The organism is Sphingomonas sp. S2M10 (genome assembly GCF_012650175.1).
Lineage (GTDB): Bacteria > Pseudomonadota > Alphaproteobacteria > Sphingomonadales > Sphingomonadaceae > Sphingomonas.
The window spans coordinates 57,672-112,819 of record NZ_JAAILI010000048.1 but is presented as its reverse complement, the minus strand read 5'-3'; the positions used below and the strand labels follow the sequence as shown (position 1 = coordinate 112,819).

The following is a 55,148-nucleotide window of genomic DNA, read 5'->3' as shown; positions in this document are numbered from 1 at the left end:
GACATCGTGGGCATCAACGTGGGCGAGATCCAGCCGGCTCCGGCAGTCGAGACCGCGCTGGAGGAAAGCGTGATCGCAGGGCTAGTCCGAATCGCGACCCGCGCCAAGGACGGGACGCGCGACGAGAATGGCAGCATGGTGCTGCTGCTCGATCTCAACGCGCTCAGCCTGACCAAGCATCTGGATCTCGCCGCATGAGCCCCGCCGGGGGCGCCGCCGCGGCGTCCGCCGGCGCCGCGAACGCGATGGCACCGGGCCAGACCGCGGAGCTTACGCCGCGCGACTTCCAGGCCATCGCCGCGATCATGTACGACGATGCGCGCATTTCGCTCAGCGAGGCGAAGACCACGCTGGTGCAGTCGCGCCTCGCGCGCCGGCTGCGCAAGTTCGGGCTGAACCGGTTCTGCGACTATGTCGACCTGGTGCACAATGATGCCGAGGAACGCCATGCGATGGTGGTGGCGCTGACCACCAACCACACGCATTTCTTCCGCGAGCCGCACCATTTCGATCATTTCCGCGAGACCGTGATCCCCACGCTCCAGCGGAAACAGGGTCCGATCCGGATCTGGTCGGCAGGCTGCTCGTCGGGCGAAGAGGTCTATACGATCGCGATGTGCCTGCTGGGCCCCAGCCGCAGCACCGCCACGTGGATGCGCAATGCCGATGTTCGGCTGCTCGCGACCGACATCGCACCCCATGTGGTCGAATCGGTGCAGCGCGGTGTCTATGCGGAGAATGTCGCGGCCGGTGTGCCGGAGCCTTATCGCTCGACCTGGATGAAGCCCACGCAGGGCGGCTTCATCATGGCCGAAGAGGCGCGCCAGCTCGTCACCGCGAAGGTTTTGAACCTGTTCGAACCCTGGCCGCTGAAAGCCGCCTATGATGTTATTTTTTGCCGTAACGTAATGATTTATTTTGGAGATCCTGCCAAGGAAGAGCTGGAGCATCGCTTCGTCGAGCAGCTCGCGCCGGGGAGCTTCCTGTATATCGGTCATTCGGAACGGCTGATCGGCCCGGCCGCGAGCAAGATGCGCTCGTGCGGGCACACCATTTACCAGAAGCCGGAGTAATGGCCATGAAACCAGTCCGCACGCTCATCGTCGACGACAGCGCATCGATGCGCGCGACGCTGAAGCGGATGCTCTCGGCCGACCCCGAGATCGAAGTGGTCGGCATGGCGCCGGAGCCGTTCGCGGCCCGCGACATGATCAAGGCGCTCAACCCCGATGTGCTGACGCTGGACGTCGAAATGCCGGGGATGGACGGCCTGTCGTTCCTCGAGCGCATCATGCGCCTCCGGCCGATGCCGGTGGTGATGTGCTCCACGCTCACCGCCCGCGGTGCGGAAGTGACGATCGAGGCGCTGCGCCTGGGTGCGGTCGACTATGTCACCAAGCCCAGCGGCACGCCCGAGGACATCGAACGCGATGCCGGCCTGCTGTGCGAGAAGGTGAAGAGCGCGGCGCGCTCGATCGCCCGCGCCGGGCCGCAGCGCCTGCCCGTGCAGCCGAGTGTCGGCGGCGGCGGTGCCGCGGCCCAGCTGATCGCGATCGGCTCCTCGACGGGCGGCGTGGAAGCGCTGTTCTCGCTGCTGCCGGCGCTGCCGGAGGACTCGCCGCCGATCCTGATCGTGCAGCACATGCCGGCCACGTTCACCCGCAGCTTCGCGCAGCGCCTGAACGCCGAGTGCCGCGTGAACGTCGTGGAAGCTACGGATGGCGCCCAGGTCACCCCGGGAACCGTCTATATTGCTCCTGGAGGCGAACGACACATGGAACTTCAGGGCGGTGCCAATGGCCGGATCAAGCTGAGCCCCGGCGATCCGGTGACCGGCCATCGCCCCTCGGTGGACGTGCTGTTCCGCTCGGTCGCTAGGCTGGGCGCCGGCGCGGTCGGCGTCATTCTCACCGGAATGGGCAGCGACGGCGCGCAGGGCCTGCTGGCGATGCGCCAGGCCGGTGCCCGCACGCTGGGCCAGACCAAGGAAACCTGCGTGGTGTGGGGCATGCCCCGCGCCGCCAAGGAAGCGGGTGCGGTAGAAAAGGAAGTCGGCCTTTCGGCGATGCCGGAAGCCATCCTGAAGGCTTGTCGAGAAACGATTAAGGTTGGGAGCGCATAACAATGCCCGCTGCATCACAAATCAAGGTGATGGTCGTGGATGATCAGACCAGTATGCGGGCGATGATCCGTCGTGCGCTGCAGGATCTGGGGTTCAAGGACGTTCGCGACAAGGCCAGCGCTCCGGAAGCGCTTTCCGCCATCAAGAGCGACCGCGTCCACCTCGTCATCTCCGACTACAACATGCCCGAGATGGACGGCCTGCAGTTCCTGGAGGCGGTTCGCGCCGATCCGGTGATCGGCAAGACCGTGTTCATCATGCTCACCGGCTCGTCCGACCGCGAGGTCGTGCAGAAGGCGGCGGCGCTGGGCGTGAACAACTATGTCGTCAAGCCTTTCGCGCCGGCGGCGCTGAAGGAAAAGATCGAACGCGTCTTCGGCGAGCTGACCTGATATGCGCAGAGTTTCCATCGTACAGGGCGAGAACGCGGTGATCGCGGAGCCCCATGTCCTGATTTCGACCCTGCTCGGAAGCTGCGTCGCCGCATGCCTCTACGACCCGGTCGCCAAGGTTGGAGGGATGAATCACTTCCTGCTGGGCGAGCCGGGCGCCGACCACAAGGTGTCGAGCTCGGACATGGCACGCTACGGCGTGCATGCGATGGAACTGCTGATCAACAGCATGATGGCCAAGGGCGCCTCGCGCCCGCGGCTGCAGGCCCATCTGTACGGTGGCGCCAACATCATCTCGGGCCTCGGGAACATCGGCGCCTCCAACGGCGCCTTTGCCCGCCGGTTCATGGAGACCGAAGGCATCGCCATCGCGCACTGCGATCTCGGCGGCACGCTCGCCCGCAAGGTCGAGTTCCTGCCGCACGAGGGCAAGAGCCGCTGCACCAAGGTGGCGGAGCGCGTCCAGGAACGTCCGGTCGCCCCCCTGCCTGTTGCCGCCCCCGACGGAGAATTGGAGCTTTTCTGATGTCGTGCCTGCCCATGTCGGAACCGTCCCATCCCCAGGCCCTGCCCGGCTACGATCCGTTCGCGGGCGTGCTGCACAGCGTCATGGCGGGCGAGATCCGCGAAATCAGCAAGAAGCTCGAGGGCCTGGCCGAAGTGCTGGTCTGCGACGAGCATTTCGCCGCCAACTATCTCGAGCAGCTTCAGGCGTTCGACTATCTGATCCAGCACGCCGACGAGTGCGTGAATCTGCTGGAGCGGATTGCGGGCGGCGAGGATTCGCTCTCGGCGATCAGCCATGTCCGTCTCGGCGCCGTTCAGGAACGCCTGCGCAACGCGTTGAAGGGGCAGTAACATGGCCCGCGGGGGGGACGTTCGGCCGATCATCGTCAAGAAGGTCAAGAAGGTCGCGGGCGGCCATCACGGCGGCGCCTGGAAGGTGGCCTATGCCGATTTCGTGACCGCGATGATGGCCTTCTTCATGCTGCTGTGGCTGCTCGCCAATCCGGACAAGGATCGGCTGAAGGGCCTCGCGAAATATTTCTCGCCGACCATCGCCGATAGCGGCCCCTCGACGCCGGTGACCAACTCGGCACCCGGCGCAGGCGGCCCGACCCGCCGTTCCGAGGCCGATCCGAGCCCTGCCAAGGGCCAGCCCACCTTCGAGGTGGCCACGGCCGGCTCCGCGCGCGGCGGCACCGCCGACGTGCCGGCGACGATGCGCGTCATGGCCTCCGAGCTGATGATCGCGCTCGAGGCGACGCCCCAGTCGCAGGGCAAGAAGAATGTCGACGTGCAGCAGGATCGCGAGGGCCTGCGCATCACGCTGATGGATACCGACCAGCAGCCGATGTTCAAGTCGAACACTGCCGAGCTCAATCCCTATGCGCGCACATTGCTCACCAAGCTGGCGAGCAAGATCTCCACGGTGGGTGCGCAGATCGCGATCGAGGGCCACACCGACGGTGCCGGCGGGCAGAGCGATGCCAACTGGCTGCTCTCCGGCCAGCGCGCGCTCGCCGCCCGCTCGGCGCTGATCGCCGGCGGCGTGACGCCGGACCATTTCGCCGAAGTGGTGGCGATGGGCGCCACCCAGCCCGTCTATCCGGACCAGCCCAATCGGGCCGAGAACCGCCGCATCAGCATCGTGCTCAAGGGCCAGACCTCGGCGCTGCCGAGCGACTCCAGCTTCAAGTTCTGAGGGGCCGCCCCGTGAAGAAACTGCTGTTCCTCATCGTCGCGCTGATCGCCGGCCTCGCCGCCGGCGGCGGTACCGCCTATGCCATGGTGAAGATGCTCGGCATCGGCGGCGCGCCCAAGCAGGAAAGCGCGGCGGAAGAAAAGGAAGAGCCGGCCAAGTTCGTGCCCACCGGCAAGATCCTGGTGCCGCTGGTGTTCGCCGACGGCCGGCTTGCGGGCTATGCCTCGATGGACGTGCAGCTGGAGGTGGACGAGGCCAAGGCGGAATTTGTCGGCCAGCGCATGCCGCTGCTGCTGCACGCCATCAACATGCGCACCTATCGCACACCCATGGCAGCGGGCCCGGACGGCATGCTGCCCGATCTCGAAGGCTTTCGAAAGCTGGTCGATGCCGCGTCGAACGAAGCGTTCGGCCCGAAGATCGTGCGCAAGATCGCGGTGACGGGCGCCAATCCCGCCTGACATTCGTAGCATTACCGATGCGAAGCTGAACCTCCATTCATCCTATAATATATAGGGGCTGCGTGTTCTGCAGTCGGGCCGGGAGATTGACGCCGTGGGCGCAGCCGAACATCAATTTGACCATGACGGCAGCGATCCCGGCCCCTGGGCCGAGCGTGCCCCGCGCACGGTGACGACGCTGATGGTGGGCAAGCTGATCTGCACGGGCGCCGGCGAGCAGCTTTGCCGGGTACGCAACATTTCCGCCACCGGCATGATGCTGGAAAGCCCCTTCCCCCTGCGCGAAGGCGACGCGATCGTCGTCGAGCTGCGGGGCGGCCCGGTCCTGGAAGGCAGGATCATGTGGGTGAGCGCCGGGCGCGCGGGCGTGCAGTTCACCGCTCCGATCGATGTGGAGGAGGTGCTGGCCGCCGCCAAGGGCAGCTCGCCCGCGGCGCGTCTGCGGCGCGCCGTGCCGCGCGCGCCGCGTTTCCAGTTCGGTGGCAACGCCCGGCTGGTCTGCAACGGGGCGCCGCACGCGGTGATGATGGAGAACATTTCGCAGAGCGGCGCCCGCATCCGCCTGTCGAACCAGCCCGATCTCGACCGGGTGATGACGCTGGTCGTGCCCGGGCTGAGCCCGCGCAGCTGCACGGTGCGCTGGATCGAAGGCGATTCCGCCGGCGTCGCCTTTATCGACATGATCCCCTATGCCGAACTCGCCGCCTGGCTGAACGAGAAGCAGCCGCCGCGCTGAACGGCGCCAGCCCCGCGCGACGCGCTCACGCCGCGGCGAGACGGTCCCGTACGTCCCGGCGGCGGCGCAGCACCGCCCCCGTCCCGGCGACGCCCAGAATCAGCAACACCCAGCTATCGCTCTCCGGCACGGCGCTGATGCCGAGCTGGCGCGCCATGGCGGCGGCGATTGCCTGATGCACCTGGGTCGTCGGGTGGATTTCATCGAAATACAGCGCGTTGCTGCAGTTCGCCAGCTGCGGTGATCCGCCGCCGATGACCTGGCAGGGCGTCGTCGTGTTCAATGTTGGCGAAAGACCATAGGCTGCGGGCGAAGCGAGCAGATCATGCTCCATCGCGAACAGGTCGAAGAAGGACGCGGTGACGCCCGGTTGCGCATCGATGCCTGCCGCCGCCTGGCGCAGCGCCTGGCTGATCTGCTGCGACCGCGCCGTCAGTTCGTCGAGCCGTCCGGGCACGCCGCCCACCGCCGCGACCGATACCGGCAGCAGGCCGATATCGGGCGCACCGACGATCGCGAAGTTGCGCGCACCCAGGCTGTAGAGTGCGGTCACCGCGTCACCGAAGTCGCTGATCGCCGAAACAAAGCTCACCGGTCCGCCGGTCAGGATCGTGTCGCGGACGTCGTTGCCGCCGAAGGTTAGCAGCACCAGCGCGTTGCTGTCGATCGGCGTGCCGACCGCCTGCGCGTACAGCCCGACCTGTGCGAGGAAACTCGGGCTCCGCTCGCCCGGCACAAATTCAGCGGTCGCACCGCCGAACGCGATGTTCCGCCCCCCGGCATAGAGCGGCGTCGCGGGCGTTCCGGTGATCGCCAGGCTCAGATAATCGGCAAAGTTGAAGCCGTTGGAGAAGCGTCCGGCGAAATAGCCGTCATCGGGGCTGGCGAACATGCCGCCGGTCGCCAGATAGGCATTGCCGGAATCGACCAGACTGTCTCCGAACACATACAGCCCGGAATAGCTGGGGCCTGCCTGCGCCGCGGCAGGTGCCACGCACAACGCCATAGCCGCAAGGAATCGCGTGAAAGCCTTCATGACATTTCCCCTCTTGTTAACCACTCTTTAAGTCTTTGCAGAGACTTGTCCAAGTAGTTCTTTTGGGGAAATTGCCGCCGATCGGTCGCGGCGCCGGCGCTTACTGCGGCGCAGCAAATATTTCTCGATACTGTTGCAGTGCGATAGCGGTGCGCGCGTGTTCAGACCTGGATGTCGAGCTTGGCCAGTTCCACGCGCACGCGCACGTCGATGTCGCGCATCAGTGCCGCGAGTTCGGGCTCCACATTCGTCGGCAGGGTCTGCGACCATTCGACGATCTCGCGCAGGCGCGCCACATTGGGCGTTCCCGCCACCAGTTCCTTGTGCAGCCGGTCCAGCGCGTCGATGCCGCGTTCGGCATCGCGGGCCTGTTTGCGGCGGCGTTCGACAACCGGGTTGTTCGCGGCGATCGCGACCAGCATCTGCACGCTGGTGGGCGGCGTCGCCCCGGGAGCGGGCAGCGGATGCGGCAAGGCGGAAGCCTGATCCTCGAGCCGGCTCGCCAGGCTGGGCACGGACTTGGGCAACGCCGCCAGCAGGTTGCGCGCCATCATCGGTGACAGGCTGTCGATACGCACGAAATCGGGTCCTCGCGAGCCTTGTTGGCTCTCCTCTTCCTATAAGACGAGTAGCGTTAATTTTCCACTTGGCCCGAGAGGTTTATGTATCGTCTCTCCGCATCGTTCCTGGCGCTCGCGCTGGCCTGTTTCGGCGCGCCCCAGGCGATGGCCCAGACCCGGATCAAGGACATCGTCGACGTCGAAAATGTCCGCGAAAACCAGCTGGTTGGCTATGGCCTCGTGGTCGGCCTCGCCGGCACCGGCGACCGCATCCGCAATGCCCCCTTCACCGAGGAATCGATGCAGTCGATGCTCGAGCGGATGGGCGTTAACATCCGGGGCACGCAGATGCGCACGCAGAACGTCGCCGCCGTCTCGATCACCGCGACGATGCCGCCCTTCTCGCGCAGCGGCTCTCGGATCGACGTTCAGGTCTCCGCGCTTGGTGACGCCACCAGCCTGCAGGGCGGGACGCTGATCGCGTCCTCGCTGCGCGCGCTGGACGGCGAGATCTATGCGGTCGCGCAGGGTCCGGTCGCGGTTTCGGGCTTCAAGGCGCAGGGCGCGGCGGCGAATGTCAGCCGCGGCGTCACCACCTCGGCCCGCATTGCCGGGGGTGCGATCATCGAGCGCGAGGTGCCCTATCAGCTGCGTTCGGCGAACAGCCTCAAGCTCGCGCTGAAGAACCCCGATTTCTCGACGGCCGACCGGATCGCCCGTGCCATCAACGGCCGCTATCCCGGCGCCGCGCAGATGCTCGATCCCGCAACGGTGGAGCTGCGCCCGACCGGCCAGTTCGGCGGATCGGTGATCGATCTCGTAACCCAGATCGGCGATCTCGAAGTGAAGGTCGATCAGCCTGCCAAGGTAGTGATCAACGAGGCCTCGGGCACGGTGGTGATGAACAGCGACGTGCGGATCACGCCCGTGGCGATCGCGCAGGGCGGCCTCACCATCTCGGTCACCGAAACGCCGCAGGTGTCGCAGCCCGGTCCGTTCGCGCAGGGGCAGACGACGGTGGTCCCGCGCACCCAGGTCCAGGTGAACGACGGCAACGGTGCCAGCCTGGCGGTGATCAACGGCTCGTCGCTCAAGACGCTGGTGAGCGGCCTCAACACGCTCGGCGTCTCGCCGCGCGACCTGATCACCATTCTCCAGGCGATCAAGACCGCCGGCGCCCTCCAGGCCGAAATCGAGGTGCAGTGATGACCGACACGACTCCCCTCCCCCTCGCCGCGGCGGGCGCGACGCCGCCGGCCAAGCCGCTGCCCAAGGTGGATCCGAAAAGCGCGAAGACCGCGCAGGAATTCGAAAGCGTGTTCCTGGGGCAGATGACCCAGCTCATGCTGCAGAGCGTCCAGCAGGACGAACAGTTCGGCGGCGGCAACGGCGAGGAGATCTTCCGCGGCGTGCTGGCGGAAAAGCTCGGCGCCGAAATGGCGCGCCGCGGCGGCATCGGCCTCGCGCCCGCCGTTCTCGACCAGATCCTCAAGCTTCAGCAAGGACAGAAATGATCACTCAGCTCGTCGACGCGATGATTTCGCTTACCGCCCTGATGGAGGAGGAGAGCGAGCGTCTGGCGCGGACGCCCTATATCCCCGAACTGGGCGAAATCGCCGACGCCAAGCTGCGCCTTGCCGGCCGGATCGAGGCCGAGGTAGCACGCCTGAAGCGTGAGCACCCGGAAGACTGGCTCGAGACGCTGGACCCCGAACTTCGCGAACAACTTTCGGAAGCCAGTCGCGCATTGCGCGACGCCTCGATCGTCAACTCGCGAATACTATCGCGCCAGATCGAATTGTCTGCCGAAATGATGGCCGCAATTGCAGCAGAGGCGCAGCGGCTGACGGGCAGCCGGAGCACCACCTACAGTGCATGCGGCGGCCTTTATGGCATTGATGCGCCTGCACCAATCTCGGTAAATGCACGTTTGTGAAGGTATTTTTGATTCGCCGCAGCGCGCCATCGCTCGCTGCGGCGCGGAATGTGTCTGTGTCATTTCAGGGCGTCCAGACCGCCGAAACACCTAAGCAGATACACCTAACAGATTGATTTTTATATTTTTTTTAGCCGTTTACTTCCCATCAACTATGATGTGGTAAATTTCCCGCGTTCGTTTATAAACAAACGGACAGCATGTATGGGAAGAAAGTGTCTACTGCCCGGACACATCGGGCAGCTCCCACCTGCTGTGTAAAGCGTTAGGGAGGTGTGGATGAACAAGCTCAAGACTCTCATGATCGCGGCCGCGACGGCGGCTGGCGCGGTCACCATGGCCGGCACGGCCCAGGCATCGACGTTCGTTTGCGCGAATTCGGCGGCTGCGGTGTGCAGCTTCGACGGCAGCGGCGGCGGCTGGAACAACCTCAAGGTCGACAAGAAGTCGACCGTATCGCAGATGTTCGATCTGGTGCTGACCCAGGCGGGTACGCTGAACGTGAGCATCACGTCGACGTACCTCGATCTGGTGAGCATCTCGTTCGGCGGCACGACGCTGACCGGCCTCACCAAGGGCGTGCCCTATTCGTTCGCGGTCACCCCGTCGAACGTGGCGCAGGTCCTCACCGTGACCATGAAGAACACCCGGAACGCGGCCTATGGCTATAGCTCGCAGCTGGACTTCGCGGCGGTTCCGGAACCGGCCGCCTGGGGTCTGATGATCGCGGGCATCGGCATGGCCGGCGGCGCGCTGCGTCGTCGCCGCACGGCGCGCGTCGCGATCGCCTGACCGCACGTTTCCGCGTGAAAACGAAAAGGGCCGCGAGCGCATGCTCGCGGCCCTTTTCTTTCACCCTTTTTGAGCGTCGGTCAGGCCGCGGACCTCTCGCCCAGCCGGCGACCGGCCCCGCGACAGCGCCGGTGTGGCGCCCCTCCCAGGGAGCGCCACCGATCCCGTCGCCAGGGCCTGGTATCAGCCGCCGCCCTTGCTCAGCGCCGTCTTCAGCAGCATCATCTGCTTGCGATAGATGTTGGTCATCGCGCTGAAATCGGCCTGCACCTTGCCCATCTTGAGCAGCTGGTCTTCCAGCGTGACATTGTTGCCGTCCGGCTTGGTTTCGGTGATGTCCTTGTCGAACACCAGGCCGCTGCCCACCGGCTGCACCGCGCCCAGGTTCTTCATCGTGCCGGTCAGCTCGACGCGCGGCTTGGCGATGCTGATGCCGCCGGCGCCCTGAAGCAGATCGCCGAAATTGGGTTCGGACACGTCGCGCGACTTGTAGCCCGGCGTTTCACTGTTGGCGAGATTCTGCGCGATCACCTGCTGGCGCTGCGACAGATTCTGCATCCGCATCTGGATCGCGGAGAAGATGGTGGGCATGTCGGACATGGATCAGAATCCCAAGGTTAGGGGCGTGCCGGCGGAGAGCCGCGACAGCGCCGCCTGATAGTTTTTCAGCTGTGCCTGCTCGACGGCGGTCGACGCCCCCTTCTTGCCCGACTTGCTGGTGCCGGAGTCGTCGACAAAGGCTGCCTTGCTGTCATCCCAATATAGAGAGCGATAGGCGGTCTGGGTCATCGAAATGGCATCGTTTATCTTGCCCAGCGCCGCCTTGGCGTTGTCGATCGAGGCGAGGCTCAGCGATTCCGACAGCTCCAGCCCGTAATTGCCGCCGGGCTTCACCTTGGGCGGCGTGCCCACCACCGCGGCCTGATTGGCGATGCGCTGCGGCTCCATCCCCAATTTCGCAAGCGCGTCGCTGTCGGCGCCGCCGGCGATCAGCTCCATCTCATGGCCCTGCTTCATCGAGATCCGCAGCGACTGCACCCCGTCGACCGTCGTTGCGGTGACGGTGCCCTTCGACGCGCCGATCATCCCCTGGATGCGCTCGGCGATCGTCTTGAGCGTGTCGTTCTTCTCGATCGTCACGCGGCGCACCGCCTGATTGTCCGCCTTGATCGAAAAATAGTCGCCGGGCCGCAGCGTGGTCTGCGTCGTCACCTTGTCCGACACGGTGGGATTGAGCACGCCGCGACTGAACCCCAGCGCCGACAGCGCCGTGCTGCCGCCCTGATCGGCGGCGACGCGCACCGGCTCCGTGCGGGTCTGCACCTGGCCGAACTGGGTGGTGTTGGCGACCGCGCCGGTAGCCGCGTCGATCCGCGTCACGAACCCGTCGACCGGGCCGCGGCGCGGCGCTCCCAGGTCCCCGGTCGTGCGGCCGCCGGCATAGATGCTGTCGCCCATGAAGGCGATGCTGTCGACCTGATCGTCTTCGGTGGTGCCGAGATAGGTGGTGGTGGCACTGCCGAGGTTCGCATCGATCCGCGTGACGAAACCGTCGCGGCCCCCGCTCAGGCCGTTCGCCTGGGTGCCCGCGATCGCGCTGCCGGTGGCGCCGCCCACGCCGATCGTTCCGTCGTCCGCCACCGCCAGCGCGCGCGCATCCGCCGTGCCGAGGCTGAAGCTGCCGAGCGTGGTCGACAGCGCATTGGCCTGCAGCTTCATCACGCTCGCCACGCCCTGGCTGGAGACGAGGGCGAGCAGATTGCCGTCCTTGTCCATCGCCAGGCTGTTGATCGTGTCGCTGCCGCCGGTGTTGATCGTGCGGCGCTCGGCGATCTTGCCGGTGCTGTCGATCCGCGCGATCATCGCGTCGCCGCCATCCGCGTTGGCGGTGCGACCGGCGACATAGACCGATCCGTCCGCGCCCACCGTCACGGCGCGCGCGCTGTCCATGTCCTTGGACACCACGAGGGTCGAGAATTGCTCGTCGCCATTGGCGGCATATTTGGCCACTGCGATGTCGCCATCGGCGGTGATGCCGTTGAAGCTGCCGGTTACCGTGCCGGCTACGACCACGCCGCCGTCCGGGGCAAGCGACACCGAGGCACCCGTGGCGGAACCGGACGCGCCGAGATTGCGCTGCCACACCACCTTGCCGGTGCTGTCCATCTTGGTGAGGAACAGATTGTCGTCACCATCGGACAGATTCGCGCCCAGGTCGCCCTTGGTGGTGCCGACCACATAGCTGAAGCCCTGCGCGTCGGTGACGCTCGCCGCTGAAACGGTGTTGGCGTAGACGTCGCTGGTCTTGGTGGTGCTGAGCTTGACCTTGCCGTCTGCGTCTTCCACCGCCTTGGTGACGTTGGTCGTCTTGCCGGCGACGACGTTCTGGGCGGTACCCTGCCGATCCAGCGCCTGGATCGTGCCCATCGTCACCTTGGTATTGGCGCCGTCCGGGTCATTGAGACGGAACACCTGGGTGGCGGTGGGCGAATCCAGCGGCGTCTGGCCGGTGGTGACGACCAGCGAATCCTTGGCGCCCACCTGGTCGAGACTCACCTGCTCGAGACCGTCCGGCGTGTTGAGCGTCAGGCTCCACATGCCGTCCTTGAGTTCCGGCTCGAACCGCGCGTGCCATTTGCTGACCGGCTCGCCCTTGGTGTTGGTCAGCACCGTGCCGTCGGCCGCGGTGGCGAGCACCGAGCTGATCTGCGCGTTGAGCGCTTCGGCGACCGAACTGATCGTCGGCGGCTGCGGCCCGGTCGAGAGATCGACGGTGAAGCTTTGCGACTGGGTGCCGCGCTTGATGCTGACGATGAACTGCTCGCTGCCGGTGAGACCCGGCAACGGGTCCGACGCCTTCTTCACCAGCGGCTTGCCGCTGGTCGCATAGGGATCGGTCGCGGCGATCTCGCTCGTCTTGACGGTCGAGCTGGGCTTGCCGAAGCCGAGGTTGATCTTGTCCGAGGGGGACGAGACCAGATAGTTCTGCAGATCCGACAACCCTTTGGCGAACGCCTTCTGATATTGGGCGCGCTGCGCGTCGGACGTGGTCTTGCTGCTGGCTGCCTCGGCGAGCACGCGCAGCTTGTCCAGCGCCTTGAATGCGGTGAAGCTGGTCTTGACGTCGTCCGGCAGCAGCGCGCCGTTGCTGTCGCTGGATACCGGCTGGATCAGGGTGCGGGCGGCGAGGATCGAGCTGAGCTGGGAGGACGTGGCGGTGCCGTCCGCATCCTTCCAGGGCGGCGCGGTCGGCACGGTATCGAACAGCGCCTTGGCGGTGCGAACGGCCTTGCTCTCGAAGGTCGGCAGCGTGCTGGTCGCAAACGAGTTCTGCCCGGTCAGCAAACTCAACCCGATCAGATTTGCCGATAAATTAACCATGATCCGATCCGTCCCTTCCCCATTCAATCCTATAATAGAGGAGAGCGCGGCCTTGCGGGTGCGCGCGGACCATTTTCTGCAGGGATGAGCATGGCTTCTGTCGCCACGGTGGGTGAACCGCCCGAACTGAAGAAATTCTCGGGACCGCAACGCGCGGCCGCGCTGATGCTTGCGCTCGGCAAGGAACATGGCGCGCCGATCTGGGACCAGCTCTCCACCGACGAGATCAAGGAACTGTCCTCGACGATCGCCAGCCTGGGCCGCATCCCCAGCACCGTCGTCGAATATCTGCTCGTCCAGTTCACCGGCGAAGTGGCGAGCATGGCCTCGCTCCACGGCAGCTACGAAACCACCGAGCGCCTGCTCGCCGGCATCCTGCCGAACGACAAGGTCAAGGAGATCATGGAAGATATCCGTGGTCCCTCGGGCCGGACGATGTGGGACAAGCTGTCCAACGTTTCCGAGACCGTGCTGGCCGGCGCGCTCAAGCAGGAATATCCGCAGACCGTCGCGGTCATCCTCTCCAAGCTGCGCCCGGACCATGCCGCGCGCGTGCTGGCCGAGCTGCCGCGCGAATTCGCGGTGGACGTGATCATGCGCATGCTGCGGATGGACACGGTGCAGAAGGAAGTCATCAACCAAGTCGAGCAGACGCTCAAGACCGAGTTCATGACCAACCTCTCCCGCTCGCAGAAGCGCGATCCGCACGAGAGCATGGCCGAGCTGTTCAACTCGCTCGACCGCTCGACCGAGGAAGCGATGCTCACCGCGCTCGACGCCAAGGCGCCGGAAAGCGCCGAGCGCATCCGCGCGCTGATGTTCACCTTCGAGGATCTCGCCAACCTGCTGCCGCCGGCGATCGCCTCGATCGTGCGCAATGCCGACAAGCGCGAGATGGCGCTGGCGCTGAAGGGCGCTCCGGATCAGCTGAAGCAGATGTTCTTCAACGCGATGACCGAGCGCGCCGCCAAGCTGATGCGCGAGGACATGGCCGGCATGGGCCCGGTGCGCGCCCGCGATTGCGAAGAGGCGCAGTCGAGCCTCGTCCGCCTGGCCAAGGATCTTGCCGATCGCGGCGAGATCCTGCTGGTCGATCCCAAGTCCGACGACGCGATGATTATCTGAGGAGCATGGCAGCATGAGCATCCATGTCGAACGTTTCGCCTTCGACCGCGTGTTTTCGGCGCCCGTGCCGGACAAGAAGCTGGTCAACGAGGACGCGCTGATCGAACTGGCCGCGCTGCGCGCCGAGATCGCGCTGCTCAAGGCCGATCAGCAGGCGGTGATCGATCAGGCGCGCGCCGAAGGCTTCGAGGCCGGGCTGGCCCAGGCCCGCGCCGAGCGCGAAGTGGCGCTGCTCAGCGCGGTCGACGCGCTGCATGCCGGCATTGAGGTGATCGATGCCCAGTTCACCGAGATCGCCGAGCGCGTGACCAGCGAGGCGACCGAAGTGGCGCTCGCCGCCGCCGACCATATCGCCGCACGCGCGATCGAACGCGCGCCGGGCGACGCGATCGACGCAGCGATCGGCCGGGTATTGGGCCAGGTCGCTCGCGGTACCGAGCTGCAGGTGCGCGTACACCCCGATCTGGTCGACGACATCGAGGCGAAGATCGCCGATCGCCAGTCCAAGGATCGCCGCAAGCTGAGCCTCACCGTCGCGCCGGATGCGACGCTGGCGATGGGCGACGCGCTGATCAACTGGGATGAAGGCGGCCTCGCCCTCAACGCCCAGCAGCGCCGCGACGCGGTCGCGGCCGAGCTGGAAAGCCTGTTGCTGCACTGAGCGCGCGACGGAACGGCGCACCCGACCGGTGGTTGATCCCCTTCGCACGATCGAAGGGAATCTACCATGCCGCAGCCCGTCCGTTATTCGCCCGCCGTCGAACAGCCGCAGCCAGACGAAGCGGAGACGATCGCCGGGCTGAAGGAGCAGTTCCAGAAGATCCTCGACACCACGTCCGAGGATTACCAGCACGCCGTCCGCTCGGTACACGCCAAGGGCCATGGGCTCGCGCGCGGCACGCTCACCATCGCCGAAGACCTGCCGCCGGAACTGGCGCAGGGCCTGTTCGCCACGCCCGGCACGCATGAAGCCATCCTGCGCTTTTCCACCAATGCGGGCGACATCCTTGACGACTCGATCCGCCTGCCGCGCGGCGCGGCGCTGAAGATCCTGGGCGTGGAGGGCGCGCGGCTGCCCGGCAGCGAAGGCGACACGACGCAGGATTTCGTGATGGTCAACGCGCCCGCCTTCGCCGCGCCGGACGCCAAGAAGTTCCTCGGCAATCTCAAGCTGCTCGCCGGCACCACCGACAAGGCTGAGGGCGCGAAGAAGCTTCTGTCCGCCGTGCTGCGCAGCTTCGAGGCGGCGATCGAAGCGGTCGGCGGCAAGTCGGCGCTGCTCAGCACGCTGGGCGGCGCGAAGCCCGTCCACCCGCTCGGTGCCACCTATTACAGCCAGACGCCCTATCGCTACGGCGACCATATCGCCAAGTTCCAGCTGGTGCCGGTCTCGGGGATCAAGGACTTCGCGGACGAGACGATCAACGCCACCGGCCGCCCCGATGCGATCCGCGAGGCGGTGAACGAACTGCTCGCCGAACAGGGCGGCACCTGGGAGCTGCGGGTACAGCTGTGCACCGATCTCGAGACGATGCCGGTAGAGGACGCCTCGGTCGCCTGGGACGAGGAGGAAAGCCCCTATCGCACGGTCGCGACGCTGCAGGTCGCGCCACAGGCCGGCTGGGTCTATGGCGAGAGCGAGCGGATCGAGGACCAGCTATCCTTCGCGCCGTGGCACGGCCTCGCCGCGCACCAGCCGCTGGGCGGCGTCAACCGCGCGCGCAGGGAACCGTATCAATTCTCGGCGGACTATCGCGGCCGGTTCAACGGCTGCCCCATGCACGAACCGCGCGCGCTGGACGAGCTTACCGCCAGGGCATGAGCTGCCGGGGCCGCCCTCGCAGCGGCCCCGCCCCCCCTTTCCGACGCCTTTCGCCGTTGAACGCCCGCCGATTCCGCCGAGCGGGAGACGCCGTACCTCAGGCGGCCGAGCCATCCCCATGGCTCCGTGCGATCGCCTAAGTGGAACGACTGCTAGGCAAAAAATTCCCACCCGGCAGAAACTGCCGTTCCAGCCGCTTCCTATAAGTCCTGTATCAAGGGGCATTCCGCGCCCCGTAGCTACTGCATGGGGCGGCTTTGGAAGCGATCAAGAATCTGGTGACGCAACTCGGCACCAAGCGGCTCGCGCTGATGGGCGGTGTGGCGTTCGCCCTGCTGGCGGCGCTCACCTTCGTGGCGATGAGCAGCTCCAAGTCCAACATGGGCTATCTCTACACCGATCTCGATCCCGCCGCGGCATCGACGATCACCGAGAAGCTGAAGGCGCAGAACGTCCCCTACACCCTCTCCGCCGACGGCACCGCGATCATGGCGCCGGAAGACAAGCTCGCCGAGCTGCGGATGAGCATGGCCAGCGAGAAGCTGGGCGGCAAGATCGGCTATGAGGTGCTCGACGAGGAGCAGCCTTTCGGCGTCTCCGCCAGCCGCGCCAAGATGAACGAGACCCGCGCGATCGAAGGCGAGCTCGCCAAATCGATCCAGACGATCCAGAACGTCACCGCCGCCCGCGTCCATATCGTGATGCCCGAGCGAGCGATGTTCGCGACCGAGAGCCGCAAGGCAACCGCGGCCGTGACGGTGAAGACCAAGGGCCATATGGGCTCGGAGCAGATCGCCTCGATCCGCTACCTCGTCTCCTCCTCGGTGCCCGAACTTTCGCCCGACGCCGTCTCGGTCGTCGATCAGACCGGCGCGCTGCTCGCCCGTGCGGGCGATCCGGACACGGCCGCCGCAGGCGATGCCGATGAGCGCCAGCAGGCGGTCGAGGGCAAGCTGCGCGACGAGATCGAGGCACTGCTCCAGCCGATCGTCGGCGAGGGCAAGGTCCGCGCCGAAGTCTCCGCCCAGATCGACCGCGACCAGACCCGCGAGGAATCGAACATCTTCGATCCGGACAAGCAGGTCGTCGCCCGCCAGGTGAGCGTGGAGACGGGTGACCAGAACCGCGAGACCGATGCCGCGCCGCAGACCGCCTCCGTCGCCAACCAGATGCCCGACGCGCGGGCCAATCCGGCGGCACCGGGCAGCTCGCGCCAGTCGGCGAGCAACCAGACCTCCGAAGACACCACCTATTCGAACAGCTCGACCCGGACGGTGACGCTGCGCGCACCGGGCAAGGTCACCCGCCTCACCGTCGCGGTGATGGTCGATGGCGGCCCCAAGGGCCTGCCGGCCGATCAGGTCCAGCGCCTGCAGCGCCTGGTGGAGAATGCCGTCGGCATCGATACCCAGCGCGGCGACAGCGTGGTCGTCGAGAGCATGCCCTTCTCGGCGGTGCCGGTGGACGAGGCGACGGACAGCATCTTCTCCAAGCTGCCGATGGACAAGATCTGGACCTTCCTGCAGCTCGCGCTGATCGCCGGGGTTGGCCTGCTCGCCCTGCGCATGCTCAAGCCCAAGCCCGAGCCGCTGCCGATCGAGCACGAGCTGACTCCGCTCGAAGCGCAGCAGCAGTCCGACGAGATGCGCCTGCTCACCGCCCGCGCCGCGGATGGCGACCCCGAAGCACTCGAACAGCTCGAGCAGATGCAGGTCAGCGAGACCGCACTGCTCGATCAGGAAATCGCCCTCGCCCAGGTGGATGGGCGGATCAAGCTCTCCGCCCTCAAGCGGATCGGCTCGGCCATCGCGGCCAGCCCGCCCGAGGCTGCCTCGGTGATCCGCCAGTGGATGAACGCATAGGATTTTAGCAGATGACGATCGATCCCCACGACATCATCCCGTCGGACGGCCCCGAGCCCCAGCCGGCTTCGGTCCCGGACTTCGAGGACTTCGAACTGCCGGGCAGCACGCCCGACGCCCATGGCGGCAGCGCCGGGCTGGAAGCGGTGCACGACGTGCCGGTCAAGGTGCAGGCCGTGCTCGGCCGCGCGCGGATGCCGATCGGTGATCTGCTCGCGCTCAGCTCGGGCACCGTGCTCGAACTGGACCGCCGGGTCGGCGAACCGGTCGACATTTTCGTCAACGACCGGCTGATCGCCCGCGGCGAAGTCGTCCTGATCGACAACGCGCTGGGCGTGACGCTCACCGAAATCGTGCGGCCCGATCGCTGATGGCAAACCCGATCCGCATGCTCCTGATCGGCGCGCCGGGTAGCGAGTTCCGCCTCGCCGCGGAACTGGCGCGCAGTGCCGGCGCCGAGGTGGCGATGGCCGACACGCCCGAGGACGGGCTGGTCGAGCTGCGCCAGGGCGGCGCCGACCTGGTCATGATCGACGTCGACGCAGACATCACCGGATTCATGGCGAGCATTCGCGCCGAGCGCTTCACCATCGCGGTGCTCGCCTGCGGCATCGACGCACCGGCGGAGCGCGCGGTGGCGGCGATCCGCGCAGGCGCCCGCGATTACGTGCCCCTCCCCCCGCAGCGCGAGCTCATCGCGGCGGCTATCGCCTCGGTGGTCGAGCGCAAGGCACCGGCCTGGATCGGCGGCCATCCCGCGCTCGCCCGCGCCCTGTCGCTCGCCGCCGGCGTCGCGCCGAGCGCCGCCCCTGTGCTGATCACCGGCGAAAAGGGCAGTGGCAAGGAAATGATGGCGCGGGCGGTCCACGATGCCTCGGGCCGTCCCCAGCCGATGCTGGTGGCCGAATGCGCCGGCGTGGCGCCCGACGTGCTCGAATCCGAGCTGTTCGGCCATGAGGCCGGCGCCTTTCCCGGTGCCGTCGCTCGCCGCATCGGCCGGCTGGAAAAGGCCGGACACGGCACGGTACTGCTCCGCGAGGTCGGCATGCTCTCGCCCGCGCTGCAGGCGAAGCTGCACGACGTGCTCCAGAAGCAGCAGTTCCGCCGCCTTGCCGGCAACGATCTGATCCCGTTCCACGGCCGGCTGATCGCCACTTCCAGCCTCAATCTCGACGCGCTCGTCGACAGCGGCACCTTCCGTGCGGACCTGATGGTGCGCCTGGGCCTGGTACGCGTCGAGGTGCCGCCCCTGCGCTCCCGCGGCGAGGACATCCTCGCCCTCGCCCGCTATTTCGCCAAGCGCCATGCCGAAGTCGATGGCCTGCCCCCGCGTGCCTTTACCGACGAGGCGCTCGCGCTGCTCCAGCGCTATGCCTGGCCGGGCAACATCCGCGAGCTGGACGAGACGGTGCACCGCGCCATCCTGCTCGGCCGCGGCGCCGCGATCACGCCGGGCGATCTGGTGCGTGCCGACGGCACCCCGCTCGCCGAACTCAACACAGAGACCAATCCCTTGGACATCAACAGCCTGGTCGGCCGCACGGTGGAAGAGGTGGAGCGCGAGCTGATCCTGCAGACGCTGGAGCGCTGCCACGGCAACCGCACCTCGGCCTCCAACATCCTCGGCATTTCGGTGCGGACGATGCGCAACAAGCTGCGCAGCTTCATCGAAGCCGGCATCGCCGTCTCGCCAGCCCCCTGACCTCCCATTTCCGGTAGCAGCCCATGCCTCCCGTCGTCCTGAAGTTCCTCGACCGCATCGGCGCCAACCGCGACATGGCGCTGGCCGGCGGCGTGATCGCGATCATCGCGATGCTGATCCTGCCGATGCCGGGCTGGATGCTCGACATGGGGCTCGCCCTGTCGATCACCGTCTCGGTGATGATCCTGATGACGGCTTTGTTCATCGAGAAGCCGCTGGAGCTCAGCGCCTTCCCGACGATCCTGCTGATCGCGACGATGCTGCGGCTGGGCCTCAACCTCGCCTCGACGCGCCTGATCCTCGGCCACGGCCATGAAGGTCCCGATGCCGCCGGCGGCGTGATCGGGGCCTTTGGCGAGTTCCTGATGGGCGGCGAGACCATCATCGGCCTCACCATCTTCATGATCCTGGTGGTGATCAACTTCGTCGTCATCACCAAGGGCGCCGGCCGCATCGCCGAAGTCGCCGCGCGCTTCAGCCTCGACTCCATGCCCGGCAAGCAGATGGCGATCGACGCCGATCTCTCCGCCGGCATGATCAACGAGGAACAGGCCAAGGCCCGCCGCGCCGAGGTGGAGGCCGAAAGCGGCTTCTACGGCGCGATGGACGGTGCCTCCAAGTTCGTGAAGGGCGACGCGGTCGCGGGCCTGCTGATCACCGCGATCAACATCGTCGTGGGCCTCGGCATCGGCGTGATCGAGCACGGCGTGCCGATCGGCGAGGCGTTCCGCACCTATACCGTGCTCACCGCCGGCGACGGCCTGGTCAGCCAGATCCCGGCGCTGATCGTGTCGACCGCGGCGGGCCTGCTCGTCTCCAAGGGCGGCGTCGCCGGCAAGACCGGCGCGGCGCTGGGCGACCAGCTCGGCCGCTACCCCAAGGCGTTCGGCATGGTGTCGTTCCTGATGGGTGCGCTGGCGCTGATGCCGGGTCTTCCCTTCATCCCGTTCGCCGCCTTCTCGGCGCTGTCGGGCTGGGTCGCCTGGGAGATGTCGCGCCGCTCCACCGCCAAGGCCGCGCGCGAACGCATCCAGGCGGCGCAGGAAGTAGCCCAGTCGCAGGCGGTCGAGCAGCCGATCTCCGAGACGCTGGCGATCGACGCGGTCCGCATCGAGATCGGATACGCCCTGCTGCCGATGATCAACGACGATACGCGCGAACCGCGGCTCGACGACCAGGTCCGCGCGCTGCGCCGCCAGATGGCAACCGAATATGGTTTCGTGCTGCCGTCGGTGCGGATCATCGACAATATGGGCCTCAAGCCCAACGAATATGTCATCTCGATCAAGGAAACCGAGGCGGCGCGCGGCGACATCCGGCTGGAGAAGCTGCTGCTGATCAACCCGGGCGGCGGCCCCGTCGGCCTGCCGGGCGAGCAGACCAAGGAACCGGTGTTCGGCCTGCCCGCGCTGTGGATTGATCGCGAGCTGCGCGACGAGGCGGGCTTCCGCGGCCTTACCGTGGTCGATTGCGGCACGATCATCGCCACGCACCTGACGGAGCTGGTGAAGGACAATATCGCCGACCTGCTCTCCTATACCGAGACGCAGAAGCTGCTGACCGAGGTCCACAAGGAATCGGAAAAGCTGGTGGCGGACATCATCCCGTCCAAGGTCTCGGTATCGAGCGTTCAGCGCATCCTGCAGAACCTGCTCGCCGAGGGCATCTCGATCCGCGACATCCCGACGATCCTGGAAGGCATCGCGGAATCGGCGCCGCTCTCCAACAATCTGACCACCATTACCGAGCATGTCCGCAGCCGCCTCGCCCGCCAGATCAGCGCCTCGCAGGCGCGGGGCGACGCGATTCCGGTGGTCACGCTTTCGGCCGATTGGGACCAGGCCTTTGCGGACAGCATCCTGGGCGCCGGCGACGATCGCCAGCTGGCGATGGCGCCCTCCGCGCTCCAGCAGTTCATCGGCGCGGTGCGCGAGACCTATGATCGGCTGGCGCAGGACGGCGAGATCCCGTGCCTGCTCACCAGCCCGTCGATCCGCCCGTTCGTCCGCTCGATCATCGAGCGCGTGCGTCCGGCGACCGTGGTGCTGTCGCAGAACGAGATTCACGCCCGCGCCCGCATCCGCGCGCTCGGGGTAATTGGCTGACCCGCAACGATCGATCCGGCGATCATCCTATAATGGTTTGGAACGGCCTCTTTTCGGCCGTGCGCACGAGGCGACTGCATGAACGTCACGAACATCGGCTTCCCCTTGTCCATCCCTGCAGCGCAGGGAGGCACTGTCGATGCCGCCGCCGGAACCGGCTTTGCCGGGCTGCTCGGGGCGACATCGGTGGGCGCCGTGCAGGGATCGCCGGTGCTCGACATGCCGGCCGGACTGCCTGAGCTCGGCACGCCGATGCTGCCCGCCGCGACCAGTGCGCCGCTCCTGCCCGGCACCGCGCCGCTCCTGCCCGGCACCGCCAATTCGGCCGGCACACTGCCCGGCGAGCGTCCGCAGGTCGCAATGGCGCAGTTGCTCGCCACGTCCGCACCCGGCGCGATGACGCCGCCGGTGGCGACCGGCGGCAACCCGCTCGCCGACGCGGTCGCCAAGGCGCTTGCCGCCGCGCAGGGCAAGTCCGTCGACACCGCCGGCATGCCGGTTTCGGCCGATGTGTTGCCGGCCGCGCCCGAAGCGCCCACAATGATTCCGTCGCAGCCCATCGCGGCCGCCGCTACCCCGGCGCAGCCCATCGCACCCGCAGCGAATACCGTGCAGCCCAAGCCGACCGCGGCGACTCCATCGGCCGTCCTGCCGGTGATGGATGCGGCGCCGGCCATGGTGGAGACGGCAGCGGTGCTGCCAGCCGAGACGGCCGAGGCGGCCGAGCAGCCCGAGCCCACCCTTCCGGGGAAGAAACCCGCGGCGCCGTCACGCGGCGGCGCGAAGAACGTGAAGCATGTGGACCTCGATCCCGCAGCAATGGTGCTGGGGGTGCCGGACGTCACCGCGGCAACGGCGGCAACGGCCGCCGCGGCAGCCGCCCCGGTGCAGCCGCTCGCGACTCCGGTCGCGCAGCCCCAGCCTGCTGCCGCACAGCCTGCCGCGGCACAGCCGGCTGTTCAGGGCAAGGCCGGCGCCGTGACGGCGCCGCGCCATGCCAGAATCGATACCGCCGCCGTGACCGAAGCCGCGCCGGGGCAGACCGGCGGCGACAAGATCGCCGATCTCGCCCGCCCCGTCGCTACCAGCTCCGCTCATGGCAATCCGAACGACGGCGGCGCCCCGAGCGACCAGGGCCAGCAATCCTTCGCCCAGCAGCTCGCCGCGACGAACGATCATGGCACCGGCGCAATGCCGGTGGCCGCTGCCCCTGCGCCGTTCGCCGCCGCAGCGCCGAGCACCGCCGCCGCCGCTGCCGCCGAGCCGGTCGTCAACGCACGCCCGGGCGAACTGGGCCGCACCCTTGGCGTCGAGATCGCCCGCAAGGTCGATGCCGGCGAGGACACGCTGCGCGTCCGCCTGAACCCGGCCGAACTCGGGCGCGTCGAGGTGACGCTGGCGTTTGACGACAAGGGCCGCGTTCAGGCGACGATGCGTGCCGAAAGCCAGCACACGCTCGACCTGCTCCGCCAGGACGCCCCCGAGCTGGGCCGTGCGCTCGACCAGGCCGGCATCCGCAGCGACGCCGGCAGCTTCCGCTTCGAGAGCCGCGACGGCGGCACGGGCGGCGGCGGCAACGGACAGTCCGGCGGCCAGCAGCACTCGCGCGGCGGCCATCAGCAGTTCCGCGACGAACCCGACGCACAGACCGCCGCCTATCGCCCGATCCGCGGCGATGGCCAGGTCGATCTCATCGCCTAACGCTCAGGAGTAGCGCATGACCCTCGTCTCTTCGGCCACTACGCAGACCACGGCACAGAGCGTTACCGACGCTTCCAGCTCCAAGCTCACGGCCGACTACAACCTCTTCCTGAAGCTGCTGACCACCCAGATGCAGAACCAGGATCCGATGAACCCGATGGACAGCGCGCAGTATACGCAGCAGCTCGTCCAGTATTCGCAGGTCGAGCAGTCGATCACGCAGAACAAGACGCTGAACTCGATCCTGTCGGGTCTGAACATGACGTCGCTCACCACCAGTTCGTCGATGATCGGCCAGCCGGTGCAGCTCGATTCGGACAAGGCGGGCCTGAGCGCCACGGCGCCGGCACAGTGGGAATGGAGCGCGCCCAACGCGATCACCAAGCTGACCGCGACGCTGACCGATGCGAAGGGCACCAAGGTCGATACGTTCAACCTCGACGTGACCGGAACCTCGGGCCAGTTCAGCTGGGACGGGACGAGCAGCTCCGGCACCAAATACACGGACGGGCTGTATCAGCTCACCCTCAGCGGCACGACCGACGCGGGTGCGAAGATCACCACGACGGCGAAGGCCATCGGCAAGGTTACCGACGTGCAAATGCTAAATGGTGCACCGGTGGTATCGGTGAATGGAGCCCAATATCCGACCAGCATGATTTTGCGCATCGCAAAATAACCATTCTAGTAGATGTCGGAGTGTACGGCTCCTTCCCTAAGTACAAATCCTGTACCTCGATAATGCGGGTTTCGTTTCTCACCCGACCAAATTTGCGATATAGAGAAATCAGAAGCAACGAGGACGTTCCGATCCCCTCACGATCCTCTCGCTTCCCAATTTGCCGAGCACCCCCCTGCTCGGCATGGCGGCAGGTCAGTTCCCCCCAACTGGCCTGCCGCTCGCATTTGTGCCGATGCACCGCCGCGTCTCCGCGCGCCTTCTCCGCCTGAATCCTCGCGGCCTGCCACGCCTGCAACCGCGGCCTCTCCTTCCCTCCCGATCGATGGCGGCGCGCATCGCACCGCATCGATCGCGGGAGCGGCGGCCATCGGCTATTGCCGCGCCGGCGCGAACGATCTCGTATCCGGGAAAGCTCGATGCACCTCGCGGGCGATCGAGCCCGCGTGCGTCGAATAGCGCGGACGGATTAGCCCTGGCGGCGGGTGCAGCGGCTCCGCCTGCTTCCGCGGCGTGGCGCGGTCTCATCCTGCGTGAAGATGCGCTTCCCGCGATTTCCGACCCGCGGCCCGTACGCAGCGAACGTAAATGCGTGCGCTGCGGCGGCACGCCGTCGGCGCGTCTAGTGGACGCGCGCTTCGGCGCGGCGGGTCAATTCGCGCGCATGGGCGGCGACGATGCACAGCTCGGCATAGAGGCGATCCCAGAACGGAGCGGAGATTTCCAGCCCCGCGGCGCCTTCCTGGCTGAGCACCAGCGCCGCGCTGGGGTCCAGCTCGAGCCGGAAACGGGTGGCAAACATCCCATCGACATGCTCGTCAGGCAGGCCCTGCGGCACCGAGAGCCGTGCCGACATGATGTAGCCGGCCAGCACGTCGACGCCATACCCGTCCAGCAGGATGCGGGGGCGCCCGCCCAGATCGGGGCGCTCGACGACGACGAGCGCGCCCGAGGGATGCTCTTCGACGCTGACGCGCAGGCGCCCGCCAAAGGCATCGGTGATTTCGCGAATCCTCGGGAACAACGCCGATCTCCCAGTTTCCCATCATTATAGAAGCGGAAACCATAGTACCCGCGATGAACGCGGGCAAAAAAAAGGGCCGGGATGGCGAACCATCCCGGCCCCCGCAAGCCTTCGGCCCCCCAGGGTTGGGGCCTTGGGCTATTAGCGGAACAGCGACGTGATCGTCTGCGGCGCCTGGTTGGCGATCGACAGAGCCTGAACACCGAGCTGCTGCTTGACCTGCAGGGCCTGCAGGCGCGCAGATTCCTTCGCCAGGTCGGCGTCGACAAGGTTGCCGATGCCGCCGTCGATCACGTCCGACAGCTTGCTGGTGAAGGTCGACTGCGCGTCGATCTTGCGCGAAGCCGCACCGAGCGTGCTGAGCGTGGTCTTCAGGTTCGCCTGGGTGGCCGTCAGGGTGTCGACCATCGTCTGGGCGGCGGCCTGGGTGTTGATCTGGCCGGTCGAAGCGACGGTGATCGTCGAACCGCCGAGATCCAGACCCTGGTTCGCCACGCTGAGCGAGTCCGGGTTCCAGGTGGTGGCCGAGCTCGTGTCCGAGTCCTGCAGCGACTGCAGCGCGGTCACGGTGCCGCCCGAAGCCTTCAGCAGGTTCGTGCCGTTGAAGTCCGACGCGTTGACGATCGTGCTGATCTGGTCACGCAGCGCGGTGAAGTCCTTGTTCAGGGCGTCACGGGTCGCGGTGTCGATACCAGCGTCAGCCGCCTGCGTGGCCTTCGCCTTCATCTGGTTGACGATGTCGGAGATCTGCTCGGCGCCGGCAACGGCGACGTCGGTCACGCTCTTGGCGCGGCTGAGCGACGACGAAACCGCCTTGAGGCCGCCCAGGTCGCCACGGAGGCCCTGCGCGATCGTGTACTGTGCCGAGTCGTCCTTGGTCGAGGACACCGCCATGCCGGTGTTGATGCGGCTCTGGGTGGTGGCCAGGTCCTTCTGGGTCGAAGTCAGGCTCTGGAGAGCCGCCATCGCGCCGACGTTCGTGTTAACCGAAAATGCCATGATAATTTCCTTCTAGGATCTAGAGCCGCTTCTGCGACCCGGGTCGGAAGCGCCGACCCGCGACCGGGCAAAATGCCCTGCACGCTCATTGTGGGAAGAAAATCGGGTCCAGCAAAATAGTCGTGAAAATTTTGATGGTTACCGCAAGATTAAGATAAATATCCGGTAAATGCGAAAGGGGCCCGCCGGATGTCCGGCGAGCCCCTGCTCGTTCGATAAACTGGTGTTCGGCCGTCAGAACGGAAAAAGCGCGTCGTAGATCTGCTGCCCCCAGCGCGCCTGCTGCGCATCGGTCAGCTGGCCCTTGCCGCCGTAGATCACGCGCGCCTCGGCGATCTGGCTGTGCTGGATCGAATTGTCGCGGGCGATGTCCTCGGGCCGGATGATGCCGGTGACGATCAGCTCGCGCATCTCGAAGTTCACCCGCACTTCCTGGCGGCCGCGGATCATCAGATTGCCGTTGGGCAGCACCTGCGTGACGATGGCGGCCATCGTCATGTTGATCGTCTCCGATCGCACGGTGGTGCCGCCGCCGCTGTATTTGGAGCCCGAGCTCGTGTCGACGAGTTTGGAGGGATCGCTGTTGGTCAGCTTCTGAATCGGCGTCTGCAGCCCCAGCAGGCCGGCGATACCGCTCGTCTCGGTGCCGCCGCGCGTCCTGGACGTGTTGTTGCCGATGTCCGCGCGATCCGCGATCGCGATGCGGATCGTCAGGATGTCGCCCACCTTCCCGGCGCGCTGGTCGCGGAAAAAGGCACCGGCACCCGTGCGGAACAGCGATGCGCTCGGCGCATTGGCCGGCTGCTCGGGCCGAACGCGGTTCGAACGATCCAGCGGCGAGGCCAGCGACGGCTCGACATCGGGCGCGTCGACGGGTTCCATCGTCGTCAGCTTCGGCGCCTTGCCCACCGACTTGAGCCGGCCGACCGCACCGCAGCCCGAGAGCGTGGCGCCCAGCGCCAGCGCGAGAATGATCCTACGCATGTACTTGTCCCTCAGGGAGTGGATATCCGCACCGTGCCGCTGCCATCGACGATCCCGTCGAGCGTGCGGTTGGTGGCGTTGACGACGATCCGCACCGGATCGCCCTGGGCACCGCTGCCCAGCGCGCGACCGGCCGCGGTGATCAGGAGCGTGCCGGACACGATCCTGGCCGTGACCGGCTCGCCGCGCTTGACCAGCTGCGGCTTCATCACGTCGCCGCGGCGGAGCAGCGTGCCGGGGTTCAGCGTCCGGGTCGCATCCATGCCGACGACGTCTTCCGGGCGGAGCGCGCCGCGCGCACTCGCCTCGGGGCGGGTTTCGATCGAGAGGTCGCCCATCTCGATCCGCTCGCCGCGCGCGACCGGCTGCTGGACCACCGCCACCGGCACGTCCTCGGCAGGCACCGCCACGCGCAGCAACAGTCCCAGCAGCGCGGACATCAGCGCAGCTGGCTGGTCGTCGCCAGCATCTCGTCGGCGGTCTTCACGACGCGGCTGTTCATCTCATAGGCGCGCTGCGCGGTGATCAGCGACGTGATCTCGGACACCGGGTTGACGTTCGAGGCCTCGATGAAGCCCTGAGTCAGCGTGCCGATTCCGGTATCGCCCGGCGAGCCGACGGTCGGCTGGCCCGAAGCAGCGGTCTCCAGGAACAGGTTGCCGCCCTTCGCCTCGAGGCCGTTCTCGTTCATGAAGGTGGCGAGCTGGAGCTGGCCGAGCTGCTGCGGCTGGGTGTTGCCCGCGACGGTCACCTCGACCAGGCCGGTCTTGGAGATGTTCACGTCCAGCGCGCCCTGGGGGATGGTGATGCCCGGCTGCACCGGATAGCCGTCCTGCGTCACCAGTTCGCCCTGGTCGGAGATCTGGAACGAGCCGTCGCGGGTATAGGCGGTGGTGCCGTCGGGCATCGTCACCTGGAAATAGCCCTTGCCCTGCACCCCGATGTCGTAGGGGTTGCCGGTCTGGGTCATCACGCCCTGCTCGTTGATGCGGTAGACGCCGCCGGTCTTCACACCCGAGCCGATCTGGATGCCGGCAGGCACCTTGGTGTCGCCGCCGGTCGCGGAGCCGGGACGCGAGACCTGCTGGTAGAGCAGGTCCTGGAACTCGGCGCGCTGCTTCTTGAACGCGGTGGTGTTCATGTTGGCGATGTTGTTCGAGATCACGTCGACATTGGTCTGCTGGGCCAGCATGCCGGTCGCGGCGATGGAAAGCGTACGCATGGATTTTATCCCTTCGTGAAAGTCAGCTGACGCGGCCGAGCTTGTCGATCGCGCTCTTGCGCATGTCCGACATCGCGTTGGAGAGGCTCTGGCTGGTCTGGTAGGCGCGGAGAATCTGCATCATGTCGGTCGTCTCGACGATCGCGTTGACGTTCGATCCCTCGACGCCCCCGCTCACCAGCTTGGTGGCGCTGGCCGGCAGCTCGCGGCCGCCGGTGGCGGTGAACATGTCGTTGCCGCGCGGATCGACGACTGCCTCGCTGTCGAACACGGTCACCGCAATGCGACCGAGCGGGCCGTTCAGGCCCATCACCGTGCCGTCCGCCTGGACGTTGACCTTGCCCGCTTCCTCTGCCGGAATCTTGATCGGCTTGCCGCCCTCGCCCAGGATCACCTGGCCGCCCGAGGTGGCGAGTTCGCCACTTTCCAGCACCTTCACATAGCCCGCGCGCGTATAGGCGGTGGTGCCGTCGCCGGCCTGCACTGCCAGATAGCCCGGCCCGTCGATCATCACGTCGAGCGGGTTGCCGGTCGGCTGGAACGCGCCGTTGGAAGTATCGTGCACCGCGCCATAGTCGAGCACGAACGAGGTCTTCTCGGCCGGTTTCACGGCGCCGTCGGTCTGCTCCACATATTCGCGGAACACCGGCTGCTCGCGCTTGAACCCCACCGTATTCATGTTGGCGATGTTGTTCGCCACCACGTCCATCCGGCGCCGCAGCGCCTGCTCCTGGCTGAGGAGCACGTAAGAGGAGATGTCCACCGGACCGTCCTTCGAAAAATGGTCACTAGGCAGAAATTGCCGGGTGACGCTTCTATAATAGAGGGAAATCGGACGTGCGGACGTCGCGGCCGATAAATCGGAAGGTCCAGGGTTATTATGTCGGCCGAGATCGTCGAGGATAAGAGCGCGCAGGAGGCCCCGGCGCCCAACAAGAAGAAGAAGCTGATCATCATCGGCGCCGCGACCGCCGCCGCGCTGACGCTGGGCGGCGGCGGTGCTGCCTTCTTCATGGGCGGCAAGAGCACCGCCAAGACCGAAGCGCATGGCGAGGAAGCCGCCGCTGCCGACGAAGGGCATGGCGAAGCGGAAGCGGAAGGCGAAGGCGAAGGCGAGGGCGAAGGCGGCCATGGCGAAGCCAAGGGCAAGTTCGTCGACGTGCCCGCCGTCTCGGTCAACCTGCGCTCGCCCGACGGGTCCCCGCGCTTTCTGAAGCTGCACCTGATGCTGGTGCCGGGCCCCAAGACCACCGACACGGCGCTGAAGGACAAGCTGCCGATGGTGCTCGACGCCTATCAGCCCTTCCTGCGCGAGCTGCGCCCCGAGGATCTGGGCGGCTCGGCGGCGGTGTTCCGGCTGAAGGAAGAGCTGATGGTGCGCGCCACCCGCGTGCTCGGCCCCGGCATGGTCAAGGAAGTTCTCATTCAGGACCTGATCCAGCAATGATCGATCTAGACGATTTCGACCTTCCCGATCCCCCCGCCGCGCCGTTCGGCGACGATATCGGCAACTTCGCGCAGGCGGATATCGACGCCCTGTTCGGAGGGAGCGAACCGGTCCTGAAGAAGAAGGGCCTGCGCGCCGTTCTGGAATCGAAGGTCATCAGCCACGAACGGCTGCCGATGCTGGAAGTGGTGTGCGACCGCGTGGTCCGCAGCTTCGCCAGTTCGATGCGCAACATGACCTCGGACGCGATCGACGTGAGCCTGGAGGAAGTGACCTCGGCGCGCTTCGGCGAATTCATGAACCGCGTGCTGCTGCCCGCCATGGTCGGCGTGTTCAAGGTCAGCGAGTGGGAAAGCTATGGCCTGGTCACGGTCGAATCCGGGCTGATCTATTCGGTGGTCGATGCACTGCTCGGCGGCCGCGGCGGCAACTCGCCGACGGTGATCGACGGCCGTGCCTTCACGCCCATCGAAACCTCGCTGGTCGCCCGCGTACTGGAAACGGCGCTGCGTGATTTCGCCGACGCGTTCGAGCCGATCGAGCCGGTAAACATGCGGCTGGAGCGCATCGAGACCAACCCGCGCTTCGCCGCGATCGCCGCCACCTCGAACATCTGCGCCATCGCCACCTTCCGCGTCGACATGGACGGGCGTGGCGGCTGCATCACCATGGTATTCCCCTATGCCACGCTGGAGCCGGTGCGCCACAAGCTGCTGCAGCGCTTCATGGGCGAGAAGAGCGGCCGCGACAGCATCTGGGAAGCGCACATGGCCTCCGAGATCCGCAAGACCAACGTGACCGTCAACGTGCTGCTCGGCGAAAAGGCGCTGCCGCTTTCCGATCTGGAAGAGCTGCAGGTCGGCCAGACCATCGCCTTCGACAAGAGCCCCGACGACGCGCTCGACATGGCATGCGGCGAGATCAAGCTCGCCCAGGCCCAGATCGGCCAGCGAAGCGGCCGCGTCGCCGTGCGCCTGGTCAACGACGTTTCCCGCTCAAGGAAGAAGTTATCATGAGTATCGCGCTTTTCGCCAATGTGCTGACGATCATCCTGTGCGTGGCCGTGCTCGTGCAGAGCATGCGCATGATGCGCAGCCTGCGCGCCGTGAAGGAAGGCGCCCTCACCGATGTGGTGAAGGCGCTGGACCATGCGACGGTGCAGGCGCGCTCCGTGCTTTCGGACATGAAGGCGACGCTGGGCACCGATTGCGCGCGTCACGCGCGGCTGGTGGAGCAGGCCCGCGACCTGCGCGACGAGCTGTCGGACATGATCGGCATTGCCGATTCCGCCTGCGAGCGGATCGTCTCGGCCGTCAGCCTGGCCAATGCCCTGCGCGTCGCCGGCGAGGAGGCCGCCGAACAGTTGCACGCGGAAGCGACGGACGCGGCGGATGCGCCGATCGACACGCTTCCCGCCACGCGTGAGGCCGCGTGATGGCGCGCCCTTCCCTGCTGCTGCTGATGGCGGCGGCCTCCGCGATCGCCGCGGTGGCCAATGCCGCCAGCATCGCCACCGGTGATCAGGACACCAGCAGCAAGACCCGCTTGGGCAACTCGATCGAGCGCGACCTGAGCGCGCGCGACCAGGAAGCCGCCAAGCGCCAGCGCGCGCTCGACCTGCGCGAGCAGGCCGCCAAGGCTGCCGAACAGCGGCTGGCAGCCAGTGTCGAGGCGCAGCAAAAGGACGCGGCCGCCGGCGCCCCCGGCACGCCCGGTGCGCCCGCAGCCGCCGAGGCGCAGTTCGACGAGCTGGCCCGCATCTATCAGGCGATGAAGCCGGCCAAGGCGGCGGCGGTGTTCGAACAGCTGGACATGGAAGTGCAGATGAAGGTGGCGCAGCGGATGCGCCCCGCGTCCACTGCCGCGATCCTTGCGGCCATGTCACCCAAGGGGGCCGCGTCGCTCAGCATGGCGCTCGCCCGCAAAAGCGCGGCAAAGCCGGCTGCCATGCCAACGGCGGCGGCCATGGCCGCACCCGCCGGCGCCGCGCGCAAGCCCGGCTGAGCGATGCACGGCATCCCGGCGCAAGCCGGAATGCCGGCTTCAGGCGATAGGCCAAGAAAAAAGGCATCCCAGCCGCCGCCGGGATGCCTTTTGTCTTGTCGGATGCGGGTCGAGCCGCACCTGAAAGGTTCAGTTCTGCGAGGCGCCTACTTCGACGATCAGCACCCGGCCGACGTCCGGCGACACGGTCTTGAGCGCGCCGGTAAGCGTCTTGTCGAGGTCCGCCACATTCACCGCGCGGAGCGCCGAGGCGTCGAGTCGCGCGAATTCCAACCCGCTGGCGATCGCCGCCATGCGCAAGTTCGGCATCGCCGCGGTGAGCTTTTCGGCGGTGGCGGCGTCGTGCACCTCCAGTACCAGCTGGAAATTCAGCGTGCCGGCGACGCGGTCCGAATCGACGATCGGCACGGCGATCGGCTCCATCTTGACCAGATGCAGCGCCTCGCCCCCGCCCCCGCCGCCGGATGCAAATGCCTGCCCGGCCGGAAGCGGCGAGGCCGCTGCCGCGATCACGCCAAGCATCGCCAGCGTCTTGTTGCCGCGCACCAAATTTCTCCTGTCAATCGCATGGGCCGGGCCGCCGCTGCGGCCGCGCACGTCCTATAAATAAGGGACAAGCACTTAACGGATTCCAAATGAGCCACGATCAACGCCCCGCCCGGATGCGCGTCGTCGCCGACGCGGCCAGCCGCGGCAACGCCGTCGACACCAGCGAGAAGCAGAACGCCAAGGCGGGCGGTCCGGAGGCGGCCGCGCCCGCCGGTTTGCCGATCGTGCCTGCAATGATCTTCGTGATCGCCTGCATCATCGGCGGCGCCGTGGTGACGTATCTCATGGCTGGAGCCCATTGATGCGTCGCTTGCTGATCGTCGCGCTGCTCGCCAGCACCGCCGCTGCCCCGCCCAGCGATCCGGCGCACCCGCCCGCCGAGGATCACGGCGCCGCGCATGGCGCGGCCCCCGCAGCATCGGCAGAAGAAGCCCCGCCCGCACCGGCCGGTCGTGCCGTTCTCCCGCCCTTCGCCGCCATCCTCGCCCAGATGCCGCGCGTGACCGACAGTCGCGACTGGCCGGAGCTGACCGAGGAGGCCGCCTGGGACGCGCTGATCAACGCCAAGCCCGATACCCGGCAGCTCGCCCGCTGGCGCTATGCCGGCTCGCTGATCCGCCGCGGCATGGGCGCAGAAGCGCTGGGCGTGCTGGAGACGATGGAATCGGATGACGAGGATCTCGCCCTTGTCGCGCCGTTCCAGCTTGCCACCGGCGCCGCGCTGGTGATGGTCGGCCATTATCGCGACGCTGTGGAAGCATTGTCGCTCCCCGAACTCGAGGGCAATGCCGAGGCCTGTGCCTGGCGCGTCCGCGCGCTGGCGGGCACCGGTGACGACAAGGCTGCCGCGCGCCAGATCAACTGCGCCGTGCCGGCGATCAACGGCCGCACGCCGCAGGAGCGCAAGCCGTTCACGCTCGCCGCGGCCAGAGGCGCCATCGCCATCAACCAGGGCCAGCCCGCCCTCGCCTGGCTGAAGCTGTTCGGAGAGCAGGACGCGCAGGCCAATCTGCTGCGCGGCAAGGCGCTGCTCGCCTCCGGCGATCCCGCCGAGGGGCTGTTCCGCCTGTCGCGCGCCGAACTGAGCGGCACGCCCGAAATCCAGGCTGAGGCAAAGCTTGCCCATATCGAAGGCGATCTGAAGCTGCACCGCATCGCCCCGGCCGAGGGGATCAAGCAGCTGGAGGCGCTCCGCTACGGCTGGCGGGGCGGCCCGGTCGAGCAGGGTGCACTGCAGCTCGAATACAAGCTGGCGCTCGCCGAAAACGATCATCGCGCGGCGCTGCGCAGCGCTGCCACGCTGTTCCGCTATTATCGTCCCGACGGCGATTCCGGCGCCATGCTGAAGCAGATCCAGGCCTGGCTGGGCGAGATGCTGGCGCCGGACAGCGGCACTCCGTTGCCCGAAGCTGCCGGCCTCTACTGGGATTACAAGGAACTGGCACCTGCCGGGGCCGAGGGTGATGCGCTCGCGCTACGCCTCGCCGGCCGGCTGGAGGCCGCCGGCCTGTATCCGCGCGCGGCCGAACTGCTGCAGTACCAGCTGATGCAGCGCCGACAGGACGTGGCGCAGGGCCCGCTCTCGGTGAAGGTGGCGACGCTGTTCATCCTGTCCGGCGATCCGGTCAAGGCGCTGGACACGCTGCATGCGACCGAACAGGCCAGCTATTCGGACGGCATGCGCTTCGATCGCAAGCGGATCGAGGCGGTGGCGCTCTACAAGCTCGGCCGAGAGGACGCGGCGATGGCGGCGCTGGACGGCATACCCGGCGGCAGCGGCGTGCGCAGCGAGATTCACTGGCGGACGCGCAACTGGGGATCGTTCATCACCGAGAACGAAGCCACCCTGCCCGCCCCCGGCGCGATGACGCCGCCGGCCCAGGCGATCGTGCTCCGCCAGGCGGTGGCGCTGGCGATGCTCAATCAGGAGGCCAAGCTGCAGGCGCTGCGCGCCCGCTACAGCGCGGCGTTCAAGGCGCTGCCCAGCGCGCAGGCGTTCGATCTGCTGACCCAGCCGACGCCCACCGTCGATCCCGCGCGGATCAGCGCGGCGATGGCGGCGATCCCCGAAGCGAGCCCGACGGGCGCGATCGGCGATCTGCTGGACGCCACTGCCTCGACGACGACAGGCTGAAGCGCAGCATCGCGCGTAAACCGTACAGCGTCGCTGCCAATACCGGAACGAACCTCATGCGCTCCTGATCGAACACTTCGGCCTCGTGCACATTGCCCTCGTTCGTACGAATAGAGAGGATGACCTTGGCCGTGCCGTCGAATTCGAAGCCGTCGCGGGTGATGACGATCCCGTCGTGTGTCTTGAAGAGGGCTCGCCGTACGTCGCCGGGCGTGTTCCGTTTCGGTCGATCCCCGGCCTCGATGGTCGCCTGAACCATCTCGAGTGGCGACCTGTCTCCGAGGTACGTGCGCTTCGTGGTATTCCAGTAGATTTAGGCGCAGTAGATCTGGGCGCGGAGTTGCGCCCGCGTCATCTCGGCCTCCTTCAGCGCGTTTCGTGTCGGATCCTTGGGATGACGAGGGCCCCTGACGGTTCCCGGCAGGCTCTCGAGAAAGCCCTTGATGAACCGGTTTAGCGCTTCGACCAGCGGCTTGCTGTCCGGATGGTTCGCGTCCGGCAGCTCCACGTCAGGGCCGAGTTCGGTCAAAGCCGAAAGAGAGCCCGGCGAGGTGATCGCCATCTCGTTGTCGGGCGCGATCAGGTCGCAGGTACCGTACGCTTCCTGCAGCCAGGGAAATTCCTCGATGTGTGCTGCCTCGATATGCGCAGGGGGCAGCATCACGTTCATGAGGGCGATCGCCGACACGTCCTCGCGGTACGGGCCGCAGAAGATCGACGGAAAGAACCAGAAGCTGGTGGCCGTGTCGATGTTGTTGATCATCTTCATCTTGCCGGCCGCGACGTGCCAGTTGTCGCTGAAATGGACGATCTGCCTGAGTTCGAGACCGTCCATCTCGACGCGTTCGAGGAAGCGCTCCGCCGGAACGCTGCGACCAGCCGGCTCGAACACGCGCCTCGCCCGACAATCGCCCGTCTTCGCTGCGGTGGCGGGACCGCTCTCGAGCTGGCGGGCGCGGGCGCGGATCGTCTCGAGTCGCACCGGCTTGCTGGCGAGGCGCTTCTTCAACTCCTCGTCGTTGCCATCCGCGATCCGGTCGCGTGCGTCGATATAGTATGCACCCGAGTCGACGAACGACGCGTCCTCCGCGGCCCAGTAGTAGAGAGTCGCCTCCGTGACGAGAAAATCCTCCAGGCCGGGCAGCGGGCTCTGCCCCTTGAGCCGTCCGGCACAGGACACCAACGAGCCCCGACGACCCTGCGCAGCAAACAGCTTCCGAGCCCATCGTCGAAGGCTCGACGCGGCGGGGATCGCTTCCGATACGCCTTTGTCGTTGCAGATCAGATCGGTGCGCGTTGCAATCCAAGCTGTATAGGAATCGTCGGACGTCGTGACGGGACCGTCCTTTAGTACGGCCGACGCCCAGCGGAAGCGCCACGCCGCTTTTGGATCCCTGGCGGCGCAAGCCGCACGGTCGAGGCCCAGCACGAGGCGTCGACGACCGTCGTGATCTTCGGCCTCGCACGGATCGACCAGGCGCCCGGCCTCCTTCTCTGCGAACAGCCAGTCGATTGTCGTGTGGATTGGCTGATCGCAGTAGTCGGTCAGGACGAGGTAGTCATACCCAGTTTCGTCGTCGACGAAGCCGAGCACCCAGTCGCCCAGATCCTTGGCGACGCTCCCCGACCAACGACATCGCAGACCATAATGGATAAGCCGGATAGCGCCGGCCGCAGTGACGCGGCCGGCGGTAAGAAGACGCGCGTCCTGCACAGGCTGGACGTGCGGCCGGGATCGACCGGCGAGGGGGACCTCCAGAATATCCGCATCGGCATCGCCGTCGACGCCGAGACCACGAGCACGATCGTCGACAAGGGTGCCGTCATCAAACTGGCGGCTCGACGCTTTCGCTTCGACCGACAGGGCGTCATTACCGACATCGACGACGTCCATGCCTGGCTGGAAGATCCGGGCACCCCACTGACGCCGCAGATCACCGCGATCACAGGGCTGACCGATGCGGACCTTTCAGGGAAGAGCATCGACGAAGGACGGGCGACGAGCCTGCTCCGTTCCGCCTCGCTGGTCATTGCGCACCATGCTGCGTTCGACCGTCCTTGGGTTGAACGCCGGCTGCCCGCTGCGAGCGGGCTGAACTGGGGCTGCTCGTTTCGCCAGGTCGACTGGCGCGCGCAGGGCTTCGACGGCCGCACGCTGGGCTACCTCCTCCAGCAGACGGGCTACTTCTTCGAACGCGGACACCGCGCCGCGACCGACGTCGACGCGCTCGTCCAGCTGCTGCGGCACCGGTTCGACGATGGCACTACCGCGCTCGGCGAGCTTCTTCGGCGATCGGCCGAGCTGAGCTGGATCGTTCGTGCCCATGGCGCCGGATATGCCGCCAAGGATGCGCTGTGGGCGCGGGGCTACCGTTGGGATGCCGTCCAGCGGGTTTGGTGGACCGAGATCGAGGACGATGCGCGTACTGCCGAGGAGTTCTGGCTCGCCGAGAACGTCTATGCGGCGGGGAAGGGCGCCCGCTCGATGGGGCCCGACTTTGAGCGGGTGACCGCCGCGGAGCGGTTTCTGTGACGGGCGCACGCCCCCTGGGGGCCACGGATCCGACCCGGGCGCGCCGCCACGCTCGCGACCATGTCTTCAGGATGCGCAGCGGCCGCTTGGCCAGGGACGATCCGATACGGGTCGATGCGCACCCCGCATCGGCACGACCAACACATTCGTCAAGTTCACCAGATCAAGGAAAGACACATGGCCAAGAAGAAGACGCGCGGCGGCCGATCCACGGCCCTTGTCCAACTTCACCCGCAGCCGCTCACCGGCACCGAGGTCGCGAAAATTGCGGCCGCCGTCGGATCAACCGAGGCGCTCGGAAAGATGCCGGGCTCGGGCGGCGAGTTCGTCGTCCAGGATGGTGTCGCCCGGGTCACCGGCCGCGACTATGCTACGACCGACGCGGTCGTGCCTGCCGCCGAAATCTACTTCGACGGGGAAAGTCGGCCGAGGTACGATGGGCCGTGGCTCGGCGAGGCCGACAAGGTCGCGTGGGTCGATCCCGACACGGGCCTGGAGTGCATCATGATGCGCGACCGCACGGATGGCTTCCTCAGCGGCTATGTCGGCGTGCCCGATAGTCACCCGCTGTTCGGCTGGAACCACCTTGCTATCCCGGCGGACCTGGGTATCGAGGTGCACGGCGGCCTCACCTTCTCGCACATCTGCGATGATGGGCCCAGCCCTGACACTCGCCTTATCATGGAGGCGCGTCGTATCTGCCACGTGGGCCGGGGAGGAGCTTCGGTTACGCACGCGACCGATCACCGTGTCGAGGAGGGGCAGTGGTGGTTCGGGTTCGACTGCAACCACATCTATGACGCAGTGCCCGGCGACTATGGCTCTCGCCGCCGCTTCATGGGCCCGGAAATCGCAGCGGAATACCGGGAGGACGGATATGTCGTGCGCGAGATCCGCAACCTTGCGGCTCAGCTGGCCGCGATCCGCGATGGTCGACAGGTGCCCGCGCGCATGGGTCCACCGCTTCCGCCCATCAGTCTTGATCCTGGGGCCGCACGATGACGATGGCGCGGGGAAAGCACAGGCCGGGTGAACTCCCGTGGGGCTGGTGGCTGCGCATCAACGGCGATCAGCTGGAAGACGAGCAGGGCCGACGGTGGCGATCCGTGCGGGATGCCTTCTGGCACTCGGAGATCGGCTTCGGCGACATGCCACTCCAGTCTCATCTGCTTGAACTGATGCTCAGGGTGCTCGTGTCCGCCGATACGCAACGGCAGGGCCCGAAAGAGAAGCTCTACGAGTTGTTCGGCTCCGACAGGAGCTTTTGGTATTTCTACATGTGCTGGCTTCTGTCGATCGGCCTGCTCACGCGTGAAAACCCCATGGGTGTGCCATTTGGGATTCTCGACGCACGTATCAGCCCTGAGGGCCGTTCGGTATTGCTGATGCTGATCGCGACGCGGGATCCGGAGTGGGAACATCTTACCATGGCTGAGGTGGTGGACACCGTCATGTGTCGATCATCCAATGCAGCAGATCGGGAAGCCGCGCTTCGGGCGTTCGAACGCTCCCTCGGCGTTCGCCGGCATGTATTCGCCCGTGAGACGATCGGGCGTTCGCATGTGATCACCCTTACCGGCTTACAGGCTGGGCATCCTGCGAGGATGCCGACCCGGCGGGTGACATGGTCTCTTTCCTTCGACAGTCGGGCCATCCGCGATGACCTGTTCGCCTGGATCGCGACGAGGGTCGAGCACTGGGATTACTGGGGAGACCTGGCCTACCGGAAAGGTGCCGAGGCTCTCACCCAGCATCTGCTCGGTTCCGCGATGGCTTCGCGGACGGAGCAATCTTGATAGCGGACCGATCTGCCCCGCGGCGCCTTCACGGCTTCGCGGGGCTGCTGCATAATGAGATAGTCCTCTGCCGATGGGTGTCGACTGCGAGCGCCGCGCTGCAGTCAAGCTGGCTGACCTTCACCACCACCGAACGCGGGGGGGAGCAGGCGCTCGATAGCGCCAGCCTCGTCGATCATATAAAGTCGCATCGTCCAATCGACCACATCCCCTTCGCTCCCGCACGAGAAGCAGTGGAAGTGTCCGTTGGCCCCAACGTACAGGCCCGCGGCGGTATCGGGATGGAACGGGCAACAGCCCCGCAGGTTCGACCTCTGCGGACTCAGATCAACCGTTTCAGCTACGATGTCTTGAAGCTGGACGTGCGCGCGGGCGAGGGCTCGAAGTTCGGTCAGGTCAGGCACGACGCAATGATCGTCGATCGACGGACGCCGTCAACTGGCCTCCGAAACTCACGCCATCATCGAGCCTACGATTCGTCGCCCGGCCCTTATCGAATAGCCGTATCACTAAGAGCGCCTCCCTTGTGACAAAGTAAGCGCGCCCCAGTGGTTTCGCGAGGTTGGACATGACGGGCATGATGGTCGCTCGCTGCCGTGCGTCAACGCGAAAGCATCGAAATGGCGCGGCTGGTCAGCTAAAATATTTGATTTCTCTATCGAATCAGGAGCTACCCGCGACGGGGCGATTTCCCTTGGGTCATTTCATCCCTGCGCATGGGTCACGGTAAACCTGTGCGCGCGATGGCTTGGAGAGGCGGTGGTGGGTCCGCCGGGATTCGAACCCGGGACCTCTCGATTAAAAGTCGCTTGCTCTACCGACTGAGCTACGGACCCACATCCCGCCACCTAGGCGCAGGGGCGGCGCCGGTCAACCGCGTGCAGCAACGGAAGCGTCGCACGGCCGGTCACAGGATCTCGCCAGCCAGGTGCGATCTCGGCTAGCGGGGCCAGCACGAACCGGCGTTGCCGGTACCGGGGATGCGGCACGGTCAGCGCGCGGCTCGCCCAGCAGCCGCCCGACCACAGCACGATGTCGATGTCTATCACCCGCGCCCCCCAGCGCTGCCCCCGGCGCCTGCCAAAGGCCCGCTCGATCGCTTTCAGCCGGCGCAGCAGGGCTTCGGGCGTTTCGTCGCTCTCGATTTCGGCGACGGCGTTGGCGAAACGACGGATCGAAGGGCCGATCGGCGGGGTCTCGTGAATGCGCGACACCGCGCGCGCGCCCCCGACCGCCGCCAGCGCCGCGCGCACCTCGGCACGCGGCCCGCCATGTCGGCCGCGGCGGTTGGAGCCCAGGGCGATGATGTAGCTTGTGACGGACACGCGCCTGCGCCTATCGCCGGGCGATGCCCGCGCCAACCCCCGAACCCGATCGCGATTGTCCGCTCTGTCCCCGGCTGGTCGCGCTGCGCGCCCAGCTGCGCGCCGAACAGCCGGACTGGTGGAATGCGCCCGTGCCGATGCTCGGCGATCCGGACGCCCCGATCGCAATTGTCGGCCTCGCACCCGGGCGGTTGGGAGCCAACCGTACCGGCCGCGCCTTTACCGGCGACGATTCCGGGACGCTGCTGTTTTCGGTGCTCGAGACGCTGGGCCTGGCCGAAGACGGCGCGCCCAGGGGCGTGCAGATCCTCAACGCGGTGCGCTGCCTGCCGCCGGAGAACCGCCCGACCCCGGCCGAGATCCACGCCTGCCGGCCGTTCCTCGCCGGGCAGCTGCGCGCACCGATCGTCGTCGCGCTGGGCGAGATCGCGCACCAGTCGGCGGTGAAGGCGCTGGGCGGCAAGCTGCCCAAGGCCCGCTTCGCCCACGGCGCAGAGCACCGCCTGCCGAAGGGGCAGGTGGTGCTCGATAGCTATCATGTCTCGCGGTACAATCAGAGCATCGGCCGGCTGACCGAGCCGATGCTGATAGCGGTATTCGAGCGCGCGCTGGCGCTCAGAGATATTTGACGAGGCTCAGGCTGGAGAGCTGCGAGAACACCGAATAGCTCGCCTCGAGCACGGTCTTCTGCTGCGACAGGTCGATCGCGACCTGGCCCAGATCGGCGTCCTCATTGTCCTCGATCACCTGCTGCAGCAGCAGCGAGCGTTCTTCGCCGCGCGTGGTCAGGTCCTCGACCTGGTTCTGCTTGCGGCCATTGTCGGCATTCACGGTGCCGAGCTGCTTCAGGCCGCTGTCCAGCTTGGAGATCACGCCCTCCAGCGCGGTTTTCTGCGCGTCGGTGAGCGTTTCGCCGACCTGGCCGATCTGCGCCATCGCGCGATAGGCTTCGTAGATCCCGGTCGCCATCGAGCTGGCGTTGACGCCGTAGGTCACATCGAGACCGTCCGCCACGCGGGCGCTGGCCAGCACATTGTCGTCGTGGAAGGCCTGGTCCGCCGGTACGCTCGCCGCATCGGCCAGCGTGGCGACGGAGAAGGGCGCGCGGTTGATCTGCGAGCCGCCGAACAGCGGGGTACCGCCTTCCGCCGCGTTCAGGGACGAGCGCATCTGGTTGAACGAACTGTCCATCGCCTGCTGCAGCCCGGCCGACTGGCCCGTGCCGATCGCACTGAGAATCTGCTGCCGCAGCGAGGTCGTGGCGGTCTGGATCCCCTCGATATGCCCCTGGTAGAGCGACATCGTGGTGCCGACGCGCTTCGCCACGTTGGACTGTGCCTTCTGCTGTTCCAGCAGGCTGTGCGCGGAGAGATTGCGGACCGCCTCGGTGCCGAGCGAGGCAAAGTCTGTCGCCTTCTTGCCGGTGGAGAGCTGCTTCTGGGTGATCGCCAGCTTCTCCTGCGCGCCGGAAATGGCGCTTGCCATGGTGCGCTGGAGCGGAATGGTGGCAACGCGGGTCATCGGTCAGTCCCCTTAACGAACCATCTGGAGAAGCGTGTCGTACATCTCCGCCGCGGTGCTCATCACCCGCGCCGAAGCAGAATAGCTGTTCTGGAGGACGACCATCTGGGAGAGTTCCTCGTCGATGTTGACGCCCGAATAGCTGTCGCGCCGGTTCACCGCATCCGACTTGCGGGCGTCGGCGTCTTCGTAGCGCCCCTGCGCCTGGCTGGCTTCCAGGCCGGCGCGACCGAGCAGCTGGGTGGAGAAGCGACCGACGCTGATGACGCCGTCCTTGCCCAGATCCAGCGTGCCGCCGAGCTTTTCGACAAAAGCCGTGGCGCCACGGGTATCGCCCGCGCCGATGGCCTTCGTACCGACGGCAACGCTCGTATCAAGACGGGCAAGGGGCAGCGAGCCGGGGCTGTTGAGAACGTCGTTGCGGACCTCTGCCACGTCGAGGCCGCTGTTGAGCCCGCTGAGGCCGGAAAGCGCCGAGAAGGTGCGCCCGCTGCCGAAGCGATCCGTCGAATCGGCCGCCATGGACAGGGATGCGCCCGTCAGGCCACTCGCCGGCTCGAACCGCATCCGTCCACGATTGTCGAGGGAGAAGGAACCGAAGCTTCCCAGCGGGCTGCCGTTGAGCTGGGTGACGATGTCTCCCATCGTGCCGCCAGTGGTCGGCTGCAGCGTATAGCTGGTCAGCGCAAGGCCCGATGCGTCGCGAAGCACGATCTGCGCGGTCTGGCCGGTGGTGAAGCCGTGCGGATCGGTCGCGTTGAAGCCGGTCGGCACCAGGCTGCTGCTGTCGCTGCGGATCAGATCGTTCATGCCGAAATATTGCGACACGCCCACCCCGCCCCGAGCGCTGGGGTTAGCGGTCGACTGCGCGATCGCGACGCCGTTACCGGACCCGGATGCCGAGAAGCTCAGCACGCCGTTGGTGAAGCTGGCGGTCGCCGCACCGCCGAGCCCGGTATTGATTGCGCTGACCATGTCCGAAACGGTGGCCGCGGGGCCCAGCGCGTCGAAATCGATTTCCGTCTTGGCGACGAGCGTTCCGTCCGCCTGGGTGACCGCGAAGGTCGCCTTGCCGGTGAAGCCCAGCCGGTCGCTCGCGACGAGGCCGGTCTGCCGACCGGTGAGGCTGGCGGGCGGCGGCATCGCCGTATTCTCGTTCGAAACCGCGTTGAGCGCTTCGGACAGGCCGCTGAAAACGACGCCGAGCTGTTCGGAGAAGGCAGGCAGCGCCCGGTCGCGGAGATCGAGCAGGCCGCCCAGCTTGCCGCCGACGGCCGAGGATTCGATCTTCTCGCCCGACAGCGCGCCCATCGTGCCGTTCTTGTCGGCGAAGCGTATGGAGATGTCGGGATAGGTGATCTGCGAGTTGCCGATGCCGGCACCCTTGTTCGGATAGTCGAGCTGGCGCAGCCGCGAATCGAGCAGCATCTGCCCCGAAGTGGTCTCGATGATCACCCGGCCGTCCGGCTGGTCGCGGACGTTGACCGAAAGCATGCCGCTCAGTTCCTCGATCGCGCTCATGCGCTGATCGGCGGCGCCGCTGGCGTTGCGCCCGAGGCCGGTCGCCTGGGAAACCGTGCCGTTCAGGTCGTAGATGCGCTGGAGCAGCGTGTTGATCTTGTCGATCGAGTAGCCGACCTCCGATTCCACGTCGGCGCGCAGGCTGTCGACGTCCCGCGTGGTCTGCTGCATCGAGGAGATCGCGTCGGAAACGGCGCCGGTAAAGACCGCGGAGGTCTGCGCCGAAGACTGCGAGCCGGTCATCACGATCGCGGCGCTGCTGATCGCGTCCAGTCGCGCCGGCAGGCCCGACTTGGCACCGGGCTCGCCGAGCAGCGACTGAAGCCGGTCGAGGTAGCTGGAGGTGACTTCCGATTTCCCGTAATCGCCCGCGCGGCGATAGACGGTCGCTTCCAGGAAACGATCGGCGACGCGCTCGAACTCGCCGACGTTCACGCCGCTGACATTGCCTGCCAGCACCGCGGTGGAGAGGGTGACGCGCTCGCGGGCATAGCCGGCGACGCCGACATTGGCGATGTTGTTCGATACCGCCTTCAGTCCGGCCTGAGCAGCAGCCAGGCCGGAAGCGGCGGTTCCCAGAATATCGTTCAGCGCCATGTCGAGCGTCCCCCTGCCTTGGAAATCAGCGCTTCAGATCGCTGACTTCGCGCAGCATGTCGTCGACGGTCGTGATGATCTTCGACGACGCGCTATAGGCGCGCTGGAAGCGGATCATGTTGGTGAACTCGCCCGCCAGATCGACGGTCGAGGCCTCCAGCGTGTTCGACAGCAGGCTGCCGGCACCGAGCTCGCCCGGCGCATTCATCGTCATCATGCCCGACTGGCGGTTGCCCGAATAGGCGTTGCCCGAGATGCGGGTAAGGCCGTTGGGGTTCGGGAAGGTCGCGACCGGCAGCTGGAACACCTTGCGGCTCGAACCATCGTCGAAGATGGCGCTGACAACGCCGTCCTTCGAGATTTCGGTCGCCGCGATGTTGCCCAGGATGCCGCCGTCCGCACCGCCGCGCACCAGCGACGAAGGCTGACCGAACGAGGTGAGGCCGCTGATGCCGCCGTCCTCGCCGAGCGACATGGTGATCGGCACCGAGGACGAGCCGTTGGTGTAGCTGATGTTCAGCGTGTCGAAGAAGGTGCCGGTCGAACCCGCCTTGTCCAGGCTGCCGTCGCCGTTGAACTTGATCTCGCCGCTCGCCAGCAGACCGTTGGTGGCGGTTACGTCGCCCGCCGGGTTCATGTAGGTCTCGGCCTTCCAGGTGTTCGCGCCCGTCTTCAGGAACGACATCTTGAGCTCGTGGTTGCCGCCCTGCGAGTCATAGACCGTGAAGGAGCGCGTGAAGGTCGGCGCGACGGTGTTCGTTGCAAGATCGCCCGCGGTGTAGGCGCCGGTGTAGGTGGTGGCGTCCGACTGCAGGTTGATGCGCGCGTCGATCGCGGTGGTCGGCGCGGCGGTGCCGACCAGATCGCTCAGACGCACCGGCGTGAGCGCGTCGATGCTGCCCGTGTTGGTGTAGTCGCCGGTTGCATCCAGGCGCCAGCCATACAGGTACAGGCCGGACGAGTTGCGCATGAAGCCCTGCTCGTCGGGCTTGAACGAACCCGCGCGGGTATAGGCGACGGCGTCGTTGCCGGTGACGCCCGCGCGCGTGATGAAAAAGCCGTCGCCGTCGATCGCGAGGTCAGTGCTGCTGCCGGTCGCCTGGGGCAATCCCTGCTTGGTGACCTGTGTGATCGGGGTCGCCGCGACACCACCAGCGGCATAGCTCGACGACGCGCGACCATCGGTCACCAGCGTGCGGAACTGCGCCTCGACGCCCTTATAGGCGACGGTGTTGATGTTGGTGATATTGTCGGCAACCGTGGCCATGGCACTCGACTGCGCGCTCAGCCCGGAAACGCCAGCGTAAAGAGCGGAATAGAGGCTCAAGTTCAAAACTCCTCGAGATGCCCGCGCGATCCCCACGCCGGCGACATGCTCATTGTAGAGGGGTAAAGGCGCGGCCCAAATCGGAGGGGCGATTTTGCCGCTTTTGCAGGGCAGGCGGCAAAATTTGCCGGGTGTTTGCCCATGCGCGAGCAAAACGCAGCTATAAGTTTAGGAACGCTTATTGAAAGGCCAGTTCCATGCTTCGCATCACGCTCCGCGACGGCGAAAAGGCGATCGTCAACGGCGCGGTGCTGCGCGCCGTGGGGCGGACGCAGATCGCCGTGGAGAACATGGTATCGATCCTGCGCGGCCGCGAAGTGATGCGGCCCGAAGAAGCGACCACGCCCGCGCGCCAGCTCTATTTCGCGACGATGCTCGCCTATATCGATCCGGACGGCCGCGACGCGCATCACGACGCGGTGGTCCAGCTGCTCAGCCTGCTGATCGCCAGCCTCGGCACCGCCGAGGCGCGCGAGCGCTGCATCCTGTTCGCCAATGATCTCGCCCAGGGCGAATATTACAAGGCGCTCTCGGTCGCGCGCGAGCTGATCGCGCTCGAAGACGCCGCCACGACGCAGGCCGCCTGAAGGAGCCCGCGCGATGCAGACGCTCGCCAGTGCCGCCCGTGCCATCAAGGAGATGGTCCCCGACCGTCGCTTCGGGCGCGTGGTGGCGGTGCGCGGCGCGCTCATCGAAGTGGAAGGCCTGACCGGCGTCGCCCAGATCGGCAGCCGGGTCGAGATCCAGTCCCCCAGCGGCAAGGTGGAAGCCGAAGTCACCGCGCTCGATCGCGGCGTGGCGCTCTGCCTGCCCTTCGTCGACCCGCAGGGCGTCGGCCTCGGCGCGGTCGCCGAGCTCGGCGCCGGCCAGTTCACCGTCCGCCCCTCCAAGGCCTGGCTGGGCCGCATGATCAACGGCCTCGGCCGCCCGGTCGACGGACAGGGCCCGCTGGTCAACGGCGCCGATCCGCAGCCGATCAAGGCCTCGCCGCCCGCCGCCGCCGGCCGCTCGCGCGTCGCCGAACGCATCGAGACCGGGGTACGCTGCCTCGATACCTTCGTGCCGCTGTGCCGCGGCCAGCGCCTCGGCCTGTTCGCCGGCTCGGGCGTCGGCAAGTCGGTGCTGCTGTCGATGCTCGCGCGCTGGACGCAATGCGACGTCGCCGTCATCGGGCTGATCGGCGAACGCGGCCGCGAAGTGCAGGAATTCATCGAGGACGATCTGGGGCCGGAGGGCATGGCCCGCTCGGTCGTCGTCGTCGCCACCTCGGACGAGCCCGCGCTGATGCGCCGACAGGCCGCCTGGACCACCCTCGCCGTCGCCGAGCATTTCCGCGACCAGGGCCTCAACGTGCTGTGCCTGATGGATTCGGTCACTCGCTTCGCGATGGCGCAACGCGAGATCGGCCTTGCTTCGGGCGAGCCGCCCGCGACCAAGGGCTATACCCCCACCGTCTTTGCCGAGCTGCCCCGCCTGCTCGAACGCGCCGGCCCCGGTGCACCCGGCGCGGGCATGATCACCGGCCTGTTCACCGTCCTCGTCGACGGCGACGACCATAACGAGCCCGTCGCCGATGCGGTGCGCGGCATCCTCGACGGCCACGTCGTGATGCGCCGCGCGATCGCCGAGCGCGGCCGCTATCCGGCGATCGACATCCTCAAGTCGGTGTCGCGCACGCTGCCCCATTGCCTCGAGCACGAGCAGAACGAGGTTCGCCTCGCCGCGCGCAAGCTGCTGTCGACCTATGCCGACATGGAGGAAATGGTGCGGCTGGGCGCCTACAAGGGCGGTTCCTCGCCCGACGTCGACCGCGCCGTGGCACTTGCGCCCCGCATCGAGGCACTGCTCAACCAGGGCAAGAACGACCAGGGCCATGCCGAGGCAGCCTTCGCCGAACTCGCCGCGATCCTCTCCGGCGAAGCCTCGGGCGATCCCGACCATGGCCATGGCCATGACGTGGGTCTCGCCGCATGAGGACGCCGTTCGATACCGCGCTGCGCATGCAGCAGCGCACCGTCGACGATCTCAAGGTGAAGATCGGCGCGACCATTGAACGCATCGCCGAGCTGGAGCAGCGGGGCCGCGACCTCATCGCGCGCGTCCGCGAGGAGCGCGTGCTCGCCCATGCGCTGCCCTTCGCCTCGGACGCGTGGCTCGCCACCGCCAAGCACGCCCAGGCGCGCATCGCCGAGGAAGTCGTGGCCGAACAGGCCCGCCTGCTCAACCTGCGCGAACTCGCGCGCGAGGCCTATGGCACGTGCCGCGCGATCGAAAGCGCCGCCGAGCGCTTCCGCGCCGATGCCGAGCGCGAAGCCGAGGCCGCCGAACAGGCGGCGATCGACGACATCGCCGCGGCGCGCTTCCTGCGCGAGCGCAAGCGGATGCTGGTGAAGGCCGCATGATCCACCGTACCGACCTTGCCGCGCTAACGCCCGCGCAGCGTGCCAACGTGATCTATGCGCAGGCCCAGTCGGAACTCTCGAGCCGGCTGTGGCGTGCCGCGATCGGCGACAGCGACCGCGACGGCGACAAGAGCCGCTCGCCGCTGGGCGGCGGTTCGGACATGGCAATGGACTCGCTGCTCGAGCTGCTCGGCACCCAGGCGCCGAAATCCGCCAAGGGCAAGTGCAAGTGCCAGTGCAACTGTTCCTGCCATGCGGACGAGCCCGACGACATCGCGGCGCTGGCCAAGGACGCGCTGAAAGGCGCGAAGACGCCGGCGGTTGCCGAACGCGCGCCTCCCCCTTCCTATGGATCGGTCGTCAGCGCGCTTTCGGGCGGCAGCGGCGGATCGTCCGCCGCCGGCAGCTTTGCCGGCGCGCTTTCGCTCGGCACCAACGCCCGCTACGCCGGTACGCTCGCCGCTGCCGAGGCGCGCAGCGGCATTCCTTCCTCCGCGATCGCCGCGATCATCAATGCCGAGGCCGGCAAGGGCCAGGACGGCAGCTGGAACCCGCTGTCGCGCAACCCCCGCTCGAGCGCGGCCGGGCTGGGGCAGTTCCTCAGCGGTACCTGGCAAACGCTTGCCGAACAGGGCGGAACCTGGCTGAATGACGTGGCCAAGGCGCGTGGCTGGCTGAAGGAAAACGGCAAGGTCGATCCGTCCCGCCGCAGCGAGCTGCTGGCGCTCCGCTATGATCCGCAGGCCTCGATCCTCACCATCGCCGACATGGCGCGCAACAACCTGCAGCATTTCGAATCGGCAGGTCTCAACGTGCGCGCCGATTCGGAAACCCTGGCCAAGGCGGCCTATCTCGGCCATCATCTGGGCCTCGGCGATGCAAAGAAGTTTCTGGCCGGTAATATTGATTCGAGCCGGGCGCGCCAGTTGCTGACCGCGCAGATCGGCGGATCGGCGGCCGAGCAGCGCATCGCCAACGCCGGCGATGCCACCCGCGCGCACCGGCAATGGTTACTCGATTTCATCGACAGGCACGTGCAGCCTGAGAAGTTCGCGTCGTAAAACAGCCAGTTAGGCTGTCCGCGCGTCCGTTAGCAGATCTGCTAAACGGCCATTAACCATCATTTTTTCAAGCACTTGGCTCGCCAAGCGAATCGGCGTTGCTATAAAGCTTGGGAGTGCGTTTGCGGAAAACTACCTAAGGCCCGGATTAGCACTCCTTTAAAGGTTTCAGACGAAATGTGTCTCCTGTCGACGGCGCCGGAACGATCGGACCGGCGCTGAACCAGGGGAATACGAATGTCGAAGATCACGATCGCTCTCGAGGCCGCAGTCCAGACCGTCATCGAGAACTCGCCCAAGGACGGTAAGCAGACCAACCGTCAGCGCGCCGAAATCGATCGCGCCTTCGCCCGCATCCTGAAGCTGATCGCCCCCCGCATTCGCCACTTTATCCGCCAGTACGGCCTGACCGCGCACTGGGACGACGCCGAGCAGTGCTGCGCCATTGCCGTGCACCGCGCCATCCAGGCCTATGAGCCGGAAAAGGCCCAGTTCACCACCTTCGTCAACTGGCAGATCCGCGGTGAGCTGCAGAGCCTGCGCTTCCGCCTGATGACCGACCAGCGCCCCTCGGCCAAGAAGGTCGAAGCCACCACCGTTTCGCTCAGCGCGATGGTCAGCTCCGCCGATGGCGACGAAATGTCCCCCGAAGCGATGATCGAGGACGAGGACGCCCTGGAGCGCACCGAGAGCGCCGCGTCGGACTATCTCGCCGATGGCGCGATCTCCTCGCTGATCGAAGCCTATGTCGACCACCTCCGCAAGGTGGGCATCGAGCAGCTCCGTCGCCGCCCGCGCCCGAAGCGGGAAGAAGCCGCCCTTCGTCGCGAAGGCCCGCGCCTCCGCACCGCCACCCACGGCATCGATCCGTCCGAGCTGGAGAAGCTGGAAGCCAAGCTGGAGCGTGATCGCGAGATCGTCGCCCGCCGCGTGTTCCAGACCGCCACGCTCGACGACCTCTCGACGGAAACCGGTGTGACCAAGGAGCGCGTCCGCCAGATCACCAAGCGCGCCGCCAAGGTGATCGCCGAGATCGCCGCTGCCGATCCGCGCTTCTCGGTGATGGCCGAATATGGCGAGCCCGCCGCTGCCAAGCGCCGCCAGCCGGCCGCTGCCCGCTCCGCCACGCCGATCCTGCCGGACGCCAGCCAGCCGCACAACCTGCTCTCCAGCGTCGTCGCGATCGACGCTTCGAGCATCGACGCGGTGGTTGCCGCCGAAGCCAACCGCGAGACGGTGGAAGCCATCGCGATTGCAGCGGCACCGGTTCCGAGCAGCGCCGCGCTGCACTGATGCCCCCTCGGGGCAAAAGCGTTCTATAATGGGAGAATATCCCTTCCGGAACGATCCGATGCCCCGAGACTCTCAGATCAATGGCCGAGGTGCGATGCAGATGCTGCCCCGGTCGAACCACAAGCTGACCGAACTGGCCGAGGAGATGGTGCGCTGCGCGCAGCCCCTGCTCCCGGTCGGCGGTCGGCTTTTTCTCGGCCTGCAGCAGGAGATCGACGGATCGCTGCGGATGATCTGGTGGCGCGGCGACGATTTTCGCCTGGTCGCGGAGATCGACGCCACCCCCGAAGGCTTTTGCCCCGAGGACAGCGACGAAGGCGCGCTGCAGGACGCGGCGAGCGCTTGCCTCACCTATCTCTCCGGTCGCTGGCCCAGTCCGCCGCGCCGGCTGGGCGTGATCACCGACGGCACCGGCGTCGCCTTCTCGCCCGAACGGCCCGCGGTGGCGGAGCCGGGCTGGCTGCTCGATCATGCCGGCGGTCTGGCCGCGCTCACCGCGATCCTGCCGCTCGACCATGAAGGCCCGTGCGCGCTGCTGTGCACCCCGCCGGAGACGGCATCGCTGCATTGAGCGCCTGGAGCCCTCCTCTCGAGGGGAGAGGCGGGGGCGCAGCGCGACGGGAATGTCCGGTCGCGCCAGCCCCCCGCCGCCGCTTCCCGCGCCGGCAGAGGATCTAGGACCCTTCCCCCGGTGACATTCCCCGCCACGATGCTATGGCGCCCATATGGGTGATCTCATCGCGATCGAGGGGGCCGACGGCGTCGGCAAGAACACCGCCGCGCGGGGCCTGTGTGCGGCGCTGCAGGCATCGGGCCGCTCGGCCACCGTGCTCGGCTTTCCCCGCTATGGCGAGACGGTCGCCGGCGTGACGATCGGCAAGATGCTGGCCGGCGAGCTGACCGTGCCGGTCACGCCGCATGCCGCCGCCGTCCTGTACGCGCTCGACCGGTTCGAGTGGCGCGGCGCGCTGCTGGAGGCGCAGGCCAGCCACGATGTGGTGGTGCTCGATCGCTACATCGCCTCCAACATGGCCTATCAGGGCGCCAAGCTGGGCGGCGAGGAAGGCCGTGCGCTGATGGACTGGATACTCGCGCTGGAAACCGGTCAGTTCGCCCTGCCCCGTCCGCGTCTGTCAATCTATCTCGACACGCCGTGGGACCTGGCGCGCGAACTGATCCTGCAAAAGGCGCAGCGTAGCTACACCGATCGCAGCTTTGACGAATATGAGGCCGATATCGCGCTTCAGCAGCGCGTGCGCGGCAATTACGAAGCGATCGTCGCCGCCGATTTGCTCGGGCCGTGGCGGGTGGTTCGCGCAAGCGGGGACGGCGCCATGCGCCCGCCAGACGCGATCGTAGGCGAAATTCTTTCTCATATTTGAAACTGTGTGAAACCCCGCTATGCCCCGCTTGACATTTGCTTTGCCAGCGCGCCAATGGTAGCGCTATCACAATCCGAAACGAACTGGTGAGAGGTCCCTTGGAAGCGCTTCGAGACATGCTGCCTGCCGACCATGCGCAGGCCATTCTGGTCGGCCGTGTGCAGACCCCCGCCGGCCCCAGCCCGGTGATCCTTCGCGACGGCCAGGTCATCGACGTCTCGGCCACCGCTCCGACCGTTGCCGATCTGCTGGAGCGCGACGATATCGCCGCGCTGAACGGCACGATCCTGTGCAGCGTCGATGCGCTGGGCACGGACTCGGCGCCGCAGATCCTGGCACCGGTCGACCTGCAATGCGTGAAGGCCGCCGGCGTCACCTTCGCCGTATCGGCGCTGGAGCGCGTGATCGAGGAACGTGCCCGCGGCGATGCCGACAAGGCCAGCGAGATCCGCGGCGACCTGGAAGCCAAGGTCGGCTCGGGCATCCGCTCGGTCGTCCCCGGCACGCCCGAGGCCGCCAGCCTCAAGGCCGCGTTGATCGAGGCGGGCATGTGGTCGCAATATCTCGAAGTCGCGATCGGGCCGGACGCGGAAGTGTTCACCAAGGCGCCGGTGCTGTCGGCGATGGGCTGGGGTGCCGAGATCGGCATCCGCTCGGACAGCGACTGGAACAATCCCGAGCCGGAAGTCGTGCTGGTCGTCGACCGCAACGGCACGATTCGCGGCGCGGCGCTCGGCAACGACGTCAACCTGCGCGACTTCGAAGGCCGCAGCGCGCTGCTGCTCGGCAAGGCGAAGGACAACAACGCCTCGACGTCGATCGGCCCGTTCATCCGCCTCTTCGACGACAGCTTCACCATGGACGACGTGCGCAGCGCGGTTGTCGACCTCACCATCGACGGGCCGGAGGGATATCGCCTCTCGGGCACCAACAAGATGAGCGAGATCAGCCGCGATCCCACCGATCTCGTCCGCCAGACGCTGAGCGAGCACCAATATCCGGACGGCTTCGCGCTGTTCCTCGGCACGCTGTTCGCGCCGGTGCAGGATCGCGACCATCCCGGCCGCGGCTTCACCCACAAGCCGGGCGATGTCGTCCGCATCTCGACGCCGAAGCTCGGCACGCTCGTCAACCGCGTCACCACCTCCAAGGCCGCCGCGCCCTGGACGTTCGGCATCCGCGATCTGATGCGCAACCTCGCCGCCCGCGGCCTCCTCTCCAACGCATAAGGGTGTCCATGTCGCAAGCCGATCTCCAGCAGGGCCCGATTCTGGCCGCTGAGCGTGCCGTCTATCCGAGCCTGAAGGGCAAGCGGGTCCTGATCACCGGCGGCGGTTCGGGCATCGGCGCCGGGCTGGTCGAGGGGTTTGTCCGCCAGGGTGCGGACGTGACCTTCTTCGATATCGCCGAGGAGGACTCGCAGGCGCTGGTCGCCAGCCTGTCCGGCGCGGCGATCGCCCCGCGCTTCCACAAGGTGGACCTCACCGACGTGCACGGCGCGCAGGCCCAGGTGCAGGCGCTGATCGACGCGGAGGGCGGCTTCGACGTGCTGCTCAACAACGCCGCCAATGACGACCGCCACACCATCGAGCAGGTGACCCCGGAATATTGGGACAACCGCATCAACGTGAACCTCCGCCACCAGTTCTTCATGGCGCAGGCGGTGATCCCGGCGATGAAGGCCAAGCGCGCGGGCGTGATCATCAACCTCGGCTCGATCTCCTGGCATCTCGCGCTGGAAGAGCTGACGCTCTACCAGACCGCCAAGGCGGCGATCGAGGGCCTCACCCGCAGCCTGGCGCGCGAGCTGGGCCCGGACGGCATCCGTTCGGTCTGCATCGTCCCCGGCAACGTCAAGACGCCGCGCCAGATGAAGTGGTACACGCCCGAGGGCGAGGCCGAGATCGTCAAGGCGCAGTGCCTGCCCGGCCGCCTGGTGCCCGACGACATCGCCGCCGCGGCGCTGTTCCTTGCATCCGACGATGCACGCCTGATAACGAGCCACGAATTCTTCGTGGATGCAGGCTGGAGATAAGATGACCGACAAGGTGGTGGAATCGGCGCCGGAGAGCGTGTGGGGGCTCGCTGCCCCGCTTCTCGAAGGCCCGGTGTGGGTGGAGCGCGATGCCGCGCTGTGGTTCGTCGACATCAAGAGCCACAAGATCCACCGCTATGACCCCGCCACCGGCGACAAGGCGAGCTGGGATGCGCCCGCCCAGGTGGGCTTCGCGCTCCCGGCCGCCAGCGGCGGCTTCGTCGCAGGCCTGCAGACCGGCCTTGCGAAGTTCGATCCGGCCGACGGCAGCTTCACCCCGCTGGTCGACCCCGAGCCTGGCCTGCCCGGTAACCGCCTGAACGACGGCACCGTCGATCCGGAAGGCCGGCTTTGGTTCGGCACTATGGATGACGGCGAGAGCGAGGCCAGCGGCACCATCTATCGCCTCGCGGCGGACGGCAGCTGCGTTGCCTCCACGCCCAAGGTGTCGATCACCAACGGCCCGGCGGTCTCGCCTGACGGCAAGACGCTCTACCATGTCGATACGCTCGGCGCCGTGGTCTATGCCTGCGACATCGACGCGGACGGCACGCTGGTGAACCGCCGCGAGTTCGTGCGCATCGCTGAAGGCGAGGGCTTCCCGGACGGCCCTTGCGTCGACAGCGAAGGCTATGTGTGGGTGAGCCTCTATGCAGGCTCCGAGGTTCGCCGCTATTCGCCGGCGGGCGAGCTGGTCGAGACGGTACCCTTCCCTGTCGACGCGATCACCAAGATCGCGTTCGGCGGCCCGGACCTGAAGACCGTCTATGCCACCACCGCCAACAAGCACCTCTCCGCCGAGGACAAGGCCGCCCGGCCCAGCTCGGGCGACCTGTTCCGCTTCCGCGTCACCGTGGCGGGCCAGCCGGGCACGATGATCCGGGTGGGGGCGTAAACCCGAAACGCCCCTCCCGCTTGCGGGAGGGGATGGGGGAGGGTGCGACGTGGGGGTTCTTTCTGGAACGCCGTCGCCCGCTAGCGCGACACCCCCTCCCCTAGCCCCTCCCGCAAGCGGGAGGGGAAGGGAAGACGGAAGGGTTACGCCTTACTGGTACATGGCCCGGGTAAGCCCGGCGATGCCGCCGCGGACCCGCTCCCAGCCCGCGTCGTCCGACAGATCCAGCCCCAGGAACCGCCCGCTGGTGGCGCCGGACAGCACCAGCTGCTGGATCGACGCGATCAGCAGGGCATTGAGCATCGGCGCGTCGATCCCCGCCGGCCGCTGCAGCGTGCCGCGCTCGCGGGCGATCCAGGCGCTCAGCGCCTTGCCCCGGGCCTCGGTGAAGGCGCTGGCGAGCTTGGACGGGGCCGAGAGTTCCCACGCCAGGATCTTCTGCGCCAGCGGGTCGCTACGCAGTGCATCGAGCAACGCCACGGCGACACGGCCCATCATTTCCGCATAGCTTGCGGGCGGCGGCACGTTTTCCGGCCGCACCAGCGCGGTTTCCATCCAGGCGGAAACATCGGCGGCGATCGCTTCGGCGAGCCCGTCCATGCCGCCGAAATAGCGGTAGATCAGCTGCTTGTCATAGCCCGAGGCACGCGCGATCGCGTTCACGCCCCAGCGGGCAAAGCCCTGCTCCGCGAGCAGCCGCTTGGCCGCCTCGAGAATTACCCCCCGCGTATTGGCCGCATTGCGCGGACGCTTCGCCGGTGCCCCTTCGCTCACGCTGTCCCCTTCCCCTTGGTTGGCGAAGGTTAACTATCACTGGCGGGTGACACTTTCCATCTCCGGAATGGGCCGGAGGTGGGGTCAGGGGCGAGATGGAATGGTGCGAGAGGCGCACACCGCGCCACGCCATCGCCGTCATCCCCGCGAAGGCGGGGATCCATTGGCGCTGATGCCGAGATTCTTTCCTCAAACGTCCTGGCAAA

The 55,148-nt window shown here is 66.9% G+C and carries 61 protein-coding genes and 1 tRNA gene (1 of these 62 only partly in view); 42 read left to right on the top strand and 20 right to left on the bottom strand.

Going from position 1 to position 55,148, the window contains the following annotated elements:
- The 9 genes from S2M10_RS11765 to S2M10_RS11725 form a co-directional block, all read left to right on the top strand.
- On the top strand, positions 1-198 hold the 3' portion of the coding sequence (locus S2M10_RS11765; protein ID WP_064313999.1) for a chemotaxis protein CheW. It extends 300 nt beyond the left edge of the window; 198 of the gene's 498 nt are visible here — the last part of the coding sequence; its start codon lies beyond the left edge, outside the window; the stop codon is at positions 196-198.
- Complete coding sequence (locus tag S2M10_RS11760; protein WP_168846232.1) at positions 195-1,073, top strand: protein-glutamate O-methyltransferase CheR; 879 nt, start codon at positions 195-197, stop codon at positions 1,071-1,073. Before S2M10_RS11765 ends, S2M10_RS11760 begins: the two co-directional genes overlap by 4 nt.
- A gap of 5 nt (positions 1,074-1,078) precedes the next feature.
- The gene (locus S2M10_RS11755; protein ID WP_168846231.1) at positions 1,079-2,122 is read left to right on the top strand and encodes a chemotaxis response regulator protein-glutamate methylesterase; all 1,044 of its coding nucleotides are present in this window, start codon (positions 1,079-1,081) and stop codon (positions 2,120-2,122) included.
- A gap of 2 nt (positions 2,123-2,124) precedes the next feature.
- A complete protein-coding gene (locus tag S2M10_RS11750; protein ID WP_064314002.1) occupies positions 2,125-2,514 on the top strand; it encodes a response regulator in 390 nt (129 codons plus the stop codon).
- A gap of 1 nt (position 2,515) precedes the next feature.
- A complete protein-coding gene (locus S2M10_RS11745; protein ID WP_168846230.1) occupies positions 2,516-3,040 on the top strand; it encodes a chemotaxis protein CheD in 525 nt (174 codons plus the stop codon).
- Positions 3,040-3,372: a hypothetical protein gene (locus tag S2M10_RS11740; protein ID WP_093297753.1), complete on the top strand. Its 333-nt coding sequence runs from the start codon at positions 3,040-3,042 to the stop codon at positions 3,370-3,372. The genes S2M10_RS11745 and S2M10_RS11740 overlap by 1 nt, the downstream gene beginning before the upstream one ends.
- 1 nt (position 3,373) lies before the next feature.
- A complete protein-coding gene (locus tag S2M10_RS11735) occupies positions 3,374-4,219 on the top strand; it encodes a flagellar motor protein MotB (protein ID WP_168846229.1) in 846 nt (281 codons plus the stop codon).
- A gap of 11 nt (positions 4,220-4,230) precedes the next feature.
- Complete coding sequence (locus S2M10_RS11730) at positions 4,231-4,680, top strand: hypothetical protein (protein ID WP_168846228.1); 450 nt, start codon at positions 4,231-4,233, stop codon at positions 4,678-4,680.
- Positions 4,681-4,774: 94 nt separating this feature from the next.
- On the top strand, positions 4,775-5,416 hold the full coding sequence (locus S2M10_RS11725) for a PilZ domain-containing protein (RefSeq protein WP_168846227.1): 642 nt from the start codon (positions 4,775-4,777) through the stop codon (positions 5,414-5,416).
- Between the two features lie 25 nt (positions 5,417-5,441).
- Here S2M10_RS11725 and S2M10_RS11720 read toward each other — a convergent pair whose 3' ends face one another.
- Complete coding sequence (locus tag S2M10_RS11720; protein ID WP_168846226.1) at positions 5,442-6,452, bottom strand: SGNH/GDSL hydrolase family protein; 1,011 nt, start codon at positions 6,450-6,452, stop codon at positions 5,442-5,444.
- A 161-nt stretch (positions 6,453-6,613) separates the two neighbouring features.
- Entirely contained in the window at positions 6,614-7,030 is a 417-nt protein-coding gene (locus tag S2M10_RS11715; RefSeq protein WP_168846225.1) for a flagellar assembly protein FliX, read from the bottom strand.
- A gap of 84 nt (positions 7,031-7,114) precedes the next feature.
- Between S2M10_RS11715 and S2M10_RS11710 the strand changes: the two genes are divergently transcribed.
- From S2M10_RS11710 to S2M10_RS11695, 4 genes are all read left to right on the top strand, one after another.
- Positions 7,115-8,218, top strand: a complete 1,104-nt coding sequence (locus tag S2M10_RS11710; RefSeq protein ID WP_168846224.1) for a flagellar basal body P-ring protein FlgI — start codon at positions 7,115-7,117, stop codon at positions 8,216-8,218.
- Positions 8,218-8,526 carry a rod-binding protein gene (locus tag S2M10_RS11705; RefSeq protein WP_168846223.1) on the top strand — a complete coding sequence of 103 codons (309 nt, stop codon included), beginning with the start codon at positions 8,218-8,220 and terminating at the stop codon, positions 8,524-8,526. The genes S2M10_RS11710 and S2M10_RS11705 overlap by 1 nt, the downstream gene beginning before the upstream one ends.
- Positions 8,523-8,948 carry a flagellar protein FlgN gene (locus tag S2M10_RS11700; RefSeq protein ID WP_168846222.1) on the top strand — a complete coding sequence of 142 codons (426 nt, stop codon included), beginning with the start codon at positions 8,523-8,525 and terminating at the stop codon, positions 8,946-8,948. Before S2M10_RS11705 ends, S2M10_RS11700 begins: the two co-directional genes overlap by 4 nt.
- A gap of 279 nt (positions 8,949-9,227) precedes the next feature.
- The gene (locus tag S2M10_RS11695; RefSeq protein ID WP_168846221.1) at positions 9,228-9,740 is read left to right on the top strand and encodes a PEPxxWA-CTERM sorting domain-containing protein; all 513 of its coding nucleotides are present in this window, start codon (positions 9,228-9,230) and stop codon (positions 9,738-9,740) included.
- 183 nt (positions 9,741-9,923) lie between these two features.
- Here S2M10_RS11695 and S2M10_RS11690 read toward each other — a convergent pair whose 3' ends face one another.
- On the bottom strand, positions 9,924-10,340 hold the full coding sequence (locus S2M10_RS11690) for a flagellar basal body protein (protein ID WP_168846220.1): 417 nt from the start codon (positions 10,338-10,340) through the stop codon (positions 9,924-9,926).
- A gap of 3 nt (positions 10,341-10,343) precedes the next feature.
- Positions 10,344-13,121 (bottom strand): hypothetical protein, encoded by a 2,778-nt coding sequence (locus tag S2M10_RS11685; RefSeq protein WP_168846219.1) that lies wholly within the window; start codon positions 13,119-13,121, stop codon positions 10,344-10,346.
- 90 nt (positions 13,122-13,211) lie between these two features.
- On the opposite strand from S2M10_RS11685, the gene fliG reads away from it, so the two are divergent.
- From fliG to S2M10_RS11640, 9 genes are all read left to right on the top strand, one after another.
- Positions 13,212-14,246, top strand: coding sequence for a flagellar motor switch protein FliG (gene fliG, locus S2M10_RS11680; protein ID WP_168846218.1), 1,035 nt, complete (start codon positions 13,212-13,214; stop codon positions 14,244-14,246).
- A gap of 13 nt (positions 14,247-14,259) precedes the next feature.
- Positions 14,260-14,907, top strand: coding sequence for a FliH/SctL family protein (locus tag S2M10_RS11675; RefSeq protein ID WP_168846217.1), 648 nt, complete (start codon positions 14,260-14,262; stop codon positions 14,905-14,907).
- Between the two features lie 66 nt (positions 14,908-14,973).
- On the top strand, positions 14,974-16,068 hold the full coding sequence (locus S2M10_RS11670) for a catalase family protein (RefSeq protein ID WP_168846216.1): 1,095 nt from the start codon (positions 14,974-14,976) through the stop codon (positions 16,066-16,068).
- Positions 16,069-16,325: 257 nt separating this feature from the next.
- Entirely contained in the window at positions 16,326-17,930 is a 1,605-nt protein-coding gene (gene fliF / locus S2M10_RS11665) for a flagellar basal-body MS-ring/collar protein FliF (protein ID WP_168846215.1), read from the top strand.
- A gap of 11 nt (positions 17,931-17,941) precedes the next feature.
- Complete coding sequence (fliN, locus tag S2M10_RS11660; protein WP_168846214.1) at positions 17,942-18,301, top strand: flagellar motor switch protein FliN; 360 nt, start codon at positions 17,942-17,944, stop codon at positions 18,299-18,301.
- The gene (locus S2M10_RS11655) at positions 18,301-19,632 is read left to right on the top strand and encodes a sigma-54 dependent transcriptional regulator (RefSeq protein WP_168846213.1); all 1,332 of its coding nucleotides are present in this window, start codon (positions 18,301-18,303) and stop codon (positions 19,630-19,632) included. Before fliN ends, S2M10_RS11655 begins: the two co-directional genes overlap by 1 nt.
- Positions 19,633-19,655: 23 nt before the next feature.
- A complete protein-coding gene (gene flhA / locus S2M10_RS11650) occupies positions 19,656-21,737 on the top strand; it encodes a flagellar biosynthesis protein FlhA (protein WP_168846212.1) in 2,082 nt (693 codons plus the stop codon).
- Between the two features lie 78 nt (positions 21,738-21,815).
- Entirely contained in the window at positions 21,816-23,438 is a 1,623-nt protein-coding gene (locus S2M10_RS11645; protein ID WP_168846211.1) for a flagellar hook-length control protein FliK, read from the top strand.
- A 16-nt stretch (positions 23,439-23,454) separates the two neighbouring features.
- Positions 23,455-24,117 (top strand): flagellar hook capping FlgD N-terminal domain-containing protein, encoded by a 663-nt coding sequence (locus tag S2M10_RS11640; RefSeq protein ID WP_168846210.1) that lies wholly within the window; start codon positions 23,455-23,457, stop codon positions 24,115-24,117.
- A 622-nt stretch (positions 24,118-24,739) separates the two neighbouring features.
- Here the strand turns inward: S2M10_RS11640 and S2M10_RS11635 are convergent.
- The 6 genes from S2M10_RS11635 to S2M10_RS11610 all read right to left on the bottom strand — a co-directional run bounded on the left by S2M10_RS11635 (position 24,740) and on the right by S2M10_RS11610 (position 29,109).
- Positions 24,740-25,141: a hypothetical protein gene (locus S2M10_RS11635; protein WP_168846209.1), complete on the bottom strand. Its 402-nt coding sequence runs from the start codon at positions 25,139-25,141 to the stop codon at positions 24,740-24,742.
- Between the two features lie 141 nt (positions 25,142-25,282).
- A complete protein-coding gene (locus tag S2M10_RS11630; protein WP_168846208.1) occupies positions 25,283-26,140 on the bottom strand; it encodes a flagellin in 858 nt (285 codons plus the stop codon).
- A 234-nt stretch (positions 26,141-26,374) separates the two neighbouring features.
- Positions 26,375-27,124 (bottom strand): flagellar basal body L-ring protein FlgH, encoded by a 750-nt coding sequence (flgH, locus tag S2M10_RS11625; RefSeq protein WP_168846207.1) that lies wholly within the window; start codon positions 27,122-27,124, stop codon positions 26,375-26,377.
- An 11-nt stretch (positions 27,125-27,135) separates the two neighbouring features.
- The gene (flgA, locus tag S2M10_RS11620; protein ID WP_168846206.1) at positions 27,136-27,564 is read right to left on the bottom strand and encodes a flagellar basal body P-ring formation chaperone FlgA; all 429 of its coding nucleotides are present in this window, start codon (positions 27,562-27,564) and stop codon (positions 27,136-27,138) included.
- Entirely contained in the window at positions 27,564-28,346 is a 783-nt protein-coding gene (gene flgG / locus S2M10_RS11615; protein ID WP_168846205.1) for a flagellar basal-body rod protein FlgG, read from the bottom strand. The genes flgA and flgG overlap by 1 nt, the downstream gene beginning before the upstream one ends.
- Positions 28,347-28,368: 22 nt before the next feature.
- Positions 28,369-29,109, bottom strand: a complete 741-nt coding sequence (locus S2M10_RS11610) for a flagellar hook-basal body complex protein (RefSeq protein WP_168846204.1) — start codon at positions 29,107-29,109, stop codon at positions 28,369-28,371.
- A gap of 117 nt (positions 29,110-29,226) precedes the next feature.
- Here S2M10_RS11610 and S2M10_RS11605 point away from each other — a divergent pair, with 117 nt between their 5' ends.
- From S2M10_RS11605 to S2M10_RS11590, 4 genes are read left to right on the top strand one after another with little or no spacing between them, the layout of a single operon-like run.
- Complete coding sequence (locus tag S2M10_RS11605) at positions 29,227-29,793, top strand: flagellar basal body-associated FliL family protein (protein ID WP_168846203.1); 567 nt, start codon at positions 29,227-29,229, stop codon at positions 29,791-29,793.
- Positions 29,790-30,809: a flagellar motor switch protein FliM gene (gene fliM / locus S2M10_RS11600; protein WP_168846202.1), complete on the top strand. Its 1,020-nt coding sequence runs from the start codon at positions 29,790-29,792 to the stop codon at positions 30,807-30,809. The genes S2M10_RS11605 and fliM overlap by 4 nt, the downstream gene beginning before the upstream one ends.
- A complete protein-coding gene (locus S2M10_RS11595) occupies positions 30,806-31,228 on the top strand; it encodes a DUF6468 domain-containing protein (RefSeq protein WP_168846201.1) in 423 nt (140 codons plus the stop codon). The genes fliM and S2M10_RS11595 overlap by 4 nt, the downstream gene beginning before the upstream one ends.
- Positions 31,228-31,797 (top strand): hypothetical protein, encoded by a 570-nt coding sequence (locus tag S2M10_RS11590; protein ID WP_168846200.1) that lies wholly within the window; start codon positions 31,228-31,230, stop codon positions 31,795-31,797. Before S2M10_RS11595 ends, S2M10_RS11590 begins: the two co-directional genes overlap by 1 nt.
- Positions 31,798-31,926: 129 nt before the next feature.
- On the opposite strand, the gene S2M10_RS11585 is transcribed toward S2M10_RS11590, so the two are convergent.
- Complete coding sequence (locus tag S2M10_RS11585) at positions 31,927-32,343, bottom strand: hypothetical protein (RefSeq protein WP_348770583.1); 417 nt, start codon at positions 32,341-32,343, stop codon at positions 31,927-31,929.
- Between the two features lie 89 nt (positions 32,344-32,432).
- Between S2M10_RS11585 and S2M10_RS11580 the strand changes: the two genes are divergently transcribed.
- Both S2M10_RS11580 and S2M10_RS11575 read left to right on the top strand, forming a co-directional pair.
- Positions 32,433-32,648, top strand: a complete 216-nt coding sequence (locus S2M10_RS11580; protein WP_247650760.1) for a hypothetical protein — start codon at positions 32,433-32,435, stop codon at positions 32,646-32,648.
- Positions 32,648-34,480, top strand: a complete 1,833-nt coding sequence (locus tag S2M10_RS11575; RefSeq protein ID WP_168846199.1) for a hypothetical protein — start codon at positions 32,648-32,650, stop codon at positions 34,478-34,480. Before S2M10_RS11580 ends, S2M10_RS11575 begins: the two co-directional genes overlap by 1 nt.
- Here S2M10_RS11575 and S2M10_RS11570 read toward each other — a convergent pair.
- Both S2M10_RS11570 and S2M10_RS11565 read right to left on the bottom strand, forming a co-directional pair.
- Complete coding sequence (locus S2M10_RS11570) at positions 34,389-34,739, bottom strand: hypothetical protein (protein ID WP_168846198.1); 351 nt, start codon at positions 34,737-34,739, stop codon at positions 34,389-34,391. The genes S2M10_RS11575 and S2M10_RS11570 overlap by 92 nt on opposite strands.
- 54 nt (positions 34,740-34,793) lie before the next feature.
- The gene (locus tag S2M10_RS11565; protein ID WP_168846197.1) at positions 34,794-36,074 is read right to left on the bottom strand and encodes a hypothetical protein; all 1,281 of its coding nucleotides are present in this window, start codon (positions 36,072-36,074) and stop codon (positions 34,794-34,796) included.
- A 54-nt stretch (positions 36,075-36,128) separates the two neighbouring features.
- On the opposite strand from S2M10_RS11565, the gene S2M10_RS11560 reads away from it, so the two are divergent.
- The 3 genes from S2M10_RS11560 to S2M10_RS11550 all read left to right on the top strand — a co-directional run bounded on the left by S2M10_RS11560 (position 36,129) and on the right by S2M10_RS11550 (position 38,809).
- On the top strand, positions 36,129-37,013 hold the full coding sequence (locus S2M10_RS11560; RefSeq protein ID WP_168846196.1) for a 3'-5' exonuclease: 885 nt from the start codon (positions 36,129-36,131) through the stop codon (positions 37,011-37,013).
- A 177-nt stretch (positions 37,014-37,190) separates the two neighbouring features.
- A complete protein-coding gene (locus S2M10_RS11555; RefSeq protein WP_168846195.1) occupies positions 37,191-38,015 on the top strand; it encodes a hypothetical protein in 825 nt (274 codons plus the stop codon).
- Positions 38,012-38,809 (top strand): hypothetical protein, encoded by a 798-nt coding sequence (locus S2M10_RS11550; RefSeq protein ID WP_247650759.1) that lies wholly within the window; start codon positions 38,012-38,014, stop codon positions 38,807-38,809. Before S2M10_RS11555 ends, S2M10_RS11550 begins: the two co-directional genes overlap by 4 nt.
- A 104-nt stretch (positions 38,810-38,913) precedes the next feature.
- On the opposite strand, the gene S2M10_RS11545 is transcribed toward S2M10_RS11550, so the two are convergent.
- From S2M10_RS11545 to folK, 3 genes are all read right to left on the bottom strand, one after another.
- The gene (locus tag S2M10_RS11545) at positions 38,914-39,213 is read right to left on the bottom strand and encodes a CHC2 zinc finger domain-containing protein (protein WP_168846194.1); all 300 of its coding nucleotides are present in this window, start codon (positions 39,211-39,213) and stop codon (positions 38,914-38,916) included.
- Positions 39,214-39,569: 356 nt separating this feature from the next.
- Positions 39,570-39,645 (bottom strand) — tRNA-Lys (locus S2M10_RS11540).
- A gap of 12 nt (positions 39,646-39,657) precedes the next feature.
- The gene (gene folK, locus S2M10_RS11535; protein WP_168846193.1) at positions 39,658-40,134 is read right to left on the bottom strand and encodes a 2-amino-4-hydroxy-6-hydroxymethyldihydropteridine diphosphokinase; all 477 of its coding nucleotides are present in this window, start codon (positions 40,132-40,134) and stop codon (positions 39,658-39,660) included.
- Positions 40,135-40,157: 23 nt separating this feature from the next.
- Here folK and S2M10_RS11530 point away from each other — a divergent pair, with 23 nt between their 5' ends.
- Entirely contained in the window at positions 40,158-40,763 is a 606-nt protein-coding gene (locus S2M10_RS11530; RefSeq protein ID WP_168846192.1) for a uracil-DNA glycosylase, read from the top strand.
- On the opposite strand, the gene S2M10_RS11525 is transcribed toward S2M10_RS11530, so the two are convergent.
- Genes S2M10_RS11525 through S2M10_RS11515 form a run of 3 tightly spaced genes read right to left on the bottom strand, consistent with a single transcriptional unit; the run spans position 40,750 to position 45,100 of the window.
- Complete coding sequence (locus S2M10_RS11525; RefSeq protein WP_168846191.1) at positions 40,750-41,655, bottom strand: flagellin; 906 nt, start codon at positions 41,653-41,655, stop codon at positions 40,750-40,752. The genes S2M10_RS11530 and S2M10_RS11525 overlap by 14 nt on opposite strands.
- A 12-nt stretch (positions 41,656-41,667) precedes the next feature.
- Entirely contained in the window at positions 41,668-43,773 is a 2,106-nt protein-coding gene (locus S2M10_RS11520) for a flagellar basal body rod C-terminal domain-containing protein (protein ID WP_168846190.1), read from the bottom strand.
- A 25-nt stretch (positions 43,774-43,798) separates the two neighbouring features.
- Positions 43,799-45,100, bottom strand: coding sequence for a flagellar hook protein FlgE (locus tag S2M10_RS11515; protein WP_168846189.1), 1,302 nt, complete (start codon positions 45,098-45,100; stop codon positions 43,799-43,801).
- 197 nt (positions 45,101-45,297) lie between these two features.
- Between S2M10_RS11515 and S2M10_RS11510 the strand changes: the two genes are divergently transcribed.
- From S2M10_RS11510 to S2M10_RS11465, 10 genes are all read left to right on the top strand, one after another.
- The gene (locus S2M10_RS11510; RefSeq protein ID WP_168846188.1) at positions 45,298-45,687 is read left to right on the top strand and encodes a flagellar biosynthesis repressor FlbT; all 390 of its coding nucleotides are present in this window, start codon (positions 45,298-45,300) and stop codon (positions 45,685-45,687) included.
- 13 nt (positions 45,688-45,700) lie between these two features.
- The gene (gene fliI / locus S2M10_RS11505; protein ID WP_168846187.1) at positions 45,701-47,074 is read left to right on the top strand and encodes a flagellar protein export ATPase FliI; all 1,374 of its coding nucleotides are present in this window, start codon (positions 45,701-45,703) and stop codon (positions 47,072-47,074) included.
- Positions 47,071-47,502: a hypothetical protein gene (locus S2M10_RS11500; protein WP_168846186.1), complete on the top strand. Its 432-nt coding sequence runs from the start codon at positions 47,071-47,073 to the stop codon at positions 47,500-47,502. The genes fliI and S2M10_RS11500 overlap by 4 nt, the downstream gene beginning before the upstream one ends.
- A complete protein-coding gene (locus S2M10_RS11495; RefSeq protein WP_168846185.1) occupies positions 47,499-48,563 on the top strand; it encodes a peptidoglycan-binding protein in 1,065 nt (354 codons plus the stop codon). Before S2M10_RS11500 ends, S2M10_RS11495 begins: the two co-directional genes overlap by 4 nt.
- A gap of 237 nt (positions 48,564-48,800) precedes the next feature.
- Positions 48,801-49,856, top strand: coding sequence for a sigma factor-like helix-turn-helix DNA-binding protein (locus tag S2M10_RS11490; RefSeq protein WP_168846184.1), 1,056 nt, complete (start codon positions 48,801-48,803; stop codon positions 49,854-49,856).
- A 58-nt stretch (positions 49,857-49,914) separates the two neighbouring features.
- Positions 49,915-50,427 carry a hypothetical protein gene (locus S2M10_RS11485; protein ID WP_247650758.1) on the top strand — a complete coding sequence of 171 codons (513 nt, stop codon included), beginning with the start codon at positions 49,915-49,917 and terminating at the stop codon, positions 50,425-50,427.
- 154 nt (positions 50,428-50,581) lie between these two features.
- On the top strand, positions 50,582-51,238 hold the full coding sequence (locus S2M10_RS11480; protein ID WP_168846183.1) for a dTMP kinase: 657 nt from the start codon (positions 50,582-50,584) through the stop codon (positions 51,236-51,238).
- 116 nt (positions 51,239-51,354) lie between these two features.
- A complete protein-coding gene (locus S2M10_RS11475; RefSeq protein ID WP_168846235.1) occupies positions 51,355-52,467 on the top strand; it encodes a fumarylacetoacetate hydrolase family protein in 1,113 nt (370 codons plus the stop codon).
- 8 nt (positions 52,468-52,475) lie between these two features.
- Positions 52,476-53,273: an SDR family oxidoreductase gene (locus S2M10_RS11470; RefSeq protein ID WP_168846182.1), complete on the top strand. Its 798-nt coding sequence runs from the start codon at positions 52,476-52,478 to the stop codon at positions 53,271-53,273.
- A 1-nt stretch (position 53,274) separates the two neighbouring features.
- On the top strand, positions 53,275-54,168 hold the full coding sequence (locus S2M10_RS11465; protein ID WP_168846181.1) for an SMP-30/gluconolactonase/LRE family protein: 894 nt from the start codon (positions 53,275-53,277) through the stop codon (positions 54,166-54,168).
- Positions 54,169-54,318: 150 nt separating this feature from the next.
- Here the strand turns inward: S2M10_RS11465 and S2M10_RS11460 are convergent, their stop codons facing one another.
- Positions 54,319-54,942: a TetR/AcrR family transcriptional regulator gene (locus S2M10_RS11460; protein WP_168846180.1), complete on the bottom strand. Its 624-nt coding sequence runs from the start codon at positions 54,940-54,942 to the stop codon at positions 54,319-54,321.
- Positions 54,943-55,148: the final 206 nt, after the last annotated feature.

Coding starts and splice junctions, on each gene's coding strand:
- S2M10_RS11760 (WP_168846232.1), top strand. CDS start 195: ATGAGCCCCGCCGGGGGCGCCGCCGCGGCGTCCGCCGGCGCCGCGAAC.
- S2M10_RS11755 (WP_168846231.1), top strand. CDS start 1,079: ATGAAACCAGTCCGCACGCTCATCGTCGACGACAGCGCATCGATGCGC.
- S2M10_RS11750 (WP_064314002.1), top strand. CDS start 2,125: ATGCCCGCTGCATCACAAATCAAGGTGATGGTCGTGGATGATCAGACC.
- S2M10_RS11745 (WP_168846230.1), top strand. CDS start 2,516: ATGCGCAGAGTTTCCATCGTACAGGGCGAGAACGCGGTGATCGCGGAG.
- S2M10_RS11740 (WP_093297753.1), top strand. CDS start 3,040: ATGTCGTGCCTGCCCATGTCGGAACCGTCCCATCCCCAGGCCCTGCCC.
- S2M10_RS11735 (WP_168846229.1), top strand. CDS start 3,374: ATGGCCCGCGGGGGGGACGTTCGGCCGATCATCGTCAAGAAGGTCAAG.
- S2M10_RS11720 (WP_168846226.1), bottom strand. CDS start 6,452: ATGAAGGCTTTCACGCGATTCCTTGCGGCTATGGCGTTGTGCGTGGCA.
- S2M10_RS11710 (WP_168846224.1), top strand. CDS start 7,115: ATGTATCGTCTCTCCGCATCGTTCCTGGCGCTCGCGCTGGCCTGTTTC.
- S2M10_RS11705 (WP_168846223.1), top strand. CDS start 8,218: ATGACCGACACGACTCCCCTCCCCCTCGCCGCGGCGGGCGCGACGCCG.
- S2M10_RS11700 (WP_168846222.1), top strand. CDS start 8,523: ATGATCACTCAGCTCGTCGACGCGATGATTTCGCTTACCGCCCTGATG.
- S2M10_RS11695 (WP_168846221.1), top strand. CDS start 9,228: ATGAACAAGCTCAAGACTCTCATGATCGCGGCCGCGACGGCGGCTGGC.
- S2M10_RS11690 (WP_168846220.1), bottom strand. CDS start 10,340: ATGTCCGACATGCCCACCATCTTCTCCGCGATCCAGATGCGGATGCAG.
- S2M10_RS11685 (WP_168846219.1), bottom strand. CDS start 13,121: ATGGTTAATTTATCGGCAAATCTGATCGGGTTGAGTTTGCTGACCGGG.
- fliG (WP_168846218.1), top strand. CDS start 13,212: ATGGCTTCTGTCGCCACGGTGGGTGAACCGCCCGAACTGAAGAAATTC.
- S2M10_RS11675 (WP_168846217.1), top strand. CDS start 14,260: ATGAGCATCCATGTCGAACGTTTCGCCTTCGACCGCGTGTTTTCGGCG.
- S2M10_RS11670 (WP_168846216.1), top strand. CDS start 14,974: ATGCCGCAGCCCGTCCGTTATTCGCCCGCCGTCGAACAGCCGCAGCCA.
- fliN (WP_168846214.1), top strand. CDS start 17,942: ATGACGATCGATCCCCACGACATCATCCCGTCGGACGGCCCCGAGCCC.
- S2M10_RS11655 (WP_168846213.1), top strand. CDS start 18,301: ATGGCAAACCCGATCCGCATGCTCCTGATCGGCGCGCCGGGTAGCGAG.
- flhA (WP_168846212.1), top strand. CDS start 19,656: ATGCCTCCCGTCGTCCTGAAGTTCCTCGACCGCATCGGCGCCAACCGC.
- S2M10_RS11645 (WP_168846211.1), top strand. CDS start 21,816: ATGAACGTCACGAACATCGGCTTCCCCTTGTCCATCCCTGCAGCGCAG.
- S2M10_RS11640 (WP_168846210.1), top strand. CDS start 23,455: ATGACCCTCGTCTCTTCGGCCACTACGCAGACCACGGCACAGAGCGTT.
- S2M10_RS11630 (WP_168846208.1), bottom strand. CDS start 26,140: ATGGCATTTTCGGTTAACACGAACGTCGGCGCGATGGCGGCTCTCCAG.
- flgH (WP_168846207.1), bottom strand. CDS start 27,124: ATGCGTAGGATCATTCTCGCGCTGGCGCTGGGCGCCACGCTCTCGGGC.
- flgA (WP_168846206.1), bottom strand. CDS start 27,564: ATGTCCGCGCTGCTGGGACTGTTGCTGCGCGTGGCGGTGCCTGCCGAG.
- flgG (WP_168846205.1), bottom strand. CDS start 28,346: ATGCGTACGCTTTCCATCGCCGCGACCGGCATGCTGGCCCAGCAGACC.
- S2M10_RS11605 (WP_168846203.1), top strand. CDS start 29,227: ATGTCGGCCGAGATCGTCGAGGATAAGAGCGCGCAGGAGGCCCCGGCG.
- fliM (WP_168846202.1), top strand. CDS start 29,790: ATGATCGATCTAGACGATTTCGACCTTCCCGATCCCCCCGCCGCGCCG.
- S2M10_RS11595 (WP_168846201.1), top strand. CDS start 30,806: ATGAGTATCGCGCTTTTCGCCAATGTGCTGACGATCATCCTGTGCGTG.
- S2M10_RS11590 (WP_168846200.1), top strand. CDS start 31,228: ATGGCGCGCCCTTCCCTGCTGCTGCTGATGGCGGCGGCCTCCGCGATC.
- S2M10_RS11580 (WP_247650760.1), top strand. CDS start 32,433: ATGAGCCACGATCAACGCCCCGCCCGGATGCGCGTCGTCGCCGACGCG.
- S2M10_RS11575 (WP_168846199.1), top strand. CDS start 32,648: ATGCGTCGCTTGCTGATCGTCGCGCTGCTCGCCAGCACCGCCGCTGCC.
- S2M10_RS11570 (WP_168846198.1), bottom strand. CDS start 34,739: ATGGTTCAGGCGACCATCGAGGCCGGGGATCGACCGAAACGGAACACG.
- S2M10_RS11560 (WP_168846196.1), top strand. CDS start 36,129: ATGGATAAGCCGGATAGCGCCGGCCGCAGTGACGCGGCCGGCGGTAAG.
- S2M10_RS11555 (WP_168846195.1), top strand. CDS start 37,191: ATGGCCAAGAAGAAGACGCGCGGCGGCCGATCCACGGCCCTTGTCCAA.
- S2M10_RS11550 (WP_247650759.1), top strand. CDS start 38,012: ATGACGATGGCGCGGGGAAAGCACAGGCCGGGTGAACTCCCGTGGGGC.
- S2M10_RS11530 (WP_168846192.1), top strand. CDS start 40,158: ATGCCCGCGCCAACCCCCGAACCCGATCGCGATTGTCCGCTCTGTCCC.
- S2M10_RS11525 (WP_168846191.1), bottom strand. CDS start 41,655: ATGACCCGCGTTGCCACCATTCCGCTCCAGCGCACCATGGCAAGCGCC.
- S2M10_RS11520 (WP_168846190.1), bottom strand. CDS start 43,773: ATGGCGCTGAACGATATTCTGGGAACCGCCGCTTCCGGCCTGGCTGCT.
- S2M10_RS11510 (WP_168846188.1), top strand. CDS start 45,298: ATGCTTCGCATCACGCTCCGCGACGGCGAAAAGGCGATCGTCAACGGC.
- fliI (WP_168846187.1), top strand. CDS start 45,701: ATGCAGACGCTCGCCAGTGCCGCCCGTGCCATCAAGGAGATGGTCCCC.
- S2M10_RS11500 (WP_168846186.1), top strand. CDS start 47,071: ATGAGGACGCCGTTCGATACCGCGCTGCGCATGCAGCAGCGCACCGTC.
- S2M10_RS11495 (WP_168846185.1), top strand. CDS start 47,499: ATGATCCACCGTACCGACCTTGCCGCGCTAACGCCCGCGCAGCGTGCC.
- S2M10_RS11490 (WP_168846184.1), top strand. CDS start 48,801: ATGTCGAAGATCACGATCGCTCTCGAGGCCGCAGTCCAGACCGTCATC.
- S2M10_RS11485 (WP_247650758.1), top strand. CDS start 49,915: ATGCCCCGAGACTCTCAGATCAATGGCCGAGGTGCGATGCAGATGCTG.
- S2M10_RS11480 (WP_168846183.1), top strand. CDS start 50,582: ATGGGTGATCTCATCGCGATCGAGGGGGCCGACGGCGTCGGCAAGAAC.
- S2M10_RS11475 (WP_168846235.1), top strand. CDS start 51,355: ATGCTGCCTGCCGACCATGCGCAGGCCATTCTGGTCGGCCGTGTGCAG.
- S2M10_RS11470 (WP_168846182.1), top strand. CDS start 52,476: ATGTCGCAAGCCGATCTCCAGCAGGGCCCGATTCTGGCCGCTGAGCGT.
- S2M10_RS11465 (WP_168846181.1), top strand. CDS start 53,275: ATGACCGACAAGGTGGTGGAATCGGCGCCGGAGAGCGTGTGGGGGCTC.